Annotated in this window: 51 protein-coding genes (2 of these 51 only partly in view); 21 read left to right on the top strand and 30 right to left on the bottom strand. The window is 61.8% G+C overall.

Annotated elements, in window-relative coordinates:
* Both ubiA and BUE92_RS21855 read right to left on the bottom strand, forming a co-directional pair.
* On the bottom strand, positions 1-198 hold the start of the coding sequence (gene ubiA / locus BUE92_RS21860; RefSeq protein ID WP_014720511.1) for a 4-hydroxybenzoate octaprenyltransferase. It extends 693 nt beyond the left edge of the window; only the first 198 of its 891 coding nucleotides appear in the window; the start codon lies at positions 196-198; its stop codon lies beyond the left edge, outside the window.
* Positions 198-761, bottom strand: a complete 564-nt coding sequence (locus tag BUE92_RS21855) for a chorismate--pyruvate lyase family protein (RefSeq protein ID WP_073526220.1) — start codon at positions 759-761, stop codon at positions 198-200. Before BUE92_RS21855 ends, ubiA begins: the two co-directional genes overlap by 1 nt.
* A gap of 195 nt (positions 762-956) precedes the next feature.
* On the opposite strand from BUE92_RS21855, the gene BUE92_RS21850 reads away from it, so the two are divergent.
* The 4 genes from BUE92_RS21850 (at position 957) to BUE92_RS28560 (ending at position 3142) form a co-directional block, all read left to right on the top strand.
* Positions 957-1124, top strand: a complete 168-nt coding sequence (locus tag BUE92_RS21850; protein WP_014720509.1) for a rubredoxin — start codon at positions 957-959, stop codon at positions 1122-1124.
* Between the two features lie 36 nt (positions 1125-1160).
* Complete coding sequence (locus BUE92_RS21845; RefSeq protein WP_003195591.1) at positions 1161-2309, top strand: NAD(P)/FAD-dependent oxidoreductase; 1149 nt, start codon at positions 1161-1163, stop codon at positions 2307-2309.
* A 190-nt stretch (positions 2310-2499) separates the two neighbouring features.
* Positions 2500-2775 carry an HU family DNA-binding protein gene (locus tag BUE92_RS21840; protein ID WP_003195589.1) on the top strand — a complete coding sequence of 92 codons (276 nt, stop codon included), beginning with the start codon at positions 2500-2502 and terminating at the stop codon, positions 2773-2775.
* A gap of 148 nt (positions 2776-2923) precedes the next feature.
* Positions 2924-3142, top strand: a complete 219-nt coding sequence (locus BUE92_RS28560; RefSeq protein ID WP_073526219.1) for a hypothetical protein — start codon at positions 2924-2926, stop codon at positions 3140-3142.
* 2 nt (positions 3143-3144) lie between these two features.
* On the opposite strand, the gene BUE92_RS21830 is transcribed toward BUE92_RS28560, so the two are convergent.
* From BUE92_RS21830 to tssA, 12 genes are all read right to left on the bottom strand, one after another.
* Positions 3145-3591: a hypothetical protein gene (locus BUE92_RS21830; RefSeq protein WP_073526218.1), complete on the bottom strand. Its 447-nt coding sequence runs from the start codon at positions 3589-3591 to the stop codon at positions 3145-3147.
* A gap of 24 nt (positions 3592-3615) precedes the next feature.
* Positions 3616-7974, bottom strand: a complete 4359-nt coding sequence (locus tag BUE92_RS21825) for an RHS repeat-associated core domain-containing protein (protein ID WP_073526217.1) — start codon at positions 7972-7974, stop codon at positions 3616-3618.
* A 14-nt stretch (positions 7975-7988) separates the two neighbouring features.
* Positions 7989-8423, bottom strand: coding sequence for a DcrB-related protein (locus BUE92_RS21820; protein ID WP_073526216.1), 435 nt, complete (start codon positions 8421-8423; stop codon positions 7989-7991).
* Positions 8424-8438: 15 nt separating this feature from the next.
* Positions 8439-10385 carry a type VI secretion system Vgr family protein gene (locus BUE92_RS21815; protein WP_073526215.1) on the bottom strand — a complete coding sequence of 649 codons (1947 nt, stop codon included), beginning with the start codon at positions 10383-10385 and terminating at the stop codon, positions 8439-8441.
* Between the two features lie 157 nt (positions 10386-10542).
* Positions 10543-13197: a type VI secretion system ATPase TssH gene (gene tssH, locus BUE92_RS21810; protein ID WP_073526214.1), complete on the bottom strand. Its 2655-nt coding sequence runs from the start codon at positions 13195-13197 to the stop codon at positions 10543-10545.
* On the bottom strand, positions 13190-14233 hold the full coding sequence (tssG, locus tag BUE92_RS21805) for a type VI secretion system baseplate subunit TssG (protein ID WP_073526213.1): 1044 nt from the start codon (positions 14231-14233) through the stop codon (positions 13190-13192). Before tssG ends, tssH begins: the two co-directional genes overlap by 8 nt.
* Positions 14197-16056, bottom strand: coding sequence for a type VI secretion system baseplate subunit TssF (tssF, locus tag BUE92_RS21800; RefSeq protein ID WP_073526212.1), 1860 nt, complete (start codon positions 16054-16056; stop codon positions 14197-14199). Before tssF ends, tssG begins: the two co-directional genes overlap by 37 nt.
* On the bottom strand, positions 16053-16568 hold the full coding sequence (tssE, locus tag BUE92_RS21795; RefSeq protein ID WP_003195563.1) for a type VI secretion system baseplate subunit TssE: 516 nt from the start codon (positions 16566-16568) through the stop codon (positions 16053-16055). Before tssE ends, tssF begins: the two co-directional genes overlap by 4 nt.
* 72 nt (positions 16569-16640) lie before the next feature.
* Positions 16641-17129 (bottom strand): Hcp family type VI secretion system effector, encoded by a 489-nt coding sequence (locus tag BUE92_RS21790; RefSeq protein ID WP_003195562.1) that lies wholly within the window; start codon positions 17127-17129, stop codon positions 16641-16643.
* Between the two features lie 172 nt (positions 17130-17301).
* Positions 17302-18798 (bottom strand): type VI secretion system contractile sheath large subunit, encoded by a 1497-nt coding sequence (tssC, locus tag BUE92_RS21785; protein ID WP_073526211.1) that lies wholly within the window; start codon positions 18796-18798, stop codon positions 17302-17304.
* 2 nt (positions 18799-18800) lie between these two features.
* Positions 18801-19307 (bottom strand): type VI secretion system contractile sheath small subunit, encoded by a 507-nt coding sequence (gene tssB, locus BUE92_RS21780; protein ID WP_073526210.1) that lies wholly within the window; start codon positions 19305-19307, stop codon positions 18801-18803.
* A gap of 54 nt (positions 19308-19361) precedes the next feature.
* Entirely contained in the window at positions 19362-20381 is a 1020-nt protein-coding gene (gene tssA, locus BUE92_RS21775; protein ID WP_073526208.1) for a type VI secretion system protein TssA, read from the bottom strand.
* A gap of 393 nt (positions 20382-20774) precedes the next feature.
* On the opposite strand from tssA, the gene tagH reads away from it, so the two are divergent.
* The 13 genes from tagH to BUE92_RS21710 all read left to right on the top strand — a co-directional run bounded on the left by tagH (position 20775) and on the right by BUE92_RS21710 (position 38261).
* Positions 20775-22103 (top strand): type VI secretion system-associated FHA domain protein TagH, encoded by a 1329-nt coding sequence (tagH, locus tag BUE92_RS21770; protein WP_073526206.1) that lies wholly within the window; start codon positions 20775-20777, stop codon positions 22101-22103.
* Positions 22104-22160: 57 nt separating this feature from the next.
* Positions 22161-22670 carry a type VI secretion system lipoprotein TssJ gene (gene tssJ, locus BUE92_RS21765; RefSeq protein WP_073526205.1) on the top strand — a complete coding sequence of 170 codons (510 nt, stop codon included), beginning with the start codon at positions 22161-22163 and terminating at the stop codon, positions 22668-22670.
* An 18-nt stretch (positions 22671-22688) separates the two neighbouring features.
* Positions 22689-24023 (top strand): type VI secretion system baseplate subunit TssK, encoded by a 1335-nt coding sequence (tssK, locus tag BUE92_RS21760; protein WP_073526204.1) that lies wholly within the window; start codon positions 22689-22691, stop codon positions 24021-24023.
* Positions 24024-24029: 6 nt separating this feature from the next.
* Positions 24030-25319, top strand: a complete 1290-nt coding sequence (locus tag BUE92_RS21755; RefSeq protein ID WP_073526202.1) for a DotU family type VI secretion system protein — start codon at positions 24030-24032, stop codon at positions 25317-25319.
* Positions 25316-28816 carry a type VI secretion system membrane subunit TssM gene (gene tssM / locus BUE92_RS21750; RefSeq protein WP_073526201.1) on the top strand — a complete coding sequence of 1167 codons (3501 nt, stop codon included), beginning with the start codon at positions 25316-25318 and terminating at the stop codon, positions 28814-28816. Before BUE92_RS21755 ends, tssM begins: the two co-directional genes overlap by 4 nt.
* Positions 28813-29466, top strand: coding sequence for a type VI secretion system-associated protein TagF (tagF, locus tag BUE92_RS21745; protein WP_073526199.1), 654 nt, complete (start codon positions 28813-28815; stop codon positions 29464-29466). The genes tssM and tagF overlap by 4 nt, the downstream gene beginning before the upstream one ends.
* Complete coding sequence (locus tag BUE92_RS21740) at positions 29467-30186, top strand: PP2C family protein-serine/threonine phosphatase (protein WP_034129104.1); 720 nt, start codon at positions 29467-29469, stop codon at positions 30184-30186.
* Positions 30183-33161, top strand: coding sequence for a serine/threonine-protein kinase (locus BUE92_RS21735; RefSeq protein ID WP_073526197.1), 2979 nt, complete (start codon positions 30183-30185; stop codon positions 33159-33161). The genes BUE92_RS21740 and BUE92_RS21735 overlap by 4 nt, the downstream gene beginning before the upstream one ends.
* Positions 33161-33865 (top strand): ABC transporter ATP-binding protein, encoded by a 705-nt coding sequence (locus BUE92_RS21730; RefSeq protein WP_073526195.1) that lies wholly within the window; start codon positions 33161-33163, stop codon positions 33863-33865. The genes BUE92_RS21735 and BUE92_RS21730 overlap by 1 nt, the downstream gene beginning before the upstream one ends.
* Positions 33865-35049 carry an FtsX-like permease family protein gene (locus BUE92_RS21725; protein ID WP_073526193.1) on the top strand — a complete coding sequence of 395 codons (1185 nt, stop codon included), beginning with the start codon at positions 33865-33867 and terminating at the stop codon, positions 35047-35049. The genes BUE92_RS21730 and BUE92_RS21725 overlap by 1 nt, the downstream gene beginning before the upstream one ends.
* Positions 35042-36754 carry a formylglycine-generating enzyme family protein gene (locus BUE92_RS21720; RefSeq protein ID WP_073526191.1) on the top strand — a complete coding sequence of 571 codons (1713 nt, stop codon included), beginning with the start codon at positions 35042-35044 and terminating at the stop codon, positions 36752-36754. Before BUE92_RS21725 ends, BUE92_RS21720 begins: the two co-directional genes overlap by 8 nt.
* An 84-nt stretch (positions 36755-36838) precedes the next feature.
* On the top strand, positions 36839-37768 hold the full coding sequence (gene tagQ / locus BUE92_RS21715; RefSeq protein WP_073526190.1) for a type VI secretion system-associated lipoprotein TagQ: 930 nt from the start codon (positions 36839-36841) through the stop codon (positions 37766-37768).
* 124 nt (positions 37769-37892) lie between these two features.
* On the top strand, positions 37893-38261 hold the full coding sequence (locus BUE92_RS21710) for a helicase (RefSeq protein WP_073526189.1): 369 nt from the start codon (positions 37893-37895) through the stop codon (positions 38259-38261).
* A 231-nt stretch (positions 38262-38492) separates the two neighbouring features.
* On the opposite strand, the gene BUE92_RS21700 is transcribed toward BUE92_RS21710, so the two are convergent.
* The 6 genes from BUE92_RS21700 to exbB form a co-directional block, all read right to left on the bottom strand.
* Complete coding sequence (locus BUE92_RS21700; RefSeq protein ID WP_073526187.1) at positions 38493-39893, bottom strand: aminoacyl-tRNA deacylase and HDOD domain-containing protein; 1401 nt, start codon at positions 39891-39893, stop codon at positions 38493-38495.
* A 213-nt stretch (positions 39894-40106) separates the two neighbouring features.
* Positions 40107-42182 (bottom strand): ATP-dependent DNA helicase RecG, encoded by a 2076-nt coding sequence (gene recG / locus BUE92_RS21695; protein ID WP_073526472.1) that lies wholly within the window; start codon positions 42180-42182, stop codon positions 40107-40109.
* Between the two features lie 8 nt (positions 42183-42190).
* A complete protein-coding gene (locus BUE92_RS21690; RefSeq protein ID WP_003195523.1) occupies positions 42191-43111 on the bottom strand; it encodes a hydrogen peroxide-inducible genes activator in 921 nt (306 codons plus the stop codon).
* A gap of 156 nt (positions 43112-43267) precedes the next feature.
* A complete protein-coding gene (locus BUE92_RS21685; protein ID WP_003195521.1) occupies positions 43268-44014 on the bottom strand; it encodes an energy transducer TonB family protein in 747 nt (248 codons plus the stop codon).
* Positions 44011-44436: a TonB system transport protein ExbD gene (gene exbD, locus BUE92_RS21680; RefSeq protein WP_003195519.1), complete on the bottom strand. Its 426-nt coding sequence runs from the start codon at positions 44434-44436 to the stop codon at positions 44011-44013. The genes BUE92_RS21685 and exbD overlap by 4 nt, the downstream gene beginning before the upstream one ends.
* A 6-nt stretch (positions 44437-44442) precedes the next feature.
* A complete protein-coding gene (exbB, locus tag BUE92_RS21675) occupies positions 44443-45426 on the bottom strand; it encodes a tonB-system energizer ExbB (RefSeq protein WP_073526186.1) in 984 nt (327 codons plus the stop codon).
* A 187-nt stretch (positions 45427-45613) separates the two neighbouring features.
* Here exbB and BUE92_RS21670 point away from each other — a divergent pair, with 187 nt between their 5' ends.
* Positions 45614-46465, top strand: coding sequence for an SDR family oxidoreductase (locus BUE92_RS21670; protein ID WP_073526185.1), 852 nt, complete (start codon positions 45614-45616; stop codon positions 46463-46465).
* 74 nt (positions 46466-46539) lie between these two features.
* Here the strand turns inward: BUE92_RS21670 and BUE92_RS21665 are convergent, their stop codons facing one another.
* The 7 genes from BUE92_RS21665 to BUE92_RS21635 form a co-directional block, all read right to left on the bottom strand.
* Positions 46540-47274: a hypothetical protein gene (locus BUE92_RS21665; RefSeq protein WP_073526184.1), complete on the bottom strand. Its 735-nt coding sequence runs from the start codon at positions 47272-47274 to the stop codon at positions 46540-46542.
* Positions 47275-47350: 76 nt separating this feature from the next.
* The gene (locus BUE92_RS21660; protein ID WP_073526183.1) at positions 47351-48094 is read right to left on the bottom strand and encodes a hypothetical protein; all 744 of its coding nucleotides are present in this window, start codon (positions 48092-48094) and stop codon (positions 47351-47353) included.
* A gap of 55 nt (positions 48095-48149) precedes the next feature.
* Complete coding sequence (locus BUE92_RS21655) at positions 48150-48530, bottom strand: RidA family protein (RefSeq protein ID WP_073526182.1); 381 nt, start codon at positions 48528-48530, stop codon at positions 48150-48152.
* 24 nt (positions 48531-48554) lie between these two features.
* Positions 48555-50660, bottom strand: coding sequence for a bifunctional GTP diphosphokinase/guanosine-3',5'-bis pyrophosphate 3'-pyrophosphohydrolase (spoT, locus tag BUE92_RS21650; protein WP_073526181.1), 2106 nt, complete (start codon positions 50658-50660; stop codon positions 48555-48557).
* A gap of 60 nt (positions 50661-50720) precedes the next feature.
* Positions 50721-50984: a DNA-directed RNA polymerase subunit omega gene (gene rpoZ, locus BUE92_RS21645; protein WP_003195508.1), complete on the bottom strand. Its 264-nt coding sequence runs from the start codon at positions 50982-50984 to the stop codon at positions 50721-50723.
* Positions 50985-51151: 167 nt separating this feature from the next.
* Complete coding sequence (gmk, locus tag BUE92_RS21640) at positions 51152-51772, bottom strand: guanylate kinase (protein WP_019818119.1); 621 nt, start codon at positions 51770-51772, stop codon at positions 51152-51154.
* Positions 51773-51782: 10 nt separating this feature from the next.
* Complete coding sequence (locus BUE92_RS21635; protein ID WP_073526180.1) at positions 51783-52646, bottom strand: YicC/YloC family endoribonuclease; 864 nt, start codon at positions 52644-52646, stop codon at positions 51783-51785.
* A 287-nt stretch (positions 52647-52933) separates the two neighbouring features.
* On the opposite strand from BUE92_RS21635, the gene rph reads away from it, so the two are divergent.
* Together rph and BUE92_RS21625 are read left to right on the top strand one after the other, a co-directional pair.
* Positions 52934-53656 (top strand): ribonuclease PH, encoded by a 723-nt coding sequence (gene rph / locus BUE92_RS21630; protein WP_003195497.1) that lies wholly within the window; start codon positions 52934-52936, stop codon positions 53654-53656.
* Positions 53657-53677: 21 nt separating this feature from the next.
* Positions 53678-54046 (top strand): DUF4870 domain-containing protein, encoded by a 369-nt coding sequence (locus BUE92_RS21625; protein ID WP_060766891.1) that lies wholly within the window; start codon positions 53678-53680, stop codon positions 54044-54046.
* Positions 54047-54105: 59 nt separating this feature from the next.
* Here the strand turns inward: BUE92_RS21625 and BUE92_RS21620 are convergent, their stop codons facing one another.
* Complete coding sequence (locus BUE92_RS21620; RefSeq protein WP_003195493.1) at positions 54106-54885, bottom strand: exodeoxyribonuclease III; 780 nt, start codon at positions 54883-54885, stop codon at positions 54106-54108.
* An 82-nt stretch (positions 54886-54967) separates the two neighbouring features.
* On the opposite strand from BUE92_RS21620, the gene pyrE reads away from it, so the two are divergent.
* A complete protein-coding gene (pyrE, locus tag BUE92_RS21615) occupies positions 54968-55615 on the top strand; it encodes an orotate phosphoribosyltransferase (protein ID WP_017735762.1) in 648 nt (215 codons plus the stop codon).
* 71 nt (positions 55616-55686) lie between these two features.
* Here pyrE and BUE92_RS21610 read toward each other — a convergent pair whose 3' ends face one another.
* The gene (locus BUE92_RS21610) at positions 55687-56556 is read right to left on the bottom strand and encodes a hypothetical protein (protein ID WP_073526179.1); all 870 of its coding nucleotides are present in this window, start codon (positions 56554-56556) and stop codon (positions 55687-55689) included.
* A protein-coding gene (locus tag BUE92_RS21605) for a type IV toxin-antitoxin system AbiEi family antitoxin (RefSeq protein WP_073526178.1) crosses the window boundary here: on the bottom strand, positions 56544-57100 show its 3' portion. The gene runs 502 nt beyond the window's last position; 557 of the gene's 1059 nt are visible here — the last part of the coding sequence; the start codon falls outside the window, past its right edge; the stop codon is at positions 56544-56546. The genes BUE92_RS21610 and BUE92_RS21605 overlap by 13 nt, the downstream gene beginning before the upstream one ends.

Genomic DNA, 57100 nt, shown 5'->3' with positions numbered 1-57100 from the left:
CCGGGTGAGTACCACGCCCAGCACGAAAATCACGATATTGATCAGCGACGGCGAACCCTTGCCGGCGATCCACAGGGCCCACAGTGTCGGCCACAGCAGCAGGTAGATGCCGATGGGCTTGTCCATGCGCGTCAACTGAATGAAATCCCAGGCCCTGGGGTTCAGGCGGTTCAAGGACTTGAGCAGGCGTTGGTACATCAGCAGTTCTCCGGATGATCATGCAGCGCGTGCCAGAAACTGGGCAGGAAGACTTCCGCCACCAGCACGCTCAGCGCCCCGCGGTCGAAGCGCGAACGGCGCGCCCACAGATTATCGGCCTGGTCCGCTGTCGGCAGCCAGGTACGAGGGTAGTGACACACTTCAATGGCCTGGCGGGTAAAGGCGCGGTCGCAGAACAGCAACTCGCCCAGCGAGCGGCTGCCCAACTCGTCCATGTGCAGCCCGTCGCCCTGCAAGGCACTGCGGGCCGCCACGCTGCGGGCGAACACCCAAGGTTGGCCGTGCCCGCGCAAATACACCTCGCGTACCCAACCGATACTGGCCGGCGGCAGGTCCAGGGCGGCGCATTCGTCGTCGCGCAACGGTTGCCAGCCTTCGAACAGCGGCGTCACGCTGAAACCCTCGTCGGACAGCCACGTCAGCCGTCGCGTCAGCGAGCCTTCGTCAAACAGCCAGTTGAGGATCAAGGGCGTGGGCAAGGGGCTCAGAAGGCTCTGGGTCAGCCATTGGCAAGCATCGGGAAGGGCGATTGAGTGCGGCACGGTGAGTCAGTATTGGCAGCAAAAGAGGCGGCGAGCTTACCATGGCACCCTGGGCTTTTGCCGTGCCAAACCCGTCGTTTGCGTCGAACGTGCTTGCATCTGCCGGCCCTGATCAGTACAAAACGCCCTGAGCCGCGCGGCAACGCTGGATCCATCGACCGCCGGCCAACACGCCTGAACCTGAGGAAGCACGTAATGAAGAAGTGGCAATGTATCGTCTGTGGCCTTATCTACAACGAAGCGGACGGCTGGCCGGATGACGGTATTGCACCAGGCACTCTGTGGCAGGACGTCCCGGAAGACTGGCTGTGCCCGGACTGCGGCGTGGGTAAGTCGGACTTCGAAATGATCGAAATCGCGTAATCCCGAATTTAAGAAACGTACTACAAGGAGAAAGGAATGAACGCACCTGTCGTGATCATCGGCACAGGATTGGCCGGTTACAACGTCGCCCGGGAGTTTCGCAAGCTCGACAGCGAGACCCCGTTGCTGCTGATCACTGCCGATGACGGACGCTCCTACTCCAAGCCCATGCTCTCCACCGGCTTTGGCAAGAACAAGGAGGCCGATGGCCTGAGCATGGCCGAACCCGGCGCCATGGCCGAGCAACTCAAGGCCCAGGTGCGCACCCATACGCGCATCAGCGGCATCGACCCAGGCCACAAGCGCCTGTGGATCGGCGAGGAAGCGGTGACCTACCGCGACCTGGTCCTGGCCTGGGGCGCAGAAACCGTGCGCGTACCGGTCGAAGGCGATGCGGCTGAGCTGATTTTCCCGATCAACGACCTGGAAGACTACGCGCGCTTTCGCGCTGCCGCTGCCGGCAAACGGCGCGTGCTGCTGCTTGGCGCTGGCCTGATCGGCTGTGAGTTTGCCAATGATCTGATCCTGGGCGGCTATGAAATCGACCTGGTCGCGCCCTGTGAGCAAGTCATGCCGACCCTGCTGCACCCGGCGGCAGCCGCAGCGGTGCAAGCCGGGCTGGAAGGTATCGGCGCGCGCTTCCACCTGGGCCCGGTGCTCAATCGCCTGCAACGCACGGCTGATGGCCTTGAAGCGCACCTGTCGGACGGTGAAGTGATCCACTGTGACCTGGTGGTGTCTGCCATTGGCCTGCGCCCGCGTGTCGACCTGGCCGCAGCGGCCGGCCTGCAAATCAACCGCGGGATCATGGTGGACCGCCACCTCAAGACCTCCCACGCCAATATCTATGCCCTGGGCGACTGCGCCGAGGTCGATGGCCTGAACCTGTTGTACGTGATGCCGCTGATGAGCTGCGCCCGCGCCCTGGCGCAAACCCTGGCCGGCAATGCCACGGCGGTGAGCTATGGGCCGATGCCCATCACCGTGAAAACCCCGGTGTGCCCGCTGGTGGTCTCACCTGCGCCACGAGGCACTGAAGGCGTGTGGAGTGTCGAAGGGCAGGGTGCCGACATCAAGGCCCTGTGCCGTGATGCCAGCGGCCGCCTGCTGGGTTACGCACTGACCGGCAGCGCTGTGATGGAAAAACTGGCGCTGAACAAAGAACTTCCGCCGTTGCTGGCGTAAATACCACTCGTTCTGTCGCAAACATCACGTTCATCCCCCGAGAAAGGCCTCCGCGAGACTGGCGCGGCGCCCGAGGGCATGCCATCCTCACTCCCGTCTGCCGCAGAGTAGAGCCTGCGGCGCCTTGGCGCTGCTCCACCAGAGAGCAGCACGGACATAACAACAAAAAACCGTCAAAGAGGCTTCACATATGCGTAAACCAGATCTCGCAGCCGCCATCGCTGAAAAAGCCGATCTCACCAAAGAGCAGGCCAACCGCGTCCTCAACGCCGTCCTCGAAGAAATCACCGGCGCCCTGCACCGCAAGGACAGCGTCACGCTGGTCGGCTTCGGCACTTTCCTGCAACGCCACCGCGGCGCCCGTACCGGCAAAAACCCACAAACCGGTGAGCCAGTGAAAATCAAGGCGAGCAACACCGTAGCGTTCAAGCCGGGCAAGTCGCTCAAAGACAGCGTCAACCCGTAAGTTAAGCGGTACCGTCTCGAAGGGAGGCGGGGCGGTAAAGAAGATGGGCACGCCGACTGGGTCGGGTGCCCATTTTTGTTGGGGGGTGAAAAAATGGTAGTGGGGAATATAAGTAGTTGTATCTTGCAGAATTCTTAATGCGGTTATTATGCGTGATGCGCTTCTAAGTTCAGGTGCCAGTAATTTGGCCAACAGCGGTTTTACCGTGGGGCAGCATTTCGTGTCCAAAGGTCTAGAGGAAAGAATTGAAGCACAGGCAAAGATGCCCGGAGCAGAAGTAAAGAAACCAGACGGCACTGTAGACCCTGCCGCGACGGAGGAGCAAAAAATACAGGCGCGTCTTACAGGCGCAGAAATAAAACCTTGAGGTTACTTGAAGATTTCCGTCGTTGTTTCCCCCTCGTAAGTTTGCACAGTCATCCGATAGATATCGGTCCATATATCCCCTGTCGGCCTTTTAACAAGGTGTTTTGCACCAAAGACATAAACAGTTTCACCTAGAGATATCTTTTCTTTGATGTGCTGCGCTGTAGGGGGTACCAAGAATTGATGCAAAAAGACCATAGGGTGACCCTGATGATATAGCCAGGCAGGTTCTCCTACCCAGACGGGTTTATCCTTCATGCAAAGGTATTCATTATCGAGTCGCTCTGTTAGCCATTTTTTTTTATTTTTTGGTGAGCCTTGCGCTACATATTCTTCGTAAAGCTTGCGAGCAAAATCCTCCGCGCTTTCATCTTCCATCGAGGCGGATTTTTTTTCCGCGACAGTCATTGCCGTGCCCCAGAAAACGTGAAAATCAGTCAACTCACTCATGTCTGCTGCTCCTGAAAGGCTTCTCTACCATTGCCCTGTGGTTTTTACAATTCTCACCAAGTCCCAGCCGGTATGGCGATACTTGTCCATTGACTCATGACCCCAAGGCGTCGCCTTGGTCAAGTTCCAATCTTCATGAGCCACTTTTGATCCGGCGCGTTGTGGAATGTATTGATGATTCAGTTCCATCGACACCGTGATTTCCTTGGTCGTGCCAACGCGTCCCTTTAGTCGGTTTCTCGGAGTATTACGATAACGAACCTCTATTCTCATCCGCGGTGCATTGCCTAGGGCCATTCGAGCAAGGTTTCTAGCTGAGTACTGACCTGGCCGGGCATTGGCAGCGGCGGCTTTCCAAACGCCTTTCCTTGCTGTGCTCCAACATTTCCAGCCCCACGGGTCGATCCAGGCGACCGGATTCGGCCCATATTGATAGAGATTGATCCCTCCCGCCAACCCAAGGGGATCCGGTGTGGTAAAGCGCCCGATATCCGGGTCGTAAAACCGGAATGTATTAAAATGCAGTCCCGTTTCTCGATCTAGATATTGCCCCTGAAACCGTAAGTTCTGCTCTTCGATGTAGGTAGGCTCGCGCACTTCCTCCACCGTACCGCCCCACATTCGATAACTGGTCCGCCAGATGACTTCGCCGTCTTCTTCGGTTAGCTGCTCCGGCTGGCTATTGAGGTCGTTATGGTAGTGACGGATTTTTTGCAGAGGCCCCGTACCGTCGACCCGGGCTACGGGCTTGTAGCCTTCATCTTCATAGATATAAAGGCTGGACTGACTATGCTTGGATTCTTGCAAGAGGCGCAGCTCGTCCCAGAGGAAGCGCGTCATCCCCAACTGATAGCCATCGCTGCCATACTCGGCTTTTTCAATGCGACGCCCCAGGGGGTCATAGGTCATCCTTATCCTGTTGCCGCTATCATTTCGTACTTCAACCAGACGACTTTCCGCATCGTAGACAAAGCGCTGTAAACCGCGAGAGGCACTGCGCTTTTCGACCATGCGACCCAAGGCGTCGTACCGGTAACGCTTATCTTGATAGGTCAGCAGCCGGTTATGTTTTACCAGGCCACCTTGATGTGAACTATCGAGCAGGTTGGCTGCGGCATCATAGGCGTAGGTTTCGCTCCGTCCTGCCTGGTGGCTGACAAGAATCCGTTCGGTACTGTCGTAACCCAGATGCTCTTGATGATCGTGCACGCGATCGACACGATGACGTCCAATCACGTTGTCGCTGGGATCGTAGCTATAGTCGGTCTCTACCAGTGGTGGCAACTGCCATGGTTGGTCGATGCTGCGACGCTGTCGGGACCGAACCCTTCCGGTCCGGTCGTAAGCACTACTCGTCTTGAGTTGACCCTGAGTACGCTGCACTTCGCGATGCAAGCGATCACGCTCGAAGTCGCTGATAACCTTTCCATCGAGATTCAACTGATGCAGGTGGCCACTGCCGTAATACAGGCGGTTCAGCCATCGACCATCGGGCAAGCCGGTTTGAATCAGATTTCCCAGTTCGTCGTAACGATGCTGCACAGACCCTGCCGAGCTTTTCTCCTCAAGGAGCTGCCCCATGGCGTCATAGCTGAAGCCGAGTGATTGCTCACTACCATCAGGCGCCGTGAAAGTAACACCGACCAGTTGGTCGTTGAGGTCGTGTACGTAGCTGGTGGTACCGTCCGCAGTTATTTTGCTGACCAGGCGTCCCACGGGATCTCGCTGAAACTGATGTGACAGCGGCACTACCGGCTCACCTTCCGTCCCCGGCAAGTAGTCAACGGCGACGACATCATCCAGCGGGTCATAGGTGTAGCAGCGCCGGCTTTTATCCAGGTCCTGCTGCTGTACCATGCGGTCGGCTGCGTCCCACTCAAAGCGATAACTCTCACCGTTCTCGTTGGTCAGCTTGCTCAGTCGTCCGTAGGCATCATGATCGAACATGACCGTACGGTTATGCGCGTCCCAGCGCTGTTTGACCAGACCGCGAATGTCATAGGCATAGCGTGTGGTGCTGCCGGCAGGGTCTACGTGGGCAGTCAGATAACCACTTGCGCTGCGTTGGAACTGTTCGACGCGGCCGTCCGGAAGCTGACATTCCAGAAGCATCGCCTGAGGGCCGTATCGGTAACGCACCGATTCACCTTCGGCATTGGTCTGCACCACCAGATTGCCAAACGCGTCGTACTGATAACGGGTCGAATACCCAGAACAATCGACTTCTTCAACCAGTTGGCTCCACTCGTTCCAATGCAACGCTCTGGTCTTTTCCGTGGCGTCGATGATTTGCACCGGTTGACCGAAACCGTCATAGACGTAGCGCGTACGGTTTCCCATGGGGTCGATTTCTTCGATGCAGTTGCCACGCTGGTCGTAGCGATAATGCCAACTGTTACCCGCCGGATCGGTTGCCACCTGAGGCAATGCCCAGTGCGGAAGCCACTGCGTGCCACGAGTTCTGGACAGCGGATCGATGACGGTGCTCAGGTTGCCGGACGCGTCATAATGGAAGCGCCACTGTCCGTTTTGTGGGTCAATTGCACCGAGCAACCGACGATCTTCGCTCCATTCAAACTGCCACGTATGGCCCAGGTTATCGACGTAGCGAGTGATCTGGTACTGCGGGTTCCAATGCCGTGTGCTGATCCGCATCAGCCCGTCGGTCACACGGGTAATACCGGCATCGAGGTCGTATTCGAAGCTGTATTCATCGCCCGCATCTGTCCAGTGCCGACTGACGCGCCATTCCTGGCCATCTGGCCCAGGTACTTGAGCCCATTGGTAGAAGCAGCGCAGACCACTCGGCAATTGGTGCTCGGTCATGCGCCTGTCGCTGTCGTAGGCAAAGCTGCGAAGGGTTGTGCCTTGGGCATCCAAGACTTCGGCAAGATCGCCATTGCTGTCATAGCGATAACTGACGAGCACGTCCTTGCGGGCATCGAAATGATCCTGGCGCAGGTATCGCCGCTCGATGTGACTCACACGACGCGGATGCTGCGTTGTATAAGTCAACTCGACATGCATGAAATCATGGGTGTCACGCAAGCGGTGAAGCCTGCCTTGGGCATCGTAATCGAGGAAGATCCGCCCTTCATTGCGATCACCCAACAAGTGCAAGCGCATCCGCGAACTGTTCAGCGGGTCGGGCTCGAACAGCCGATACAGGCCGTCGATGCTCTCGATCAATACCGCGCCGTCGCCGTTGCGTCTCACTGCAAGGCCTTCGCCGGGATCGAATGCTCCACCGGACAACGGGATATAACCGATCTCCAGACGGCGTCCCTGTTCATCGGTATAAAACAGGTTTTCGTCAGCATCTATTTCGACTGACACCTCATAGTCGACGCTCCAGCCAGCGCCGAAGAGGCCGTCCCGGCGTGTGTCGAGGCTGCTGTAGAAGCGCTGCCAATCTATCGGGAGCAATCCTGGCAACGTGAAGTCCAGCTCCTCGTCCCCGCCCAGGATCTTGGCTCCTGTCGCACTGTGCACCGGATTGGGTGAGCCATGCATGGCGCTCTTGAGGGCTGAGGTGACCTTGGCAGTTCCATAAGAGATCGCTCCCCCCACCAGCGCACTTCCGATCATGCAAGGCAGCTTGGTCCAGAAACACTTCACATTGCCCCGCAACGCCATCACCACGGCAATCGCCAGCCCCACCCCCGGCGTTTTCCCGCTACGAATCTCCTGCACCACAATGGTCTCGCCACCAATGCGCACATCCGGCGAAATCAGGCCCTGGGCGGTGCCGATCTTGGCGTCACAGGTACTACGATCCCCGCTGCGCGCGGCAGGCTGCCCGTTGATGAACACCGAGCTGGAACCTTCGGCAATAAACTGCAGGGGCATGGGCGGATGCTTGTTGCATGCCACGGTGTCCAGCGGGCACGGCTCGGTGCCGGGGGCGGGCGAGGCGACGGTTGGGCGCCACATCTGCGAGAAAAACTCACCTGCCATGTCCAGGAAGCTGGGTGCCGGCGGCTCGCTGGGCGCGACCGGCACGGCGGTCATCTTGCCGGCTGCACGGGCAGCTTTTTTGCCATTGATGAACACATTGTGCGAGCCGCTGGTGATGAACGCATCGATCACCGGCGGGAACACCCAGTTGGCGGCGGACTCGCACCAACTGGATATCTTCAAGTCCGCCCCCGTGAGGCCCGCGGTAATGCCGACGACCGCGCCCACCACCAACACCAGGGCCACACCGCCGGTGGCGATGGTCGCACCGGTCGCGAGGAACACTGCCCCGGCAACGGCCAGGCAGCCCACGGTAGTGATCGCCGCATAGGCGGCCACTTCCAGCACACCACCGAGAATGTCGGCCATCACCGAGGTGTGCAGCAGTGCGTCGCCTTCGCGGGCGGCCCAAAGATCCTCACTCATTGCTCAGGCTCGACTCAAGGCGTGGCAAGGAAGTTGAGTGTGCTTTTCAGCGTTGCCCAGTGCGCCGCCTCGGCCAGGCCCAGGGGCTGGGCCTTGACGTAACTGAGGGCGATCAAGCGACGTGTGCCCGGTATCTGCATGGCCAGCTGATATTGGTAAATGTTGTCGTTGCCTTTGCTGAAGTGGTTTTGCACTTCAAAGGCGTCGATGTCCTGCGCCGGACCGACCTTGACCGCTTGCGCCGGGGAATAGCGAAGGTCCTGGACCTGCTGTTCGAGTTTTTTCAACTGGCCTTCGAAATTGCTTTGCAGGCTCTCGCCATCGGCCAAGGGGCTGCGGCTCACCACCAGGGTAGTGCCCAGCTTGGCGAACTTGAGGATATTGATCGAGGTGTCCTGTACCTCGGCATCGGGCAGGGTGAATTGGGCTTCGTTGATCAGGTAATTCATGGTGAAGAAATCTCGTTATTGACCAGCACCGGGCTTACCGGGGAATTTTGATTCGACGGCGGACTTGATCGTGCTTTGCACGCCCTGAGCACCGGGCGAGGTGCCTTTGTCGCTGCCCAGATTGATATCCAGCTTGCCCTTCGTCTGGATCTTGCTGCTGCCGCTGGAGAACAGGTTGAACGAGCCACAGGTCAAGTTGATGTCGCCGCCTGCCTTGAGCTCGATCACGCTGTCGCCGCACACCAGGCGAAGACTCTCGCCGGCCTCGACGGTGTAGTGCGTGGCCGCGCTGTCGGACTTGGCCCCGCCCACGATCACCGTGTCGTTATTGCGCACAACCCGCAGGCGGTTGCTACCGATGGTCACCGTCTCGTTGTGGCCAATACTCTTGTTGCGGTCATGCCCCACCGAATGGCTCTCATCCACCTCCACCACGATGTCCTGGTTACGCTCGGCATGGATATACAACTGCTCCAACCCCTTCTTGTCCTCCATCCGGATTTCATTGAAGTTGGCCGGCGTGCCGCCTTTGCTGGAGCGGCTTTTCATGCCGCTCTGGGTGGCGTTCTCCGGTAAGTCGTAGGGCACCGTCTGCTCAGCGTTGTACACCCGCCCGGTGATGATCGGCCGGTCGGGGTCGCCTTCGAGGAAGCTGACGATCACCTCCTGGCCGATGCGTGGAATCTGCATCGAGCCCCAGTTCTTGCCGGCCCAGGATTGCGACACACGAATCCAGCACGAGCTGTTCTCGTTGGATTGGTCGTGGCGGTCCCAGTAGAAATGCACCTTCACGCGGCCGTACTGGTCGGTCCAGATTTCCTCGCCCTTGGGGCCCACCACCAACGCGGTCTGGGGGCCTTTGACGATGGGGCGGTGAGTGTTGGCCAGCGGGCGGAAACTCTGTTGGGCGTCGATGCAGGTCAGGCTGCTTTCAAACTGCGCCGAGCCTGAACCGCCACCGCTTTCCAGGCTTTCTTGCACGATGTAATAGCGGCAGCCGACGATCAGGTACTCGCGGTTCTGGTCCTGGCGGCTGAAGCCGGTGAGGCTGAACAGATGGCCCGAGCCCAGGCCGCGCGCATTGCCGCTGAACTCGATCTGTTCATGCAGGGTTTGCAGGGCCTCGATGCGGGTGCGCGCGTAGTGTTCGCCGTCGGCGCTTTGCACGTAGGTACCGGGGTAGTCGTACAGCGGGTAGTCGCCGGCGGTGTGCGGGCGCGGCATGGCCGAGCGCACGTCGATGCTCGCGCTGGGGCGCTGGAAGTCGTAGTCGTTAAGCTCCAGCGAGCCCGGCTGCACCTCCTGCGCCAGATGCCAATTGTGCATATGGTCGCGTTCGCGCTGCTGCTCGTCCTTGGGGTAGTAGGGGATCGACGCGTAGCCGGGCACGCTGGTGTGGGCGCCATAGGCGTCGGCCAGCACCAGCACATGGCGGTCCTGTTCATGGCGGAAGAAGTAGTAGATGCCTTCCTGTTCCATCAGTCGGCTGACGAAATCGAAGCTGGTCTCGCGGTACTGCACGCAGTACTCCCACTCGCGATACGGCCGGCTGAGGGCGTCTTCGAAGTCGGAAAAACCCAGGTCACGGAACACCTGCTTGATGATCTGCGGGATGCTCAGGTTCTGGAAAATCCGGCAGTCGGAGGTACGGCTGAGCAACCACAACCAAGGGCGCAGGGTGGCCTGATAACTGGCGAACTGGCCCTGGTCGATGTTCTGGCTGCACCGCGCAACGATGCCGTGAAAGTACCGCTCGCCACCGTCGGCCAGTTGCAGGCCCACGCTCATCGGTTTGCCCAGCAACTGGTTAAGGTCGATGTTGGCGTCCAGGGACGTCAGTTGCAGCTCATAGTTGAACAGCCGGCCCAGCTCTTCACCGCCGCCCATTTCGTTGAGCAGCAGCACATCCGGCCCGAGGGGGCTGGTGATCTTGGCCAGGCGTGAGGCTTGGTTGAATAGCATCGGTTAACCCGTAAGTGTCGTAATAACTGAAGAAACCGAATCCAGTGTGGGAGCTGGCTTGCCTGCGATGACAGTGGATCAGTCAACATTGATGTTGAATGTCAGACCGCTATCGCAGGCAAGCCAGCTCCCACAGTTTTGATCGTGTTTCTTCAGGTCAATCGTTGAACTGGTAGTGCAGTTCATTACCCCGACTACTGATCCGCACCCCCGCCAACGCCTTGCCTTCCAACATGCGCGTGAGGAATTCGCGGCTCATGTCCGGCAGCAGGCTGTTGGTGAGGATGGTATCGATCATGCGCCCGCCGCTTTCAGTCTCGGTGCAGCGCGAGACGATCAGGTCGACCACTGCGTCGTCATACTCGAACGCGACTTTGTGGGTGTTCTCCACACGCTTCTTGATACGGTTCAGTTGCAGGCGCGTGATCGCTTTAAGCATCTCGTCGCTCAGCGGGTAGTACGGGATGGTCACCAGGCGGCCGAGCAAGGCCGGTGGGAAAATCTCCAACAACGGCTGGCGCAGGGCCTTGGCGATTTCCTCGGGCTCGGGAATGTTCGCCGGGTCCTTGCAGACGTGGGAGATCAGTTCGGTACCGGCATTGGTGGTCAGCAGGATCAGGGTGTTCTTGAAGTCGATCACCCGGCCTTCGCCGTCTTCCATCACGCCCTTGTCGAACACCTGGAAGAAAATCTCGTGCACGTCCGGGTGAGCTTTCTCCACCTCATCCAGCAGCACCACGCTGTAGGGTTTGCGCCGTACCGCTTCGGTCAGCACGCCGCCTTCGCCGTAGCCGATATAGCCCGGTGGCGCGCCCTTGAGTGTGGACACGGTGTGGGCTTCCTGGAACTCGCTCATGTTGATGGTGATGACGTTTTGCTCGCCGCCGTACATGGCTTCGGCCAGGGCCAGGGCGGTTTCGGTCTTGCCCACACCCGAGGTGCCGGCCAGCATGAACACGCCAATCGGCTTGCTCGGGTTGTCGAGGCCGGCGCGGGAGGTCTGGATGCGCTTGGCGATCATCTGCAAGGCATGGTCCTGGCCGATGATGCGTTTCTTCAAGTGTTGGTCGAGGTTGAGCACAGTCTCCAGCTCATTGCGCGCCATGCGGCCCACCGGGATGCCGGTCCAGTCGGCGACCACCGAGGCCACGGCCTGGTAATCCACGGTCGGCAGGATCAACGGGGTTTCGCCTTGCAGGGCGGTGAGGCGCTGTTGCAGGTCGACCAATTGCGCACGCAACGCATCGTTGCCGCTGTCCACCACACCGGCTTTCTCGCGCAAGGTTGCGCGGGTGGCGAGCAGTTCATCCACCAAGGCTTTCTCTTCAGCCCAACGGCTTTCCAGCGTGGCCAGACGCTCACGTTCGGCGGTCAGCAGCGCTTCGCTATGGGTTTGACGCGCTCCAATGGCAATGCCGATCGCATGCTCACGGGCGATGATTTGCAGCTCGGTTTCCAGTGCCTCGATACGGCGACGGCTGTCGTCCACTTCCGCGGGTACCGCGTGCAGGCTGATGGCGACGCGTGCACAGGCGGTGTCCAGCAGGCTTACGGACTTGTCCGGCAACTGACGCGCCGGAATGTAGCGGTGGGAGAGCTTCACCGAGGCTTCCAGGGCTTCATCGAGGATCTGCACCTGGTGGTGTTTTTCCATGGTGGAAGCCACGCCGCGCATCATCAGCAGGGCCTTGTCTTCCGACGGTTCGGCAACCTGCACCACCTGGAAGCGGCGGGTCAGGGCCGGGTCTTTCTCGATGTGCTTTTTGTACTCGGCCCAGGTGGTGGCAGCCACGGTACGCAAGGTGCCACGGGCCAGGGCAGGCTTGAGCAGGTTGGCCGCGTCGCCGGTGCCGGCAGCGCCACCGGCACCCACCAGCGTGTGGGCTTCGTCGATAAACAGGATGATCGGCTTGGGTGAGGCCTGCACGTCTTCGATGACCTGGCGCAGGCGCTGTTCGAACTCGCCTTTCATGCTGGCGCCGGCTTGCAACAGGCCCACGTCGAGGCTGCGCAGTTCCACGTCCTTCAAGGCGGGCGGTACGTCACCGGCGACGATGCGCAGGGCGAAACCTTCGACCACGGCGGTCTTGCCCACCCCGGCCTCACCGGTGAGGATCGGGTTGTTCTGGCGCCGACGCATGAGGATATCCACCAGTTGGCGAATCTCCTCGTCACGGCCCACGATTGGGTCGAGCTTGCCGCTGCGGGCCTGTTCGGTCAGGTCCACAGTGAAACGCTTGAGCGCTTCCTGCTTGCCCATCGCGCTGGGCGCCATGGCACCGCTGGCCTCGCCAGGGACGCCGGCATTGAAGCCATCGCTGGCGCTCAAGGCATTTTCCGGCGAGTCACCGACGTATTCATCAAAGCGCTCGCTCAGAGCCTCGGCCTTGATCTTGTCGAACTCGCCGGACAAACCCAGCAGCGCATGGCGCAGGCTCGGTGTCTTCAAGATACCCAGCACCAGATAACCGGTGCGCACCTGGCTTTCGCCGAACATCAGGCTGCCATACACCCAGCCGCGTTCTACGGCCTCTTCCACATGGGAGGACAGGTCGGTGATCGAGGTGGAACCGCGCGGCAGGCGGTCCAGGGCTTCGGTGAGGTCGCGGGCCAGGCGCGCCGGCTCCACGTTGAACTGACGGATGATGCGGTGCAGGTCCGAGTCCTGCAGTTGCAGCAACTGGTGAAACCAGTGGGCCAGTTCCACATACGGATTGCCCCGCAACTTGCAGAACACGGTGGCGGCTTCGATGGCTTTGTAGGCCACGCTGTTGAGTTTGCCGAACAGTGCGGCGCGACTGATTTCACCCATGCTCTGGATTCCTTGAGGTGGTGGCGTGGTCGGCGTAATGCCGGGCCAGGATTAGGTCGTTGGCGTCATGCGCAGGTTGGCCGAGCCAGGTGTTGAAGCCCAGGCGGAACTGGCCGTTGAGTTGCAGCGCCGGAACTTCGGGTTGTTGCAAAACCAGGTTCAAGTCCCAGTCCAATTCATGGCCCAGGTACTCGGCCACCCACGCCACCAGCTCGTTGAACGACTGTTGGCCGGGCAGCATGCCCATGTAGTCATCCAGCGTGAGCGGGCCCAGGCGGATGCGGAATTTGTGCTGGCGGTCCCACACGTGGCTACCCAGGCAGAAGTCCACGCCCAACTGGTTGGCGCTGACCCCCACGCGGCTGCGTTCGGGCAGTTCCAGCCATTGGCCGACGTATTCCTCGATCTCTACCGGCAGGCCGAAGTACTCGCCGAGGATCGCTTTCAAGCCATCCGGGTAGCGGGTTTGCGCCGACAGATGGCCGCTGTAATGCAGCTTCGCGGTATCGGGGATCAGCCCTTGATTGAGCAGGCTCGGCATCCCGCGGCCACTCAGGGCGGCGAGGCGGGCGGACCAGTAGTCATCGTCCGGGCGGTCATGGCTGACCGTTGGCCGCGCCTCGGCCCAGGCCCGATAGAACAGGGTCAGCAGGCGATGGTGGAACACATCCAGGAACTGCTTGCTGGTGCTGTCGGCGTTGTTGCGTTGGCGCTCGCGCACGTATTCGGTGATGTGCAGCGGCAGCGGCCCGTTGGGGCCGCCGAGGCCGAAAAAGAACTGCTCCAACCGCGCCGGCTTGCCGTCGCCACCGGGGTCGACTGAGGCGAGTGTGGCCGGGGCGAAGGTGCAATCGGCCTGCTGCCCCAGGCGCAGCGGATCATCGGCCAGGCGCAGGGAGTGGCCCAGGCGTGGCAGCTCGGGCGTTTCGCACTCGATGCGCCGCAATGCCTGGAAGAAGTCATATTCCCAGGGCTCCTGGTGCATCGCGTCCAGGGTTCTCACAGGGTCGGACGCCGTCCGGGCTTGGCTTTCCATCGCATGATCTCGCCGCGTTCGGTGGTACGGATCACCGTCTCGGTAAAGCTGTTGATCGACACGTAGCGTGCCAGGAAGCGCTCCAGCACTGCACCGAGCAGGAACACGCCGGTGCCGCGAAACGCGTTTTCATCGAACTCCAGGGTGATTTCCAGGCCGCGGCCAAACACAATCGGGCCCGGCATCGGCAGGCGTCGGGTTACCGCCTTGCTGCTGACTTCGCGCAGGCCTTCGATCTGCAATTGCAGGGCGGCGTCATTGCTGTCGCCGTACAGGCGCAGCAGTTCGCGCAAGGCGCCGGCGCCCTGGCCCTCTTCGCTCAAGGACAGGTAGTTGAGCGACAACTGGCTGATCAGGCGCCAGGCCTTGGCGTCATGCGCATGGCTGGCACGCGGGCGGCTTGGCCCGGCGACGCACCGCACGGCCAGTACCGGCGCACTGTCGGCCAGGGTGAAGTCGGTCTTGCCGTTGCCCACGCTCATGAACAGCGGCAGGTCGCGGTTGGTGCACAGCGCCGTCACGCCCAGTTGGCGCAGGTCATGGCGATACGGCGCCTGGCGGCTGTCCACCAGGCTGACGAAGGTTTCACTGCCCACATAAGTGGAGCGCGGGCCATTGCGGCGCTGATCGCTGGACAGCACCCGCGGCTCGCGGCGCACGCTGTAATACGCCTGGTCGCGGCCATAGCGCGACGGATCGCGCACCGCATAGAACGGCAAAAACGGCTGCTCCGGCCCGGTGCCATGGCCGGTGATACCGCTCAACGAGTGAATTTCAAAGTCCATCGGCCGCGTACGGTCGGCGATCACGTGGTGTTCATTGACCCGATCGGACAAGTGGATGCGATCCACCCGCTTGGGGAACAGGTTGATGGCAGGTGTGCAAAACGGTAAAAACTGCGCCGCGCCGACGCTGCCTTCCAGGCTCGGTTCGTGGCGGTCGAACAGCACGATCAGTTCCAGCTCCTGGCCGTCACACCGTTTGACCGCACGGCTCAACTCGGCGAATTCAACGAACAGGAAGCGATGGGGCAGGGCAAAGTATTCCTGCAACAGGCGATAGCCCTGGAACGCCCGCGCCACCACCGGCATGGCCGCATCGGCATCGTCGAACCCTCGCGAGCGCAACGCGCTCTGGGGCAGGCGCTCGACCCAATCGCCACCGGGCTGGCGCGCAAACACCGCGCAGGCGTTGCCCAGCAGTTGTTCGTAGAGGCGAAACGGTTGTTCATCAGCGCCGCTCAGGTACAGCGGCAAGGTATCCAGGTCGAGGCTGTTGAACGGCAGCTCGGCACCGGTGCGCAGGGTCAGGCGCAGGCCGGCCTTGGCCTTCGGTTCGCTGGCGGCCAGGCGCCCGAGCACGGCGGCGGGGTTGCCGAAATATTCGGCGTTGCTGACCTGCAACGGCCACAGCGTCACCGGGTGCGCGGTGCGGTACTCGCAGCAGGTCTGGGTTTCACGGCCCAGGGCGGCACGCAGCACCGTGTCACGGGGCAGTGGGAAACCGCCGGCCAGGGAGCCTTCATCGGGGTCGGTCTGCAATTGCACCACGGTCATCGACGGCGTCGGTGCCAGGTAGTGCGGGTAGGCGATTTCCAGCAGATTGTGGGTGAAGGTCGGGTACTCGGCGTCGAGCTTGAGCTGCACGCGGGCCGTGAGATAGGCGAAGCCTTCAAGCAAACGTTCGACGTACGGGTCGGCGCAGTCCATACCGGACAGGGTCAGCCGACTGGCGATCTTGGGGTATTCCTTGGCGAACTCGGCGGCGCTTTCGCGCACGTGGTGCAGTTCCTGGTTGTACAGCTCCAGCAGGCGCGGGTTCATGGGCGTCTCCGCTGGTCGGCATTGAGCACGCGCACATGGCCGGACTCCAGGTCCACGTCGGTCTGCAACAGCAAGCGCAACGGCACCGGCTGTGCCCACAGGTCGCCTTCAATCTCGAAACTCAGGGCGTTGTGATTCATCTCGCCATGGCCCATGCGTGCCTTGACCCGCAAGGTGTGGCGCAAGATACGCGGCTCGAAGGTGGCGATGGCCTGGTAAATCAAGGCTTCCAGGGCTTTGATATCGACGCTCGAAGCGCTGTTGCCCGCCAGTGCCGGCAGGCCGTAATTGACCACCGACGTGCCGGCCGGGGTGTGCAGCGTGGCGTCGGTATCGAGTAACGAGGTGGTGTTAAGCAACCACGCCAGGTCACGCAGCACCGAGGCTTTCAATTGGGTCAGGGACAGCACGCGTTTGTCGGCGCTTTCCTTGGGGTTGGTCGGGTCGTCGTCGGTCAACCGGTCCAGCAGGGACGGTTGCAGACGGTCGCGGGAAGCGATTTCAGTTACCACCAAAGCAGCTCCACGGACGGGTTGCGAGAGGGACACAATGGCCGTGGCACCAGGCCACGGCCACACGGGCTATCAGCGTTTGGTGTTGGAGCGGATGTTCCAGCCAAACTTGATGGCGCCGCCGTCTTTGGTGCCGTCGGCTTTCTGCGGCTGGTAGTCGACCATCACTTGGGCGAAGTTCAGGGTGACGTTTTCGGTCAGGCGGTCATCGCTGCCCGAACCGCCGGTGCTCAAGGAGGTGACCAGCACTTCTTCCAGGTTGATCACCATGTACTCGACCTGGCTCTCGCCACCGGCCTTGCGCACGGTCAGCTTGACCTTGTCGATGTGCTTGCCGCTGGCGCAGTGCATCATCAGGTTGGGCGAAGCCTTGTCGACGTATTTGGTCAGCGACAAGTCCTGGATATTCACCTTGCCCGCGCCACCGCCACCGCCGACGTGCATGTTGCCGGACTGGGACATGCCCCAGCTCCAGTTCAACACATCGATTTCGTCCTTGTGGGCCTTGTCCATGGACTCGCCCTTGATGTCGCCGATCTTGATGAAAATATCAACAGCCATGTTTTCTCCCTGTGTGGCTCAGGCCACGAATGTGTTGTCCCCGACCCCTGTAGGAGCGAGCTTGCTCGCGAAGGTCGTTAACGATGACGCAGGCATCCTGAATGAGCGTGGCGTCTTTCAGTTTTTCGCGAGCAAGCTCGCTCCTACAGGAGGCGAGCCGGTTCGCGGTTAGTTAGGCGCTTTTTGCCGAAGGCAGTTTCGATACCAGGCGCAACGACACCGTCAGCCCTTCAAGCTGATAGTGCGGGCGCAGGTAGAACTTGGAGTTGTAATACCCCGGGTTGCCTTCGACTTCTTCCACGATCACTTCGGCCGCCGCCAACGGGTGCTGGGCCTTGGTGGTTTCGGTGGAGTGCGCCGGGTCGCCGTCGACGTAGTTGAGGATCCAGTCCTGCAACCAGCGCTGCATTTCGTCCTTCTCTTTGAAGGAGCCGACCTTGTCGCGCACGATGCACTTCAAGTAGTGGGCGAAACGGCAGGTGGCGAACAGGTACGGCAGGCGTGCGGCCAGGTTGGCGTTGGCGGTGGCGTCCGGGTCGTCGTATTCGGCAGGTTTCTGCAGCGACTGGGCGCCGATGAACGCGGCGAAGTCGGTGTTTTTCTTGTGCAGCAGCGGCATGAAACCGTTCTTCGCCAGTTCCGCTTCACGGCGGTCACTGATGGCGATTTCGGTCGGGCACTTCATGTCCACGCCACCGTCATCGGTAGGGAACGTGTGGGCCGGCAGGTTTTCCACTTCACCGCCAGACTCGATGCCGCGGATGCGCGAGCACCAGCCGTAGTGCTTGAACGAACGGTTGATGTTCACTGCCATGGCGTAGGCGGCGTTGGCCCAGGTGTACTTGGAGCTGTCGGCGCCGTCGGTGTTTTCTTCGAAGGCGAAGGCTTCCACCGGGTCGGTCTTGGCGCCGTACGGCAGGCGTGCCAGGAAGCGCGGCATGGTCAGGCCGATGTAGCGCGAGTCTTCCGATTCACGCAGCGAGCGCCAGCCGGCGTATTCCGGGGTGGTGAAGATCTTGGTCAGGTCGCGTGGGTTCGACAGTTCCTGCCACGAACCCATGCCCATTACGGTCGGCGAGGCCGCAGCGATGAAAGGCGAGTGCATGGCGGCGCAGACTTTCGACAGCTCGCCCAGCAGTTCCACGTCGGGCGGCGACTGGTCGAAGTAGTAGTCACCCACCAGGCAGCCGTAAGGTTCGCCACCGAACTGGCCGTATTCCTCTTCGTACATCTTCTTGAAGATCGGGCTCTGGTCCCACGCGGTGCCCTTGAATTTCTTCAGGGTCTTGTGCAGGTCTGGCTTGGAGATGTTGAGCACGCGAATCTTCAGTTGCTCATCGCTCTCGGTGTTATTGACCAGGTAGTGCAGGCCACGCCAGGCGCTTTCCAGTTGTTGGAAATCCTGATGGTGGATGATCTGGTTGATCTGGGCGGTGAGCTTGGCGTCGATGGCGGCGATGATCGATTCGATCGACTTGATCGCGTCGTTGGACACCAGGTCGGTTTGCGCCAGGGCCTGTTCAGCCAGGGTGCGCACCGCGGTTTCAACGGCTTCGCGGGCACGCTCGGTCTTGGGCTTGAATTCTTGCAGCAGCAGGTTCGCGAACTCGCTGGCTTCTTCGGTGGTACCCAGGATCTGGCTGCCTTCGCGGGCGGTATTGTCCGTCATGATTACTGCTCCCCTGCAGGCTTGGGCGCGCTGGCAAGTGCCTGAAGCAATGCCGGGTCCTTGATCGCCTTCATGATGATTTCTTCAGCGCCAGTCTTGCCGTCCATGTAGGTCAGCAGGTTGGCCAATTGGGTGCGGGCTTCGAGCAGCTGGTTCAGGGAGTCGACCTTGCGGGCCACGGCGGCCGGGCTGAAGTCGTCCATGCTTTCGAAGGTGATGTCCAGGCTCAGGTTGCCAACGCCTGTCAGCTCATTGGGTACGTGGAACGCGACGCGTGGTTGCATGGCCTTGAGGCGTGAGTCGAAGTTGTCGACGTCCACCTCAAGGAACTTGCGGTCGGCCACGGGTGCCAGCGGCTCGGCAGGCTTGCCGGCGAGGTCGGCCATCACGCCCATCACGAAGGGCAGCTGGACCTTTTTCTCGGCGCCGTAAAGCTCGACGTCGTACTCGATCTGCACTCGAGGCGCACGGTTGCGCGCGATGAATTTCTGAGAACTTTGCTTCGCCACGTTGCTGCTCCTGGTCGCTTGAGCGACGGTGTTGTTACTGCACGGTCCGGCGGCTTACTCGCTTTCCGGGCCGCGCAGGTTTTCAAATTGGGACATGCCATCGGGAATCAGATTGCGCACGATGGCCGCAAAATCGGCATGTACCAGATTCTTGGCTCGGTTCAACAGCACCGGCAGCGGGCTCGAAGGCTCGTGGCGGGTGTAATACGCAAGGATTTTGTCGAGGCTACGCAGCACATCGTCGCGGGTGGCGATGTCGCCAGTCGGGCGGGGGGCTGCGGGCGCGGCGGCGGCGTCGACCGAAGGGGCATTGTCTTCACTGACGGCCTCGGGATCGCTGCTGCTGTCGGTGCCTGGCACCGCTTGATTGAGCAGTTGCAGGGCCTGTTTGAGCGGCTGCTTCAAGGCGCTGAGGTCCACGCCCTGGGCGGAACCGACTTGGTCATTGACCTGTTGCTCAATGGCCTCGCACGCCGCACGCGCTGCGCTCAAGGCGTCACGGGTGGCTTGCAGTTGTTCGGGGTCGCTGTCCAGGAACGCGGCGTTGAGTTGCTGGTTGCCCAACTGCTCATCGGCAAAACTCTGCAGGCCGCTGGCGTTGAGCGCTGCGCGCAGGCTCACGGGCCCGAAGGTGCGCGAGCGCGTCAGGATGCTTTCGCGCAGCAGACGAATATTGGTGTCGCAGGTCAGGCCGCTAAGGGCGTTGATGCGCACGGTAGGGTCGTTGTCATCGTCGGCATCCAGGCGCGGGTGCAGATCGGCCCAGTATTGGCGCAGCAAGGCGTCGATCAGCGTGAGGACTTCGGCCAGCCCGGCCACACCCTGGAGGGCGAGGGTGCTTTGCAGCAGAAAGTGGGTGATGCGCAGGTCTTTGCTGCGCTGCAACAGGTCGAGGCTTTGCTGCTGGATGCTGCGCCACTCGGGCGGCTCAGCGGGCAGGATCGAGTCGCCCATGCTGCGTTCGGGTTGGCCCTTGGCATCACGTTCCAATTGCAGAAATTGCGCGTCATATTCCATGTCTTCGCCACAAGGCGACGTCGCGGAAACGGCGGTGAGCAGCAACGGCACATCCACTGAATTCGATCTCCTTATCGGCCCGCTGGACGGCGGGCAATGCATGCACTAGTTGCGTAATGAACGGTGCATGTTTTCCTGGTTATACAATCAGAGTGCCACTACTGCGCCATCACTGATGTTCAAGAAGTTGTGCATTTTTGGTGTAGTACTTATGGCTTGTCAAGGTAAGCTATTCGCCCTCTGTGACAGATGTGCGGTGTTTAACAACCTGCGCGACTGGCGGGTCGAAAGGCGTGCCCAGAGCGGATTTTTGTCATGGAAGCCAGTTAAGATCAGCGATCATGCTGGTAAAAGCAGATGTTGGCGGTCGTTTGTACGACAGGACGGGACTCTCCAGGGCGGCGCTGCCCCTTGGGAAGACCGCGCGCGATGTATCAGCAAGGAGGCAAGATGTCGCTGTGTTTGACTATCACTAGTTATCACAAGATCACCCCTGGGCAATGCCCCGAAAAGTCCATGGATCAGGGCGTGATGGCTATTGGCCGCAGTTCTGACAATGACTGGGTATTGCCCGACCCTGAGCGTCTCGTCTCTTCGCAACATTGCGTTATTCAATACAAAGATGGCCGTTATTACTTGACCGATAACAGCACCAATGGTGTGGAGTTGGTCAAGGCGGGTATTCGTATGCGTCGGGGTAACAGCGAGCCGTTGCAAGACGGCGAGTTGATCCGCATCGGCGATTACGAAATCCAGGCGCGTATCGACTTCAACGTGCAGGCCATCGACAGCCAGCCATTTGCCGGTGACTCACCCAACAGCTTTGAAGCGCTGATGGGCGCCGTGGCGAGCCAACCTGCGCCCACGCCGATGATCGCGCCGCAGTTCCAGGGCGCCTCGTCCATGGAAACCTTGCCAGACCTGTTCGACTTCCTCAGCCCCACCGCCGTGCCGCCGCCCACCGTGGCGGACCATGTACCGTGCGAGCAACACGATTTTCGCCCCCCGGCTCCAGTGGCCGTACCGGCGCCCGAAAAGCCATTAGTGCAAGGCTCGGTGATTCCCGAAGACTGGGACCTGTTCAGCGACGCGCCCGCACCCGTCGTCAATGCTGCGCCCGCCCCAGCACCGATCATCCCACCGCCGCCCGTGGTCGAGCCTGTTGCGCTCCCCGTGGCCAATGCCGAGCCATCACCGGACCTCCTGCAAGCCTTCCTGCGCGGTGCGGGCCTGGACCAGTTGCGTCTGGACAAAGCCGACGCTTGTGCGCAGATGGAAAGCATCGGCCGCAGCTACCGGCTGATGGTCGAGGGCCTGATCGACGTATTGCGCGCCCGTGCCAGCCTCAAGGGCGAGTTCCGCATGCAGCAGACAATGATCCGCCCCGCCGAAAACAACCCGTTGAAATTCGCCCCGAATGCCGATGAAGCGTTACTGCTGTTGCTGCGTCATGGCAACCAGGCGTTCATGGCGCCGGATCTTGCCGTACGTGACAGTTTCGACGACCTGCGCGCCCACCAGTTGGCCGTGATGGCTGGCGTGGAAGCGGCGATCAAGCACCTGCTTACGCGCTTTGAACCGGCGCAATTGGAAGAGCGCATGGGCAAGCCCGGCGGCCTCTCCAGTCTCTTCAACGGTTCGCGCCAGGCCCAGTACTGGCAGCAGTTCACCGAGCTTTACAGCAACATTTCCCGCGAGGCCCAGGAAGATTTCCAGGACCTGTTCGGTCGCGAATTCAGCCGGGCCTACGAAGAACACAGTGCACGACAGCGACGCTGAAAACGCCTCGCACTAATGGATAAAACGGATAGCTAAATACGTCATTGAGGACGCAGGATGATTCCCAGGTTTTTACTCGCAGCCGCCACCACGCTGCTGCTGACGGCGTGTGCCAACGACACTGCCCAACCCCAGGCGGCTGCCGAGGCCGAAGCTGACACGGCCGCCGTTGAGCTGCATTTTCACGCGATTGCCGGGCTTAACCCCGGTGCCAACGGCCAGGCCGCGCCGGTGCGGGTGCGCATTTTCGAGTTGAAAAACGCCGCGACCTTTTCACGCTCCGATTACTTCGCCCTGGCTGACCGTGCGCAATCCACCCTCGGCCTCGACCTGCTGGACCAGGACGAAGTGATGGTGCAGCCCGGCCAACAACTGAGCCTGCAGCGCGATCTCGACCCGTCCACGCGCCAGATCGGCTTGCTGGTGGGCTACCGCGAGTTGGACCGTGCGCAATGGCGCACGGTCATCAACGTGCCGCCGCGCCAATACAGCGAATACCAGATCAGCCTCGACGTGCATGCCGTGCGCGCCGACGTCGTGGCTTCCCCATCCAGCCCAGCCCAATAACAAGCAATCGGAGCCCCCATGTCCTGGAACAATCGCGTGGTCTGGTCGGAAGGCATGTTCATCGGAACGCAGCACTTCCAGCAGCATGACCGTTACCTGGAAAACCTGATCGATGCCCGCAGCCGCCCGTTGTCGGCGGGTGCCTGGGGGTTCTCCGAGCTGCTGATCGACCAGGGCCTGCTGGCCCAGGGCAAGCTGGCGATCGTGTCGGCCCGCGGCCTGTTGCCCGATGGCACGCCGTTCAATATTCCCCAGGACGACCTGGCGCCGAGCCCGTTGAATATCGACGACAACCTGCGCGACGGCCTGGTTTACCTGGCCCTACCGCTCAAGCGCGCCGGCGCCCGTGACACGGTGGACGAGGGCCAAGCCCTGGAAGCGGCGCGCTACGTGAGCCAGGTGCGTGAAGTGCGCGACGACAACGCCCCGTTTGAAAACCGTGCGCCGGTGGCCGTGGGTTCGCGGGCATTGCGCCTGCTGACAGCCCAGGACGGCATCAGCGACTACGCCGCCATCGGCCTGGTACGCATCAAGGAAAAGCGCGCCGACCGCGCGTTGGTGCTCGATGACACTTACATCCCGCCCGTGCTGGACGTGGCCGCAAGCAAGCCGCTGACGGCCTTTCGCAGCGAACTGCTGGGCCTGTTGCACCAGCGTGGCGAAGCCCTGGCCGGCCGCGTGGTGGCCTCGGGTGCCGGTGGTGCCTCGGAGATCGCCGACTTCATGCTGCTGCAACTGGTCAACCGCGCCCAGCCGCTGATCCAGCACTTCAGCCAGTTGAGCCCGTTGCACCCGGAGCGCTTCTTCAGCGAACTGGTCAGCCTGGCCGGTGAGTTTTCCACCTTCTCAACCTCCAGCCGTCGCCCTCTGGAATACCCGCAGTACCAGCACGACGACCTGGCCTTGAGCTTCATGCCGGTGATGGCGGCCTTGCGTGAGGCGCTGTCGATGCTGATCGACAGCAAGGCCACGCCGATCCCTATTGTGGAGAAAGCCTACGGCATCCATGTGGCGATGCTGGCCGACAAGACCCTGCTCGACAACGCCAGTTTCATCCTCGTGGTACGCGCCGATGTGCCCGGCGAAACCCTGCGTGCGCGTTTCGGCCAGCAGAGCAAGGTCGGCTCGGTGGAGCACATCCGCGACATGGTCAACCTGCAACTGCCGGGCATCGGCCTGCTGCCGTTGCCGGTGGCGCCGCGCCAGTTGCCTTACCACGCCGGCAGCACCTACTACGAGCTGGACCGTGGCAGCGAGCACTGGCAGCAGCTGAATAATTCCGGCGGTTTCGCCTTCCATATCGCCGGGCAGTTCCCGGGCTTGAACCTGGCCTTCTGGGCGATCCGAGGATAATTGGCGATGCATCCCAATGATGATGACCGCACCCAGTTCATGCCGCGCCCGGGTGGCCGAGAGCCTGCACCCGCGCGTGCCGAACCTGCGCCGCTGTCGATGCCGGCTGCGCCGATCCTCACCGGCAAGAGCCAGGGCCTCAACCCGCTGGAAAGTGCCGCCGGCCCGTTGCTGGCGTTGTTGACGCGGCTGCGCAACACCATCGCCCATCCCGCGCCGGCCAGCCTGCGTGCGCAGTTGCTGGCGTACCTGCGCCAGTTCGAAGAACGCGCCGAAGCCGCCGGTGTGGCACGCAATGAAGTGCTGTTGGCCCGTTATGCGCTGTGCACCGCCTTGGATGAAGCGGTGCTGAGCACGCCGTGGGGCAGCACCAGTGACTGGGGTAAGCAGAGCCTGCTGATCACCGTGCACAACGAAGCCTGGGGTGGCGAAAAGGTTTTCCAGTTGCTTGACCACTGCCTGCAAAGCCCACGGGAACGCCTGTACCTGTTGGAGCTGTTGTACCTGTGCATGTGCCTGGGTTTTGAAGGGCGTTACCGGGTGATGACCGACGGGCGCAGCCAGTTGGAAGCCTTGCGCGAGCGCACCGCCGGCACGATTCGCAGCGCCCGTGGCGAACACGAGCGCGAGCTGTCGCCGCACTGGCGCGGTGTGACCGTGGCCCGTGATCGCCTGGCGCAATTCATGCCGCCGTGGATCGCCGTGGCGATTGGCTTGGCGCTGCTGTTGGCGTTGCTGTTCGGCCTGCGCATGAAGCTGGCCTCGGACGCCGAGCCGGTGTTCAAGAATATTCATGCCCTGGGCGAGATCCCGGTGCAGGCCATCGACCGTCCGGTGGCGCAGCCCAAAGTGATTGAGCGCCCGCGCCTGGCCGGTTTCCTGGCCGACGACATCAAGGCCGGCCGCGTGGCGGTGGAAGACAAGGTTGACCGCTCTGTCGTGACCATTCGTGGCGATGAGCTGTTCGCCTCGGCCAGCTCCAGCATCGTCGATGACTACCAGCCGCTGATGCTGCGCATCGCTGACGCCATTCGCAAGGTCAAGGGCCAGGTGCGTGTCACCGGGCACAGCGACAACCGCCCGATTGCCACGTTGCGCTTCCCGTCCAACTGGGCGTTGTCCGAAGCCCGGGCCAAGTCGGTGCTGGAGATCCTCGCGGCCAAGACCGGCCAGGGTGATCGCTTCAGCGCCGAAGGCCGCAGCGACACCGAGCCGTTGGCGACCAACAGTACTGCCGAAGGCCGTGCCCGCAATCGTCGGGTTGAAATCACCGTATTGGCGGAGGGCGTCGAGTGAAGGCGTTTTTCAGTTTCATGATTCGCTGGGTGATCCCCGTGCTGGGCCTGATTGCCCTGAGCCTGATCATCTGGTTTGTTGGCCCGCTGCTGGACTTGCTGGTGCCCGAAGGGCGCCGTTGGGCGCTGATCGTGCTGGTGTTTGCGCTGTGGGTGGCCTACCGCGTGTTCCGCATTATCCAGGCCCGTCGCCAGGCCGCCGAAGTGATGCGCAGCCTGGCCGCAGAAACCCCGGTCGACCCCAACAGCGTTGCGACCGCCGAAGAGCTGTCCACGCTGCGCCAGCGCATGGACGAAGCCCTGGCACTGCTGAAAAAGGCCAAGCTGGGCGGCGATGAGCGCCGCAACCTCTACGAGTTGCCGTGGTACGTGATCATCGGCCCGCCGGGCTCGGGCAAGACTACCGCGCTGGTCAATTCCGGGCTGCATTTCCCGTTGGCCGCGCAATTGGGCGCCGGTGCGGTGCGGGGCGTCGGGGGCACTCGCAACTGCGACTGGTGGTTTACCGACCAGGCCGTATTGCTCGACACCGCTGGCCGCTATACCACCCAGGACAGCAACTCCACGGTGGACAAAGCCGCCTGGCTGGGCTTTCTCGACTTGCTGAAAAAGCAGCGTTCGCGCCGGCCGATCGACGGGGCGTTTATCGCCATCAGCCTCTCGGATCTGCTGCTGGGCACCGACGCCGAGCGCGCAGCCCATGCCGCCGCGATTCGCCTGCGCATCCAGGAGTTGTATACGCAGTTGGGCGTGCGTTTCCCCATCTACCTGATGCTCACCAAGCTCGACCTGGTGCCGGGCTTCATGGAGTTCTTCGACAACCTGAGCAAGGAAGAGCGCGCCCAGGTGTGGGGCATGACCTTTGCCCTGGACGACGGCAAAAACAGCGACAGCCCGCTGGCGCACCTGCAAAGCGAGTTCGCGGGCTTGGAGCAGCGTCTCAACGAACGCCTGGTCGAGCGCTTGCAGCAGGAACGCGACCCGGCACGACGCGACCTGATCTACGGCTTCCCGCAGCAGTTCGGCGCGCTGAAAGATTGCCTGCAAAGCTTCCTCGAAGGCGTGTTCAAACCCAACGCTTTTGAAGAGCGCGTGTTGCTGCGTGGCGTGTACTTCACCAGCGGCACCCAGGAAGGCAGCCCGATTGACCGCCTGATCGGTGCCATGGCCCAGAGCATGAACCTGGACCGCCAGCACCTGGCGCGCCAGAGCGGCACCGGGCGCAGTTACTTCATCGAAAAACTCTTCACCGCCGTGGCCTTTGCCGAGCGCGGCCTGGTGGGGGTGAACCCGAAAGTCGAACGGCGCCGCAAGTGGATCGCCCGTGGCGTACTGGCGGCAACCGTTGCGCTGGTGGTGGTGGTCAGCAGCCTGTGGTGGGTGAGCTATCGCGCCAACCAGGCGTATATCGCCCAGGTCGATCAGAAGGTCGCGCCCCTGGGCCAGACCGTACAGAACCTGAGCCCGGCACAACGGGAAGTGCTTGCCGTGCTGCCGTTGCTCAACGCGGTGAAGAACCTGGCGGGGGATTCGCCGAGCTGGTCCGAAGGGCTGGGGCTGTACCAGGGCGATATGCTCGAAGCCGAGTCCGCCAGCGTGTACCGCAAACTCTTGATCGCCGTGTTCGCGCCACGCCTGGTGACGCGTATCGAAGAGCAACTGCACGGCGGCGGCAACTCGGACTTTCTCTATGAGGGCCTCAAGGCTTACCTGATGCTCGCCGACACCGAGCATTACGACCCGGACTTCATCAAGGCCTGGATCGCCTTGGACTGGGACCGCAACCTGCCCCGTGACCTGCCGGCCGACCAGCGTCAGGCCCTGGCCGGGCACTTGCAAGCGCTGTTCGAACGCCACCCGCCGAGCGCGCGCCTGGACCCACGGCTGATCGACGATCTGCGTCGGCAGTTGCAGCGATTGCCGGTAGCCCAGCGCGTGTATGACCGCGTCAAGCGCCAGAAACTGCCCGAGGGTATCCCGGACTTTCGTCTCAATGAAGCCGCCGGTCGCGATGCCGCACTGGTGTTCAGCCGCAAGAGCGGTAAGCCGTTGGGCGAGCCGTTGAGTGGTTTCTTTACCGCCAAGGGCTATCGCCAGGCGTTTTTGCTCAGCAGCCTGAACCAGACCGGCACCCTGGCCGAAGAGCAATGGGTGCTGGGCCATGAACAGGCCGACCAGCAGAACGTGGTGAGCCTGGCCGCCGACGTGCGCCGTTTGTACTTCCAGGATTACCAGCGCCAGTGGGACGCGTTGCTCGCCGACATCGACTTTGTGCCGATCACCAGCGTGGCACAGGCCGCCGATGTGCTGCGGGTGATTTCCGGTCCCACCTCGCCGCTGAAAAAACTGTTGGTGGCGGTCGCCAGGGAAACCGACCTGCAAGCCGAAGAACGCCAACTGGCCGCCAAAGGCGTGCCGGTGGAAGGCGGCGTGGACAAGCTCAAGGAGCGCCTCGGCAGTTTGCTGGGCGAGGCACAACCGACGGCGAATGCCCCGGCACCGGCGGATGATCCGGTGACCGCGCACTTTGCCGAACTCAACAGCATCGTCAGCAAAAACGAAGGCGAACCGGCGGCCATCGACGGCCTGCTGTCGGACATGAATGCGCTGTATGTGCAGGTCAGCGCCATGGTCGGTGCCAGCGGCGATGCCTTGCTCGGCGAGGCCAAGAACCAGGCGGCGGCTGCGGCCACGCGGGTCAGCCTGAACGCCGAGCGCCAGCCGGCGCTGGTGCAGGGCATGGTCAAGTCGGTGGTCAATTCCACCACCAACAGCATGATGGGCGGGGTGCGTAACCAGCTGAACGCGGCGTGGGTCAGTGAAGTGGTCAACGTGTATCGCCAGTCGTTGGCCGGGCGTTACCCGATGTCGCCGGGCAGTGCGCGGGACGCCACCCTGGATGACTTCGGCCAGTTTTTCGGTGTGGGCGGGGTGATGGACAACTACTTCCGCAAATACCTGCAGCCCTATGTGGACACGTCGGCACAGACCTGGCGCTGGCAACCGGGGGCGGCGCAGAAGCTGGGGATCGCCCCTGGCGTGCTGCAAACCTTCCAGCGTGCGGCGACGATTCGAGACGCGTTCTTCCGCTCCGGTGGCACCCAACCCATCGTGCGTTTCGAACTCAAGCCGGTGTCGATGGACCCCACCATCACCCAGTTCCTGCTTGACCTGGACGGCCAGCAATTGAGCTACGACCACGGCCCGAGCCGGCCGGTAGCGATGCAATGGCCGAACCCCGGCAGCATTGGCGTGGTGCGTATTTCTATCATGCCGCCGTCGGCCAGTGGTCGCTCCGGTATCACCCTGGACGGCCCGTGGGCCTGGTTCCGTCTGCTGGAGCAATCAGACCTCACGGCAGGCAACTCGCCGGACCGTTTCAACCTGCGCCTGCGGGTCGATGGCGCGAGCATCGCCTACGAGTTGCGCGCCAACAGTGCGTTCAACCCGTTCAAGAGCCGCGTGCTCAGCGGCTTCAGCCTGCCGGAGCGGCTATGACGGCCCTGGGTTTCTACGGCAAGTTGGCCAGCCGCGGGGACTTTGTCAGCCGCGCCTTGCCCCAGAGTTTTATCGGCCCGTGGGACAGCTGGCTGGCAGCGGGTTTGCTCGCCAGCCAGAACAGCCTCGGCGCTGACTGGCTGAATGCGTACCTGGTCAGCCCGTTGTGGCGCTTTGTGCTGGCGCCGGGCGTGTGCGGGCCGGATGCGGCGGCGGGCGTGGTGATGCCGAGCATTGATCGGGTCGGGCGGTACTTTCCGCTGGCGGTGGTGACCTTGCTGGATCACGACACCAACCCGGCGTCGCTGGTGGGCGGTTCGGACGCCTGGTTCGAGCAGGCTGAAACCTTGTTGCTCAGCACCCTCGACAGCGGCGCGACCTTCGAAAGCTTCAACGCCGGGCTCGACGAGTTGGGCGTGCCGGCCAGCGAGCCGCGGGCGGTGGACAGCCGTTTCGCCGGCCTGCAAAAGGTGGCAGCCACCGTGCCGCACCAGCGTATGACCGCACTGGCCGAACAGGCGTGCGAGGGCGCAAGCCTGTGGTGGGGGCGAGGTTCGCAGCGTATCTCCCCCGGTTTATTACGGTGCCAGGGCCTGCCTGCCGCCAGCGATTTTGCGCAGTTTTTGCTCGGACAAGAAGGTGTGGTGTAGATGGGCGTGACGTACGAATCCGCGAGCAAAAGCCATGTGGGCATGGTTCGCCAAGTCAACGAAGATGCCTTTCTGGATCTGCCGGAAAACCGTCTGTGGGTGGTGGCCGATGGTATGGGCGGGCACGCGGCGGGGGACTATGTCAGCAGCTTGATCGTCGACAGCCTGCGCCATGTGCCGCTGGGCCGCTCCCTGGACGAATACTCGGCGGCGCTGCGCAATGACCTGCTGCGCATCAACGCGGCCGTACGCGAAGAAACCGCCAACCGTGGCGTGACCATGATGGGCAGCACCGTGGTGGTGTTTGCCGCGCGCGGCTTGCGCGGGGTATGCCTGTGGGCCGGTGACAGCCGCCTGTACCGCTTGCGCGACGGCGTGCTGGAAAGCATTTCCCGCGACCACAGCTACGTGCAAGACCTGCAAGACAGCGGCTTGCTCAGCGAAGCCGACGCCCGCACCCACCCGCGCTCCAATATCGTCACCCGCGCCATTGGCGTTGAGGCCCAGTTGGACGTCGCCTCGGTGGACCTGTTGATCGCTCCCGGCGACAGCTATTTGCTGTGCAGTGATGGCCTCAACAAAACCGTCGAAGACCACGAAATCCGCGACGTACTCAGCCATGACGCACCGGATGAAATCGTGCGCAGCCTGGTACACCTGGGGCTCAATCGCGGCGCACCGGACAACATCACCACCCTCGTCGTGAAGGTCTCGTCATGAACATCCTCATCCCGGGTTATGACATCGAAGGCGAGATTGGCGAAGGCGCCATGGCCAGCGTGTACCTGGCGACCCAGCGCTCGCTGGAGCGCAAGGTGGCGCTGAAGGTGATGGCGGCAGCGCTGGCGGCCGACCCGAGTTTCTGCGAACGCTTCCTGCGCGAGGGCAAGACTCTGGCGCGCTTGTCACACCCGCACACGGTGACCATCCATGACATCGGCAACGTCGGTGAGCTGTATTACATGGCCATGGAATACCTGCCCAACGGCACGCTCAAGGAGCGCATTGCTGCTGGGCTGACCCCGGAGCAGGGCGTGACGCTGATCCGTCAGATTGCCTCGGCCCTGGGCTATGCCCATGCCCAAGGGCTGGTGCACCGCGACGTCAAGCCGGCGAACATTCTGTTTCGCGCCGATGGCACGGCAGTGCTGTCGGACTTCGGGATTGCCAAGTCGCTGGATGATCGCACCCAATTCACCCAGGCCGGGTTTGCCGTGGGCACGCCGAGCTACATGAGCCCCGAGCAGGCACGGGGCCAGGAGATCGATGGCCGCGCCGACCTCTACGCGCTGGGCGTGGTGCTGTATGAAATCCTCGTCGGCAAGCTGCCTTACAACGGCACCGATGCGCTTTCCACCGCTCTGGCGCACTTGACTGAACCCTTGCCGGAATTGCCGGTGCATCACGGGCGCTACCAGGGTGTGCTGCGCAAATTGTTGGCCAAGGACCCGGCGCAGCGTTATCCGGATGCGGCAGCGCTGTTGTTGGCGCTGGATCAACTGCCGGCTGATGAATCGGATGCCACGCTGGTACGGCCGCTGCCGATTCCATTGAGCGTTGATCTGGCGGGCATCACGCCTGTCACCATCGATATCCCGACGGATAAACCGCAGCCGCAGCCAATAGTGCGTCAGCCGGTGGTCACACCGACGCAGCACAACGCCCCGTCCGAGCAGCGCCGAGGGCCAGTATTGGCCTTGGCCGCCGTGGCGGTCGCCGTCGCGTTGGCCATTGGTGGCGCCAGCTACTGGTGGTTGAGCGGCGGCGATGAACCGGCCAAGCCGCCAGCCGCCGTGGTGCCCAAGGTGACGCCGCCCGTGGCTGTCGCTGAAGTGGATGGCGGTCAGCGCCCGTTGCTGATGGCAGGCAAGAAAACCTTGTTCCAGCGCGTACTCAGCAAACCCGGCGCCCAGCTTTCAGCGGACGCTGGGAGCCCGCCGGGTAAAGCGCTGCCGGCGTTTTCCGTGCTCTACGTGTATCAGCGCAAGGAAATGGACGGCAGCCCCTGGGTGCGCGTCGGCGCCGCTACCGATGGTCGCAGCGACGGTTGGCTGCCAGCCTCCCAGGTCAGCGACTGGAAGCAAAGCCTGGTGCTCAAGTTCACCGAGCGCTCGGGGCGTGCGCCCGTGATGTTCCTGCGCCAGCCCGCAGAGGTGGAAAAACTGCTGGCCGACCCTGCCGCAGCGAAAAGCGCCTTGGCCAAGGCGCAGAACAACCGTGAAGACAACCAGCAAGTCCTGGCCCTGGAACCGGCCGCCAGCGCGGTGCCGCAGAACCAGTTCTACCTGTTGCCGATCTTCGATTCCAAAGAGAGCTTCGATGACAACGGCCAGCCGGTGCAGTTGCTCAACGTGGCCTCCATCGACCCAGGCAGCCGCGCCGCTGCCAGACCGGCCAGCCCGACGCTCAGCGCGAATGCCGACGCGTTCCGCACGGCGGTGGTGCTGGTGGTGGACACCACCGTGTCGATGCAGCCCTACATCGACCAGATCCGCGACGTGGTGCATGAGCTGCAAACCCGCATTGCCGAGCGTGGCGAGTTGGACAGCGTCAGCTTCGGCATGGTCGGCTTTCGCAGCAGCATCCAGAAAACCCCGGGCCTTGAGTATGTTGCCAAGACCCTGATCAGCCTCGACCAGGGCCGCGACCCGCAGCGTTTTCTGGACATGGCGCGCCAGGTCAAAGCGTCGACGGTGTCCAGCCACTCGTTCAACGAAGATGCGTTTGCCGGGGTGATGCAGGCGGTGGACGGCATGGATTGGTCCGGCTATGGCGGGCGCATCATCCTGCTGGTTTCCGATGCCGGTGCGCTGCGCAAGAACGACCCGTTCGCCGCCACCCAGATGAACGAAGCCGAAGTGCGCCAGGCGGCGCTGGGCAAGCAGATCAAGATCTACGCGCTGCACCTGCGCACCGACGCTGGCAAGAAAACCCATGCCGGCGCCGAGAGCCAATATCGCGTCCTCACCGCCGACGCCAACCCGCAGATCGGCGACCTGTATACGCCAGTGCCAGGGGGCGATGTGCGCAAGCTGGGTGAGCGCGTCGATGAGATCGGCACGGTATTCGCCAACCTGGTGCATCAGGTGCGCAGCAATACGCCGCAGCCAGTGCCGTTGCTCAGTGCCGCGCCGAGTCTGGCGGATAAGTCCGCCGCCGTCGGCTATGCCATGCACATGGACTTTCTCGGGCACAAAACCGCGAGCCAGGCACCGCAATTGGTCAGCGCCTGGACGGCGGACCGTGACCTGACCAACCCGGCGCTGCCAGCGTTCCAGGTGTGCGTGATGCTGACCAAGCTGCAACTCAACGACCTGCAACAATCGCTGAAGTTGATCGTGGATGCGGCGCGCAAGACCCAAAGCTCGCCCAAGGATTTCTTCCAGGAAATCGCCAGCGCCTCGGCCTATATGAGCCGCGACCCACAGGCCCTGCGCAAGGGCGGCAACCTGGCTGACGGCGGCCTGCTCGGTGAATACCTGGAGGGCCTGCCGTACCGCAGCAAGTCGCTGAACATGACCCAGGACCTGTGGTTGTCATTGAGCGTGGCCGAGCAGGAAGATTTTATCGACGAGCTGGATTCGAAAATCCGCCTGTATGAAACCTTCCATAACGACGTGGCCAACTGGGTCCGTTTCGGCGATGCCGAACCGGGCGATGCGTTGTACCGCGTGCCACTGTCGACGCTGCCGTAATGCTGAACCTGAGCGCGGTGCACAAGAGCCGGGGCGTCGGTAGCCAGCGCTATAGCCTGGTGATCCCGGCGTTGCACCTGCAAGCGGGTGAACAGCTGGCGATTGTCGGCCCCAGTGGTTGCGGCAAGAGCACCTTGCTCGACGTGCTGGCGCTGGTGTTGGCGCCGGATCAGGTGGGGCAGTTTGCATTCAACCAACACGACATCGGCGCGCTGTGGCGAGCTGATCGGCAATCGGCGCTGGCCGCGTTGCGCAGCCAGCATCTGGGCTATGTGCCGCAGACCGGGGGGTTGCTGGGGTTTCTGGATGTGCGCGGCAATATCGCGCTGTCGCGCCAACTGCTGGGCTTGCAGGACGACGGCCGCGTGGCGCGCCTGGCTGAGCAGTTGCAGATCAGCGATCAGTTGGCCAAGCGCCCGGCGGCGTTGTCGGTGGGCCAACGCCAGCGGGTCAGCTGTGCGCGGGCTCTGGCCCATGGGCCGCAACTGGTGCTGGCTGATGAGCCGACGGCGTCCCTGGACCCGCTCAACGCCGAGCGCGTGATGCAGGCGCTGCTGGCCCAGGCCCGCGAACACCGTACGGCCTGTGTGATCGCCACCCATGACGAACCGCTGGCCCGCGCCAGTGGCTTGCAGGTGCGCCGCATCAGTTGCCAGCGCGACCCAGACGGCGGCGTCACCGCAACCCTCGGGGAGGCGTGCTGATGCGCATCGGCCTGGTTGCTTCGCTTGCGTGGCAGGACTACCGCAACGATGGGTGGCTGTCGGCCTGTTCGGTGTTGGCATTGGTGGCGGTTATCGCGCCATTGCTGGTGTTATTCGGGCTGAAATTTGGACTGGTTAGCAGTTTGACCGAACGCTTGGAGACCGACCCCGCCAGCCGTGAAATCATCCCGTTGGGCGGTGGTCGATTCAGCGCGGCGTTTATCGCGCAGCTGGGTGAGCGCAGCGATGTCGCGTTTGCTGTGCCGCGCACACGGCAGATTGCGGCCACGGCGCAGGTGGGCACCTTGACCCTGGAAATGCTGCCGACTGCCGCAGGCGACCCGTTGTTGGCAGGCTTGCCGATGCCCCACGGCCTGGACCAGATCGTGCTCAGCCATACCGCCGCCGAGAAGCTCGCGGCAAGGCCCGGTGACTGGCTGGAAACCAGCTTTGCGCGGCAAGTGGCGGGGCGCGTCGAGGCCCAGCGCACGCGGTTGCAGGTGCTGGCGGTGTTGCCGCTGGAGGCTTTCGCTCGCGAGGGTCTGTTTGCCGATCTGGCGTTGCTGGAGGCAGCGGAAGATTATCGCGACGGCCGTGCGGTGCCGGCGTTGGGTTGGGCCGGTGAAGCGGCGAGCGTGAGCGAACAGCGTATCTACCCGGCGTTTCGCCTGTATGCGCGCAGCCTCAGTGATGTGGAACCGTTGCGGGTGTATTTCGCCGGGCAGAACCTGTTGGTTTCAACCCAGGCGCACACCATTGCTCAAGTGCAATCGTTGAGCCGCAACCTGTCGATCGTGTTCTGGATCATCGCCGGGCTGGCGTTGGCCGGGGCGTTTGCGGCTATTTTCGCGGGCACCCTGGCGGCGGTGGCGCGTAAGCATCGGGAACTCTCGGTGTTGCGCCTGCTGGGGTTTTCCACCGCCGCGTTGTTGCTGTTTGTACTGCTGCAAGCGCTATACAGCGCGGGTTTTGCCGCTGTGCTCAGCGTTGGGCTGTATGGCCTGGCTGAGGCCGCGTTGAACAAGCTTTTTGTGCAGGTGCCAGGCGAGTACGCCAGCCATCTGTTGGCGCGCCATTACGGCCTGGCCCTGGTGGCGGTGCTCGGCGTCAGTGCCGTGGCGGCCGCCTGTGGCGGTTGGCGGGTGGCACGTATCCAGGCTTCTGAAGGAATCAGAGATGTATAAATTATTGGGCGCCTGCGTGGCGCTGAGCCTGGCCTCGCTGGCCTGGGCCGATGAGGCAAGTGACAAGCTCGACAACCCCAAGCCGTTGCCGGACGACGTGAGCCTGCCGCTGCCCTGCGAAGGCAACATGGTGTTCCGTTACGCCTACATACTGGCCCAGGGCACGCTGGATGACCGTGAAATCAACCTGGGCTACCCCTTTGCCGAAGGCGAGGCGGGTTATCAGCAGTCGTTTATTTCCGGCTACCGCCGCGACTTCATCAACGGCCAGTTCACCCTCAAGGACTTGCCCAAGGACTGGAGCAAGGTCATCGCGCCGCAGATGCCGAAGACCGACGCCAAAACCCCGCTCAAGCCCATGCTGTACTTCATTGGCAAATACGAAGTGACTGCTCGCCAATACGCCCAGGTGATGGCCCAGGCGCAGTCCCTGGCCAGCGGCGAACCGGCACCGGCGTGTGACGCGCCCACGGGCATGGCCGGGCGTTTGCCCAAGGTGAAACTGTCGCGCTTTGAAGCCGAGCGTTTCTCGGCGGTGTACAGCGCCTGGCTGATGAAATACCACCGCGAACTGCTGCCGGTGAGCGGGCGCGGTGCGTCGGCCGAAGACGGCGGCCTGGGTTTTGTGCGCCTGCCCACCGAAGTGGAGTGGGAGTACGCCGCACGCGGCGGCCAGGCGGTGAGCCGCCAGGACCTGGAAGGCCGCCTGTATCCACGGCGCGCCGAGGGCAGTGAAAGCGATGGCCCGCTGGCCGATTACGCGGTGTTCAACCAAGTGGCCGGCGGCACCGGCCAGGCGGCGCGGTTGATGCCCATCGGCACCAGATTGCCTAACCCCATCGGCATGTTCGACGTGATCGGCAACGCCGCGGAAATGGTCCAGGAATCCTTCCAACTGGTACACGCCGGTCGCCGTCAGGGCACCTACGGCGGCTTTGTGGTCAAGGGCGGCAATTACCTGGAGGGCGAGGGCACGCTGTTCACCGGCATGCGCCGCGAATACCCGCTGTTTGCCGCTGATGGCACCGAGCAAAGCAACGAGACCACCGGTTTTCGCGTGGCGATTGGCGCGTTGTCGGCGCCGCGCTCGCGCTACAAGGAGTTGTTCGCCCAGTGGCAGAAGGAAGGCCGCCTGGCCGCGCTGACCGATGCCATCGACGACGCTCAGGACCCGACCAAACGCCTGGACAGCATCATTGCCGCCAGTGTCGATCCCAAGCTGCAAGCCGAGCTGGGCCTGGTCAACGAAGAGCTCAAGCGCAACGTGTCGCTGATCGCCCAGCAACGCGAAGAAGCCGCGGGCAATTTGATCCAGTCGGCGGCGTTGGTGGCCGAGACCATCAGCAACTACAACATCCGCCTGGCCAACCTGCAGAAAAGTCGCCAGCAGGCGGTGGACAGCAAGGACGAGGCCAGCACGCAGCTGTTCGACATGGCCATCACCAATGGGCGCAGTGCGCTGGACGGCGCGGTGGCGATTTACATCGACAACCTGGCCACCGGCACGCGCTACACCGATGCGGTGATCCAGGCGCAGTTTCAACGGATCAAGCAAGAGTTGGATCGCAAGCCAGTGCTCGGCAAGAGCCTGGTGACGCGCGCGACACTGTTCGTTCGCCATGTCGGCAACTACCGCAAGCAACAGCGGGCCGACCCGGCAACGATCTTGAAGGAATTGCTCGCAGCGAGCGGTCAGCGGTCTTGATCGTTGGCTGTCTAGCGAGCTTGGAAGGGACTCAGGCGGCGGTGGGCCGTGCTGGGCAAGTCAAACTTAACAGAGATCACATCTATGCTTTTTTCCCGTAAGGCGGTTTCCAAGCGTCACCTGCTGCTGATCGCAGCTGGTTTCAGCACCGTGTTGACTGGTTGCGCTACGTCGCCTGCGTCCAAGGTGGCGTCGAGCACCAAGGTCGAGTACTACCCCAACTGCTACGAGCCGGTGCAGCACCTGCGCGCCACCGACTCGGACATGACCAAGTCGGTCGTCACCGGTGCAGCCCTCGGCGCGGCCGGCGGTGCCCTGCTGGGCGCGCTGACTGGCGACAAGGACAGCCGTGGCCGCAATGCCGCGATCGGTGCTGCAGGCGGCGCCCTGGCTGGCGGCGCAGCGGGTTATTACACCGAGCGCCAGAAACAGATCACCGATGACAACCAGCGCATCGCGTCCTACTCCACCGACTTCAATAAAAGCGCCTCGGACATCGACCGCAGCACCGCCTACGCCAAGGCCTCGCAGCAGTGCTACCAGAGCGCATTCACCAAGCTGGTGGCTGATCGCAAGGCCAAGACGGTCAACGACACCGAAGGCCGCAAGCGCCTGGCGGAAATCGTCGCGGGCCTGAAGGAGTCCAATGACCTGATCGTGACGGTCAACGGCAAGGCCAGCGAAGACCTGAACAACTACACCCAGGCGTACGAGAAAGACCTGCAGCAAGTGGGTGTGCAACGTAACGATGTGGTCACGGTTGCTACTGCCGACGCCACCCCTGCCGTTGTCCCGGCCAAGAAAGGCAAGTCGACTGGCAAAGTCGTGACCAAGCGTCCGCCGCTGCCGGTTGTGCCAAAAGAAGCGGTAACCACCGAACGTAGCATCCAGACCGTGCAGGCCAAGCAAGCTGAAAGCAAGCAGGTCGCCAGTGCGGGCAAGACCCAAATCGAAGCCACCTGCCGCAATCCAAACCTGGCCGACTGGGCGCCAGTGCCGTGCCCTAACGTTTAAGTACTTGTTGCTATAAGCGTTAAACGCCAACCGATCTGCGCCTAAAGCGCGAGATCGGTGGCGTTCTTTTTGCAAATCGTTACACTGCTGCGGCCACTCCAATAAATACACCGAGGCCGTGTGCATGAAATTTCGTCTTCTCCTGTGGGTGCTGGGCCTGATGATGGGCAAAGCCAGCCGCACCAACCCCGCCTTCCAGCAGCAACTGGGTGACAAAGACCTGGCCTTCCAGCTGCAGACCCTCGACGGCAAGGTTGCCCGTCACTTCATCGTCAAAGACCAGCGCATCACCAGCCGCTCAGGTGTCCACCCGGCGCCGGCCTTCGCGATTGCCTTCAAGGATGCCGCCTACGGCTTCGCCACGATGCAGGCGAAGAACAAGCAACTGGCGTTCATGACGGGGATTCAGGACAAGTCGATCCAGATCAAGGGCAACCCGGCACTGGTGATCTGGTTCCAGGGTCTGACCAAGTATCTGAAGCCGAAGCCGTAGGAGCGAGCTTGCTCGCGAAAAACGTCAACGATGACGCGGGTTGCCTGACGCCCCGCGGTGTCCTCAGGTTTTTCGCGAGCAAGCTCGCTCCTACATTGAGGGGGGGGTCAGGTAGACCGAGTTGGATTCATCGCAGGCAAGCCAGCTCCCACAATGTCCGCATTCCAAGGGTGGAACGCGGACATTGTGGGAGCTGGCTTGCCTGCGAAAACGGTGTAACAGGCGACAGATTTACCCCTGGCTGAACTGAGAAGCCAGCTCGCGCAAAAGCACTTCGGCATCCAGCACTTTGCCGACCACGTCTTCAGCCTTTTCACGGCTGAGCCCCAAGCGTTCCAGCAACGCATCCGGAATCGTCTCATCCGGCCCGGAGCCAATCCCCCGGCTGCGCAACAGGCGCACCGCCAGGCACACCAGGTTCGGGTACTCGGCGTATTGCCCGTCGTACGTCGGGTCGTGCTGGAAGCGCAGGGCTGTGCACAGTTCGTCCGGCATGTCCCAGTAGCGCATCAGCCAGGCGCCGATCTGTTCGCGGCTGATGCCCAGCAAGTGTTGCTCGACGTAGCTGTGGCACAGATGCGGGTTGACCTCCAGATGCCGGCAGATCAGCGAGAAGTGCGGCGGAAACACGTGGGCCAGCAGCAGGTAGCCGAAGTTGTGCAGCAAACCTGCCAGGTAAGTCAGGCCGGCTTCCGGGCGCTGGGCGCGGGGCATGGCGCGGGTCAGGCCCTCGATCACGGCGGCGGTGTAGATCGACTGGTGCCAGTACGGCGTGGACAGGTGCGGGCGGTCCTTGGGCAGGCTCAGGGTTTTGCCCAGGGCCAGGCCCAGCGCCAGGTTGATCACAAGATCAAAGCCCAGCACGCGCACGATGGCGTCTTCGACTGAGCGGATCTTGCCCGGCGAGGCGTAGTAGGGCGACGCGGCCCAGCTTACGACCTGGGCGGCAAGGGCCGGGTCGGTTTCCACCACGCCAGTAATGTCGTCGATGGTGGCGTTGGGATCGACGCGCAGCTTGATGATCTTCTGCGCGGTGTCGGCCAGCGGCGGAATTTCGATGGTCGCTTCCAGGCGTTGCTGGATACGGCGAGCGGTGAACGCTTGCATCGCCTGGGTGATTTCCTCGCGGTCATCATTGGGGCGGTCGAGGTTCGGGCGAATGTTGCTCAAGGGCTCACCGAACTGCGCGGCGCTGGCCTTGGTGAGCAGGCTCTTGAAGGCGTCGGTGGGGATTTCCAGCAACAGCCCGGCTTCGCCCGAATGCACCAGCAGGCTTGGCTCATTGAGCAAGCGGCCTTCGTACAGGCACGGCGAACTGGTCAGTGGCGGCAAGCCCGGCAGCAGGCTCAGGTCATGCTTGCCCAGCATGCGCTCGACACGCTCGGGGGCTACGGCCGTGAGGCGGCGACCGGTGAGTTCGGCGAGGCGGTTGAGGTCCAGCAATTGGCTTTGGGGAAACAGCACCATGAGCGCGCCAACCGCATCTTCAAGCAACACCGCCTGGACCTTTCGGGCAGGGTTCAGGCCAGGTTGTTCGATGACTTCCGTGTAGGGGATGGCGAGCTTTGCGAGCAGCGCCCGAATGACCGGCGGGGCGGTCAGTGGGGCTGTGGCGTGGGCAACTTCTGACATGGCCTGATCCAATTTCTTACATTCATTGGAGTATAACCAGCTTGATACGGGTGTTGGTCGGATAAGTGTTCTTTGTGACGAGGTTGGCTGTGTGTCAATTCCACTGTAGGAGCGAGCTTGCTCGCGAAGACCTTCCTGACAGCGCGATCACCCTGAATGTCCGCGTTATTGTTGGCGTTCTTCGCGAGCAAGCTCGCTCCTACAGGGAAGAGGTCAAACCTGGCCGTATTGTTGGCCATGGCGCAGCCAGCGGTTGAGCAACGGGCTGACGTGGTCGGGCCAGCGCTCAAGCAGGGCCTGGGCGGCGTCGCGGACCGCGGGCAGCAGGTCGGCATCGCGCATCAGGTCGGCGACCTTGAATTGCAGCAGTCCGGTCTGGCGGGTGCCGAGCATTTCACCGGGGCCGCGCAGTTCGAGGTCCTTTTCGGCGATGACAAAACCGTCGTTGGTTTCGCGCATGATGCCCAGTCGCTGGCGCCCGATCTGCGACAGTGGCGGGTGATAGAGCAGCACGCAGTGGCTGGCGGCGCTGCCCCGGCCAACCCGCCCGCGCAACTGGTGTAGTTGCGCCAGGCCCAGGCGCTCGGGGTTTTCGATGATCATCAGGCTGGCGTTGGGGACGTCCACGCCCACTTCAATCACGGTGGTAGCCACCAGCAATTGCAGGTTCCCAGCCTTGAACTCGGCCATCACTGCGGCTTTTTCCGCAGGTTTCATACGGCCATGGATCAACCCCACCTTGAGCTCACCCAAGGCACTGGTGAGGTCTTCATAAGTGGTTTCGGCGGCCTGGCAGGTCAGTTCTTCAGATTCTTCGATCAAGGTACACACCCAGTACGCCTGGCGGCCTTCGGCGCAGGCACCGCGTACGCGCTCGATCACTTCGACGCGCCGGGTGTCGGTGACCAGCACGGTGTTGACCGGCGTACGCCCCGGCGGCAGTTCGTCGAGGATCGAGGTGTCGAGGTCGGCGTAGGCGCTCATGGCCAGGGTGCGTGGGATCGGCGTGGCGGTCATGATCAACTGGTGCGGGTTCATGCGCCCGCCCACGCCTTTCTGGCGCAGGGCCAGGCGCTGTTGTACGCCAAATCGGTGCTGTTCGTCGATGATCACCAGTGCGAGGTTCTTGAACTGCACTTCGTCCTGGAACAGCGCGTGGGTGCCCACCACCATCGGTGCGCCGGCGGCGATCTGCTCCAGGGCGGCCACGCGGTTCTTGCCTTTGAGCTTGCCAGCCAGCCACGCCACCTCCAGGCCCAGGGGCTCGAGCCAGCGCTTGAAGGTGATGAAGTGTTGTTCGGCGAGGATTTCCGTCGGTGCCATCAACGCCACCTGATAGCCAGCTTCCAGGGCTTGCAGGGCGGCGAGGGCAGCGACCACGGTCTTGCCGGCGCCTACGTCACCCTGGATCAACCGCAGCATCGGTTCTTGCTGGCTGAGGTCGTAGGCGATTTCATTGCCCACGCGCTGTTGCGCGCCGGTCGGTGCAAAGCCGAGGTTGGCCAGGTATTGCGCGGGCAGGCGCGTGGCCTTGGGCATCGCCGGGGCGCGCAGGGAACGCATGCTTTCGCGCAGGCGTTGCTGGGACAGCTGGTGCGTGAGCAGTTCTTCAAAGGCCAGGCGATGTTGGGCCCAATGATGACCGAGGGCGAGTTCGTCCACATCGGCATCGGCGGGCGGGTGATGCAAATACCGAATCGCATCGGCCAGGGGCGCCAGCTGATAATCGCGGGCCAGCTCCAGGGGCAGCCAATCGGGCAGGCTTTGCGGGCCGAGCAGGGTCAGGGTCTGCATGCACAACTGACGCAGGCGTTGCTGGGTCAGGCCCTCGGTCAGCGGGTAGATCGGTGTGAGCGTGGTGTCCACCGGTGGCGGCTCATCGCCGGTAATGGCGCGGTATTCCGGGTGGTAGATCTCCAGGCCCGACGCGCCAGGACGTGCCTCGCCGTAGCAGCGCACGCGGGTGCCACGCTTGAGGCCTTCCTTCTGCGCGTTGCTGAAGTGGTAGAAGCGCAGGCTCAGGCCCCCGGTGCCGTCCTGCAGGCGCACCACCAGGCTACGGCGCTTGCCCATTACCACGTCGGCGCCGCTGACGGTGCCTTCGATCACCGCGTCCTGCCCAGGGCGCAAATGGCCGATGGGCACTACGCGGGTGCGGTCCTGATAGCGCAGGGGCAGGTGGAACAGGACGTCCTGAAGGTTCTCCAGGCCGACCTTGGCCAGTTTCTCGGCCATGGCGTCACCGACACCCTTGAGTGCCGTCACCGGCACCTGCGACAGCTCAGTCATACCGTGGCTTAGCTCGCAACGGGTGGCTTGGCCACCGAACACAGGCGGATCGAGTCAGCGAGGATCTCGATCGCTTTGGGGCGCGGGAAGCTGGCGCGCCAGGCAATCGCCACGGTGCGGAACGGCACTGGCGGCGTGAGTGGGCGCACTTCGATCACGCCCTGGGCGTAGTGATGGCTGTCCACTGCCGACAGCGGCAGGATCGAGATACCCAGGCCGGAAGCGACCATATGGCGAATGGTTTCCAGGGAGCTGGATTCCACCGTGGTGTGCTTGGCGCCGTCGTTGCCCTTGGTCAGGGTCGGGCAGGCTTCCAGTACCTGGTCGCGGAAGCAGTGGCCTTCACCGAGCAGCAGCAGGCTCTTGTCGTTGAGCAAGCCGGCGTCGATGGTGTCCTTCTTGGTCCACGGGTGGGATGCCGGCATCAGCACGTAGAACGGCTCGTCGTAGAGCGGCAGGGTCAGCACGTCTGCTTCGTTGAAGGGCAGGGCGATGATGATCGCGTCCAGCTCGCCGTTGCGCAGTTTATCGCGCAGCACGTGGGTGAAGTTTTCTTCGATATACAGCGGCATCTGCGGCGCGACGCGGTGCAGTTGCGGAATCAGATGCGGGAACAGGTAGGGGCCGACCGTGTAGATCGCGCCGACCTTGAGCGGCGCGGTCAGCTGGTTCTTGCCGGCCTGGGCCAGTTCGCGAATGCTTTGCGCTTGTTCCAGGACCTTCTGGGCCTGGGCAACGATGCCTTCGCCCACCGGAGTGAGGCGCACGGCGCTCTTGCTGCGCTCGAAAATCAGCACACCGAGTTCGTCTTCAAGCTTTTTCACACCCACCGACAGCGTCGGCTGGCTGACGTGGCAACGCTCGGCTGCATGGCCGAAGTGCTGTTCTTGGGCGAGGGTCACGATGTAGCGTAATTCTGTAAGAGTCATAGCGGGCGTCCATGAGGTTGCGGGCCAAGCATACCGGCTGCAATCGATAGACGCACGTTATCAGAACTTTGCTGGGGATTGAGTGGGGAATATCGGAATTCTACTGCGGTAATAAAGCGTATGTGGGAGGGAGCAAGTCCCTCCCACAGTGCTCTGTCAGCGGCGACGTTTGTCGATGTTGTAAACGAACGGCGCGACCAGTTCGACGCTGCCGTTTTTCAACAGATCGGCGGGTGGCTTGGGTAGCGGCTGAGCCTTGCGGATCATCTCAAGGGTTGCACGGTCCAGGTCGGCGTTGCCGGAGCGGCCTTCCAGTTCGTAGGACAGCACATTGCCTTCGCCATCGACCACGAAGCGCAAGCGGTTCATACCTTCCTTGCCACTGCGTTGGGCGCCAGGCGGGTACTTCTTGTACTTCTGCAGATGCGCCAGCAGCGTGCTTTGCCAGGATGCCTGGGCGGCCAGCTGCTGCGCCGACGGGCCTGGTGTAGGCTGGGCGGACTTCTGCGCAGGTGCGTTGCTCGGCGGCGTTTCGCTCGGTGGCTCCTCGGAAGGTTTCTCCTTGGGCGGCTCGGGCTTCTTCTCCACCGGCTTTGGCGGTTGTGGCTTAGGCTTGGGCTTGACCGGCTTGGGCACCTGGATCGTTGGCTTGGGCGCCTCGGCCAGCTTCGGCAGGGGCAGCTCTTCGACCGGTGGCGGCGGCGGCGCAACGACCTTGGGCGGTGCTGGAGGCGGCGGCGGTGCTGGCAGCGGCGCCAGGTCGATGACCATGGCGGCGGGTGGCAGCTGGATCGCCTGCGGCGCGGACCATTGGAGCGCGATGATGATCGCGACGGCATGCACGCCCAGCACGACGGCGAGGCTGGTGCCATAACGCGTCAGTTTGTGGCGCGTCGTGATCATTTCTTGGCTGCCGTCTCAAGTCCGACCAGGCCTACCTTGAGGTAGCCGGCCGCCCGCAGGGCATCCATCACGCTCATCAGGTCGCCATAGTCCACGCCTTTGTCGGCCTGGAAGAAGATCGTCGTGTCTTTCTTGCCTTGGGTCTTGGCATCCAGCACCGGCCCCAGGGTTTCAGCCTTGACTTCTTCTTCGCCCAGGAACAGGCGTTGGTCCGCCTTGACGCTTAGGAAAATCGGTTTCTCTGGCCGCGGCGCCGGCTTGGCGCTGGACGCGGGCAGGTCCACCTTGATGTCCACGGTTGCCAGCGGTGCCGCCACCATGAAGATGATCAGCAGCACCAGCATCACGTCGATAAACGGCGTGACGTTGATTTCGTGGTTCTCGACGAGTTCGTCGTCGCCTTGATTCAAATGCAGGCCCATGGCCGATTACCCCACTTTCACCATGTGCGGTTGCGAGCTGCGCTCGGTAGGCAGGTGATCGAGGTCACGGCTGACGAGCAACAGGACTTCTGCCGACGCATCCGATACCTGAGCCTTGTAGCCGGCGATCGAACGGGCGAAGACGTTGTAGATGACCACCGCAGGAATTGCGGCAACCAGGCCCAGGGCGGTAGCCAGCAGAGCTTCGGCGATGCCGGGGGCAACGACGGCGAGGTTGGTGGTCTGGGTTTTGGCGATACCGATGAAGCTGTTCATGATGCCCCACACGGTACCGAACAGGCCGACGAAGGGTGCGGTGGAACCGATGGTAGCGAGTACGCCGGTGCCGCTGCTCATGTTACGGCCGCAGGCGGCCACCAGGCGCTCCAGGCGGAAGCTGACGCGCTCCTTGATGCCTTCTTTTTCGCGGGTGTTGGCCGACAGGCGCATTTCTTCCAGCGCGTCGTGCACCAGCAGGTTGGCCAGGGTGCCCTTCTTGGTCGCGGTTTCGCTCGCTTCCTTGAGAGTGGTGGCTTTTTTCAGGTGGACGATTTCAGCGCGCAGGCGACGCTTGGCGCCCAACAGCTCGAAGCCTTTGGCAATCCAGATGGTCCAGGTGATGATCGAGGCAATGGCCAGGCCGATCATCACGGCTTTCACCACCACGTCAGCATTCTGGTACATGCCCCATGGCGACAAGTCGTGGGCCATGCCCAGGGTGTTGTCTTCTTCCAGCACCACGCCGGTTTCGTCGCCAGGTGCGGCAGCGCCGGCGGCCTGGGCCGGGTCGGTGGCCACTGGCGCGACGGCAGGCGCCGCCGGGGCAGTGGTGTTTTGCTCGGCAGCTGCCGGAGCGGCGGGGGCAGTGGCGTCAGCGAATGCGGCGGTCGGTGCCAGCAGTACGCTGAACAGCATCGCAGCAATCGCACGCCAGGCACGGGTGGGGCTGTGAAGCTTGGTTGGCGAAGCGGGGTTTGTATGACGTGTCATGCTGGCCGGACCTGAGAGAAAAAATGGGTGATCGTCCTTCCAGACCCGAGGGGTCGAGGACAAATGGGCGGTTATTATTGCAAGTAATTCTTGTTAACAGAAGTAATACAGTAACTTTATTTGTGCTTTTTCTGGCCGTTGGTCATCTCTGGCGGCTAATCTGCGCCTTTAAGAATGGAGTTTTGTGATGTCTGTGCCTTCTGTTGTGATTGCCGGTTGCGGTGATGTGGGTAGTCGGCTGGCTAGCCAATTGCTGGCCTCGGAATGGGAGGTTCACGGCCTGCGCCGCGATATTTCACGCCTGCCCGACGGGGTGATTGGCATCGCCGGCGACCTGTTCAAAAAGGACTGCCCTGACACCTGGCCCATCGGCGGGGTGGATTACCTGGTGTACTGCGCCGCCGCCACTGACCACGACGAAGCCGGCTATCGCGCCGCCTACGTGCAAGGGTTGCTGCATGTGCTGGAGTGGCTGGAAGACTACGGCCAGACGCCCAGGCATTTGCTGTTTGTCTCCAGCAGCAGTGTTTATGGGCAGCAGAACGGCGAGTGGGTCGACGAAACGTCAGAGACCCAAGCGAAGGGTTATTCCGGGCAGGTGATGCTGGAGGCTGAGCAAGTGGCCCTCAACAGTGGTATCCCCGCCACCATCGTGCGGTTGACCGGGATCTACGGGCCGGGCCGTGAATGGCTGTTGACCCAGGTGCGTCAAGGCTATCGCGTGGCGATTGATCCGCCTTTATATGGCAACCGGATTCACGCGGATGATGCAGCAGGCTTGTTAGCCTTTTTGCTGCGGCATGTGGAGCAGGGCGGCTCGCTGGAGAAGGTCTACATTGGCGTGGATGATGCACCCGCGCCGCTGGCTGAAGTGGTGGCTTGGCTGCGCGCGTATCTGGGCGTAACGCAATGGTCGGAAGACGCCAGTGTGCGCCGTGCCGGCAGCAAGCAATGCAGCAATGCCCGCGCAAAGGCGCTGGGTTGGGTGCCGACCTACCCAAGCTATCGCGAAGGCTACACAGCCATCCTCAACGGTTAACGACCCCGTGTAGGGCTTGCAGGCGATGAGACCAGGTGGATGGAGGCAATTTCCACGCGGCCCTCGCCAGCAGCCTATTGTTTTTCCAGCAGCCATTGGCGTGGGCCTGGAGCGAGTTGGGGAATTTCGTCCGCCTGGGATTGATTGATCGCTTTCAGAATTTCCATTCGGTTGCCATAACGCACGAATATCCACTCGTCACCGACATCACCCCGACCCAAGTAGAGGGTATCATGGCCTGCACCTTGAGTGGCGCAATCGCCGCCCAGGCAAAGTTTGTACTGATCGTGCTGTGCCAGTCCCGAGAGGCTGCCATCAGCCTTGAACGCTACGGTATTGCCGCGGCCTTGACCTTCAATGATCGTCCACTGTCCGCCCATATAGGCTGAATTCAATGCCTGTCTGAACGTTGTGCCCCGTTTTGCACTCGCAGGGGCTGGATGGGCGGGGCGTCTGAACACTTGGGCTGCGACATTTTTGCTGGTCTGCTGGATCAACTGATTGCCGTCCAATTGCAGCTCGTCGGTGTCATGGCCGTTGTAGTCGACGGCCCACTTGCCCGGTGCCTCTGGCACCAATCGGCCTTCACCCTGTTCGAACGCATTGCTGAATTGCGCCTTGGCGCCTTGAGTGTCGATATTCCATTCCAGGTTCAAGCCATGTGCATCAATGGCTCGCAGCAAGGGCCGACCTTGGGCTGCTGAATCGATGGCTGCCTGGTTGATCCACCGTCCGCTGATGTCTTCGGGTTGCGGCGCATGTTTACAGCCGCCCAACAGGAGCAGGCTGAGGATAAGTAACTTGTGCATGGGGCAATCCGTTCTGGGGTGAAAAACCATGACGCAGACTAAAGAAAAAGGAGCCCTTGGGCTCCTGTGTTCTGCATCACTGTTTTTCCAGTAGCCACTGGCGCGGCCCAGGCGTAAACGAAGGCACTTCGTCGGCCTGCGCCGTATTGATTGCCTGGAAAATCTCCAGCTGTTTGTCCTTGCGCGCAAAGATCCATGGGTTGCCCTTGCCGTTCAGTTGCAACCAGATGCTGTCGTAGCCGCTGCTCATGGAGGCGCAGTCTCCGGCCAGGCAGAGTGAGTACTGATCAGCACCTGGCAGGCCTGCTACCTTGCCATTGGCCTGGAACTGCACAGTGGCGCCGTTGCCAACACCGTCGGTGATCTTCCAGTCGCCGCCCATGTACGCTGCGTACAGTGCCTGCTCGAAGTTGGCGCCCAATGGTGCGCCTTCTGGTGCGGGTTCTTTGGCGCGGGCAAACAGCTGTTCGGGCTCATTGTCGTTGGCCACTTGCAGCAGTTGCTTGCCTTTGCGCTTGAGTTCGGTGGCTGAGCTGCCATAGAAGTCCACGCTCCACGCGCCGGGTTTTTCACCCGACAACTTGCCTTCCGCCACTTCAAAACCGTTGTAGTAGCGCGCCTGCAAGGCCTTGGTGTTGACCTCCCACTCGAGGTTGGGGCCATAGGACTGCAGGGCTTCCCGCAAAGGGCCGCCCTTGGCCGCCGCGTCGATGGCGGCCTGGTTGATCCAGGTACCGCTCACATCCAGGTCGGCGGGGTTGCTGGCACAGCCGCCGAGCAACAGGGCGAGCAACGAGGACGCTACAAGCGCTTTGCGCATTACGAAATCCTTCTGAAACGAAGTCGGCGCAGCCTGTTGGGGCTGCGCCGGTGTTTTACTCGATGACCAGAATGGCGTCCATCTCAACCTGTGCGCCCTTTGGCAGGGCGGCAACGCCGATGGCGGCGCGGGCTGGGTAAGGTTGTTCAAAGTACTTGCCCATGATCTCGTTGACCTTGGCGAAGTGGCTCAGGTCGGTGAGGAAGATGTTCAGCTTGACGATGTCCTTGAACGAACCACCGGCAGCTTCAGCCACGGACTTGAGGTTTTCAAAGACCTGTACGGTCTGGGCTTCGAAGCCTTCAACCAGTTCCATGGTCTTTGGGTCCAGCGGGATCTGGCCGGACATGTAAACGGTGTTGCCCACCTTGATCGCCTGGGAATAAGTGCCGATGGCGGCTGGAGCTTTATCGCTGGTGATAACTGTCTTGGTCATGAATGACTCCTTGTAATGGATCGGTTATGCACGCATGCGGGTGATGCGGATCACACCGGTCAAGGCGCGCAACTTTTTGATCACGCGGGCCAGGTGCACGCGGTCGTGCACGCTGACCACCAGTTGGACCACGCTGATGCGACCATCGCGTTCGTCCATGCTGATTTTCTCGATATTGCCGTCGGCGGCGTTGACGCTGCTGGCCAGCAGGGCGATGAGGCCGCGCTGGTGTTCCAGCTCCACCCGCAGCTCGACGTTGAATTCGCCGGTGACATCCTTGGCCCAAGAGAGCTGGATGCATTTTTCCGGGTTGTGGCGGATTTCGGTGATGTTGCGGCAGTTGTCCAGATGCACAACCATGCCCTTGCCTGCGGACAAGTGGCCGACAATCGGGTCGCCCGGGATCGGCGTGCAACATTTGGCGTAGCTGAGCACCAGGCCCTCGGTGCCGCGAATCGCCAGCGGGCCTTCAGGGCTCGGCAACTGTTCGCCTTCGCCCAGCAGGCGGCGCGCAACCACGTAGGCCATGCGGTTGCCCAGGCCGATATCTTCCAGCAGGTCTTCGATGGTTTCCTGGCGGTACTCGTGGAGCATCGCTTGCACGCGCTCTTGCGGGATCTTGTCCAGGGCGCTGTCGAAGCCGTTGAGCACCTTGTTCAGCAGGCGTTCGCCCAGGCTGATGGACTCGGAGCGGCGCTGCAATTTCAGCGCGTGGCGAATATGCGTACGTGCCTTGCCGGTGACCACAAAGTTGAGCCAGGCCGGGTTCGGGCGAGCGCCCGGTGCGCTGACGATCTCCACCGTGGAACCGCTTTGCAGCGGTTCGGACAGCGGGGCCAGGCGCCGGTTGATCCGACAGGCGATGCAGCTGTTGCCGACATCGGTGTGCACTGCGTAGGCGAAGTCGACCGCCGTGGAGCCTTTGGGCAGCTCCATGATCCGGCCTTTGGGCGTGAACACGTAGACCTCGTCCGGGAACAGGTCGATCTTCACGCTTTCGATAAATTCCAGGGAGTTGCCGGCGCGTTGCTGCATTTCCAGCACGCCCTTGACCCATTGGCGCGCGCGGGCATGGGTGCCTTTGGGCTGTTCGTCGCCGCTGGATTTGTACAGCCAGTGGGCGGCGATGCCGTTGTTGGCCATCTCTTCCATTTCGCGGGTGCGGATCTGGATCTCGATCGGCACGCCGTGCATGCCAAACAGGGTGGTATGCAGCGACTGGTAGCCGTTGGCCTTGGGAATTGCGATGTAGTCCTTGAAGCGACCCGGCAGGGGTTTGTACAAATTGTGTACAGCACCCAGTACGCGGTAGCAGGTATCGACCTTGTCGACGATGATCCGGAACGCATAGACGTCCATGATCTCGTTGAAGGCCCGACGCTTGCCGCGCATCTTTTTGTAGATGCCGTAGATGTGCTTCTGCCGGCCGCTGACCTCGCCCTCGATCTCGTCGATCGCCAGGCAATGGCTCAGGGACTCTTCGATCTTGTTGACGATTTCCTTGCGGTTGCCCCGTGCGCGCTTGACCGCCTGGTAGATGCGCGCCGAACGCATGGGGTGCATGGCCTTGAAGCCCAGGTCTTCGAATTCGATACGAATGGCGTGCATGCCCAGCCGGTTGGCGATGGGCGCATAGATTTCCAGGGTTTCCTTGGCGATGCGCCGGCGCTTTTCGCCGGACAGCACTTCCAGCGTGCGCATGTTGTGCAGCCGGTCGGCCAGCTTGACCAGGATCACCCGAATGTCTCGGGCCATGGCCATGGCCATCTTCTGGAAGTTTTCCGCCTGGGCTTCGGCCTTGGTTTCGAAGTTCATCTGGGTCAGCTTGCTGACCCCATCGACCAGATCGGCCACGGTTTCGCCAAATTGCGCACTGAGCGCTTCCTTGGCGATGCCGGTGTCTTCGATCACGTCATGCAGCATCGCGGCCATCAGGCTCTGATGGTCCATGTGCATGTCGGCAAGAATATTGGCCACCGCAAGAGGATGGGTGACATACGCCTCGCCGCTACGTCGGCGTTGGCCGTCGTGGGCTTGTTCGGCGTAGAAATACGCTCGGCGAACCAGGTTGACCTGGTCTGCGCCGAGGTAGGCCGATAAGCGATCGGCGAGGGCGTCTATGCTCGGCAAAGTGTGAACTCCTGCCGATGGCTGTGACCCCGCGCCGTGCTACGTCGACCAGGCATAGGCTTAGACGTCCTCGTTGGACTCGCCTTCGAACGCTGCAAACAGCGGTTCGTCTTCAACGATTTCGGCGTTGGCGATGAACTCGTAGCTCATCAGGCCTTCAGCGATTTCACGCAGGGCTACAACGGTAGGCTTGTCGTTTTCCCACTGGACCAGGGGCTCTTTGCCGCCAGTGGCCAGTTGACGGGCACGCTTGGTAGAGAGCATGACCAGCTCAAAGCGGTTATCCACGTGTTCTAGGCAGTCTTCAACGGTTACGCGGGCCATGGTATTCCTCGGAGCGAATGCAAGATGCGCGCTGCCCGGTTGGGCGAGCGGACTGAGCAGTTTAAAAAATCACCAGCGTTTAGGGAAGCGCTGATTTTTCGCAGGCCTTCGCAAAACCGCTACAAGTGCCAATGTAAGGCTCTTGCAGCTGTTTTGGGAAGGGCCAATCAGCCGAGCAATTCGGCGAGTAATTTGCCGAAACGCTGCTGTTGGCGTTTTTGCTGCAGCTGATTGGCGCGGAAAATCGCCTTCAAATCATCCAGGGCGTGGGTAAAGTCGTCATTGATGATCAGGTAGTCGTAGTCGACGTAGTGGCTCATCTCGCTGACGGCCTCACGCATACGGCCCTCGATGATCTCATCGCTGTCCTGGCCGCGGTTGGTCAGGCGTTGGTGCAGGGCCTGGAGCGACGGCGGCAGGATAAAAATCGAGCGTGCCTTGGGCATCAATTGGCGCACTTGCTCGGCGCCCTGCCAGTCGATCTCCAGGATCAGGTCGTGGCCTTCGTCCAGGGTCTGCTGCAGGTGGCTCTGCGAGGTGCCGTAGAGGTTGCCGAACACTTCGGCGCGCTCCAGGAAGTCACCGTGTTCGATCATCTTGACGAACTCGGTACGCTCGACGAAGTGATAGTGCACGCCGTCCACTTCGCCCGGACGCATGGCGCGGGTGGTGTGGGAGACCGAAATGCGGATCTGCTCGTCAGCGTCGGTCAAGGCCTTGACCAAGCTGCTTTTGCCTGCGCCCGAAGGGGCGGAAATGATGTAAAGGGTGCCGGTGCTGTGGGTCATGGAGGGTGCCTTACTCAATATTCTGTACTTGTTCGCGCATTTGCTCGATCAACACTTTGAGGTTGACCGCCGCCGTGGTGCTGCGCGGGTCGAACGCTTTGGAGCCTAGTGTATTGGCTTCGCGGTTGAGTTCCTGCATCAGGAAGTCCAGGCGCCGACCGGCGGCACCGCCGGACTTGAGTACGCGGCGCACTTCAAGGATATGGGTGCTCAGGCGGTCGAGTTCTTCGGCCACGTCGCTCTTCTGCGCGAGCAGGACCATTTCCTGTTCCAGGCGCGTCGGATCGAGGTCGGCCTTCATGTCGGTGAAGCGGTCGAGGACCTTCTGGCGCTGGGTGGCGAGCATCTGCGGTACCAGTTCGCGCAGGGTCACTACGTCGGCTTCGATCGATGTCAGCCGCTCGTTGATCAGGCGCGCCAGTTCAGCACCTTCGCGTTCACGGCCGGCCTTGAGTTCCTTCAAGCCCTGGTTGAACAGGGCAAGGGCTTCGGCATTCAGCGCCTGCGGGTCGGTGGCGTCGCCCACCAGTACGCCGGGCCAGGCCAGGACTTCCAGAGGGTTCAGGGCGGCCGGTTGCTTGATCAGGCCGGCGATGGTTTCGGCAGCGGCCACCAGTTGCGCGGCACGGTCGCGGTCCAACTGCAGCGGTTTGCCGGTGGTTTCTTCGGTAAAGCGCAGGGTGCATTCCAGCTTGCCGCGGGAGATGCCCTGGCGCAGCGCTTCACGCACGGCACCTTCGAGGTCGCGGAATGACTCTGGCAGGCGCAGGTGCGGCTCCAGGTAACGGCTGTTGACCGAGCGCAGTTCCCAGCTGAGGGTGCCTTGGGCCCCGGCTTTTTCGACACGGGCGAAGGCGGTCATGCTGTGGACCATGGAGGTACCTCGCGTTGGATAAATAGAAATTGGTCAGGCCGACCTGTAGGAGCGAGCTTGCTCGCGAAGAACGCAAGGGCGCCGCGCTGAATCAGGAAGCCCCCGTAAATGTTGGCGTTTTTCGCGAGCAAGCTCGCTCCTACAGTCTGGAGGCGCAGGATTGTAGCGCAGTGGGAGGGGGGTGCCCAAACCCGGGCATTGGTAACCGGATTTTTTAGAAGTGCCCCGAACCGGCTTGCGGCTCTATAATGCTCGGCAGTTTTTCGTCCTCAGTACAGGTATCCCCTATGAAACGTCCAAGTGGTCGCGCTGCCGATCAGCTCCGCTCGATCCGCATCACCCGCAACTACACCAAACACGCCGAGGGATCTGTACTGGTCGAGTTTGGCGATACCAAGGTCATCTGCACTGTCAGCGTCGAAAACGGCGTGCCACGCTTCCTCAAAGGCCAGGGCCAGGGTTGGTTGACCGCTGAATACGGCATGCTGCCGCGCGCCACTGGCGAGCGTAACCAGCGTGAAGCCAGCCGTGGCAAGCAAGGCGGGCGTACCCTGGAAATCCAGCGCCTGATCGGCCGTTCCCTGCGTGCCGCCCTGGATATGTCCAAGCTGGGTGACGTCACCCTCTACGTCGACTGCGACGTGATCCAGGCTGACGGCGGTACCCGCACGGCATCCATTACCGGCGCCATGGTGGCCCTGGTTGACGCTTTGAAAGTCATCAAGAAGCGCGGCGGCCTGAAAGCGGGTGACCCGCTCAAGCAGATGATCGCCGCTGTGTCGGTCGGCATGTACCAGGGCGAGCCTGTGCTGGACCTGGACTACCTGGAAGACTCGGCCGCTGAGACCGACCTCAACGTGGTCATGACCAGCACCGGTGGTTTCATCGAAGTGCAGGGCACTGCCGAAGGCGCGCCATTCCAGCCGGCTGAGCTGAACGCCATGCTGGCCTTGGCCCAGAAAGGCATGACCGAAATCTTTGAATTGCAGAACGCTGCGCTGGCTGACTGAGCCGGCCCAAGGAGAAACGCCATGAATGACAGCCGGTTGCCGGTTCCGGCACCGTCCAAGGAAGTACGCCAGTGGGCAATGTTGTGTCATTTTGCGGCATTCCTGGGGTTGGTATTCCCCTTCGGCAGCTTGCTGGGGCCGTTGATCCTGTGGCAGTTCAAGAAGGACATGGACCCGCTCATCGATGACCAGGGCAAGGAGGCGCTGAATTTCCAGATCACTGTGGCGATCGCCTGGCTGGTGTGCCTGTTGCTGGGCTTCGTGGTCGTTGGCTTCTTGCTGATGACCGTGCTGGTGATTGGTGCGTTGATATTGACGATCATCGCCGGTATCAAGGCCAACAAAGGCATTGCCTATCGCTATCCGTGGACCTGGCGCCTGGTCAAGTAACCGAGCGGCCACAAAAAAACCGACATCACTGTCGGTTTTTTTGTACCTGGAAAAAGACCTCAGATGGTCAATGTCCAGTCGTAGTCCACGATCAGCGGCGCGTGCTGCGAGAAGCGCGGCTGGCGCGGCAGGCGTGCACTGCGTACGAACCTGCGCAGGCCAGGCGTCAGCAGCTGGTAGTCGAAACGCCAGCCCAGGTTGAGCATCTCAGCCTGTTCGTTATCTGGCCACCAGCTGTACTGGTCGCCTTCGCGGCTGACTTCGCGCAGGGCATCGACATAGCCCATGTTACCGACAATCTCGTCCATCCAGGCCCGTTCCGGCGCCAGGAAGCCAGGGGATTGCTGGCTGTCGCGCCAGTTCTTGATATCCAGCTTCTGTTGCGCCACGTACAGCGAGCCACAATAAATGTACTCGCGACGTTTGCGTCGCTGTTTGTCCAAGTAACGGGCGAAATCGTCCATTAGCTTGAATTTCTGGTTCAAGTCTTCATCGCCGTTCTGCCCCGAAGGAAGCAGCAAGGTCGCGATGCTGACCTTGTCGAAATCGGCTTGCAGGTAACGCCCGTAGCGGTCGGCTGTCTCGAAGCCGAGGCCGCTGATGACCGCCTTGGGTTGCAACCGCGAGTACAAAGCCACGCCACCTTGGGTGGGCACTTCGGCATCGCAGGCATAAAGGAAGTAGCCATCCAGTTGGAAGGCTGGGTCGTCCAGTTCAAAGGCGGAGGCACGGGTGTCCTGCAGGCAGATGACGTCGGCATTCTGTGCTTGCAGCCAACTGAGCAAACCACGCTCGACTGCAGCCTGAATACCATTAACGTTCACACTGATGATCCGCATAAATGGCCCCAAAAATCGCGTGCGTGTATGATACACGCCGTCCACCCAATTAGCTAAATCCGTGGTATCTGAGGCTTTTTTCATGCAGGCGTATCAGCGCGATTTCATTCGTTTTGCCATCGATCGCGGCGTTTTACGCTTCGGTGAGTTCACCCTCAAGTCCGGGCGCACCAGCCCGTACTTCTTCAATGCGGGCCTGTTCAACTCAGGTTCGGCCCTGGCTCAGCTGGGCCGTTTCTATGCGGCAGCCATCGTTGAGAGCGGTATTTCCTTCGACGTACTCTTTGGCCCGGCCTACAAGGGTATTCCCCTGGCAGCGGCGACGGCGGTAGCCCTGGCGGAGCATCACGGGCAGGATTTGCCGTGGTGTTTCAACCGTAAGGAAGCCAAGGCCCATGGTGAAGGTGGCAGCCTGGTCGGCGCGCCATTGACCGGCGATGTGCTGATCATCGATGACGTGATCACCGCGGGCACTGCGATCCGTGAAGTCATGCAGATCATCGCTTCCCAGGACGGCGCCAAGGCTGCTGGCGTGCTGATCGCCCTGAACCGCCAGGAGCGCGGCAACGGTGAGTTGTCGGCGATCCAGGAAGTGGAGCGTGACTTCGGCATTCCGGTGGTGAGCATCGTGTCGTTGAACCAGGTGTTGCAGTTCCTGGAAGACGATCCGCAGCTCAAGCAGCACCTGCCGGCAGTTAAGGCATACCGCGAGCAGTTCGGCGTTCAGTAGTCGCCACAATACAAAGGCCCCTTTCAACTCAATTGATTGGGGCCTTTTTTCAGCTCGGATTTCGGGGGCTGTTATTCCCGCAGTCGCAAGGCGCGCAATAAAGCGTCAACCTGCCCGAAAGCGTCTTGTTGCCATTGGTCCGGTGTGCGATCTCCGAGTATTTGGCTGTCTTCGACGAATCGCCTTACGGCTGTCGGGCCATAGCCTTCGGCGATATCAAACTTTTCGCCGATGAACTGAAATCCCTGTTCTCCACTCCCGGTTTGAAGTACTGATCGACATTCCTCTGCAAGCGCTTGCATGCCGCCGGGGAAATTACGGACGCAGTAGTAGATGTCATATGCGTCCTTTTGTTTGTGTCTTCCGTTCAGGGCGTATCCCTTCATCGCCAACAGTGCGGGGATCGAGCACACAGCGACCTCGACACGATTTTTGCCACCCGTAGGCATGGAGCCTTCAATGGCAACCATTTGATAGAAGCGCATCGCCAAGTCGGCGCCGTCAGCGCGCTGAACTGCAAAGTCGTTGAGAATGGGAGGTTTGTTCTGAATGATTTCGGCGTCGCGCGGCATCAAGAAGTCCACGATCACATCTATCGCCGATCCACCGTCTTGCACGGGAACTTGGCGAACGAGCTGGAATCGCCGCAGTTCTCCTCTTTGTTCGTACCCATTACCCATCAGCGCTTCAATCAACGTCGCGTACTCGCCATCACCAAGAGCCTCTGCGTCCAAACTCAAATCGACATCAAGGGTTCCAACGTGCTGCATGTCATCGTTCGCCAGCAGGAGCCAAGGCACCGCTCCACCGATCACTGCGAACTTGCCTTTGAAGGAGCCAAGAATCTGACCGATCTCGACTAATACCGCCTTCACGGCAGCTGTCGTTCTGTCGTCATAATCTGAGGCGGATTGAGGTTCTTGAGGGATTAACGAGACCATGTCAGTTTTTCCTGTCGTAGATATTCGGCGGCTTCCTTTCCGCGTTCTCCCGCAACCGATAGATCCAGATAGGTCTGTACTGGGCTGGTGCACAGGGCGCCCGGTGCGGGTTCAATAGTGTCCAGTAGGAGTCCCTTGTCCTTGAGTAAAGTGATGACAACGTTCTCTCCCTTTGATGCAGGAACCAACTGCAATGCCTCAACCAATCTCTCTAGCCCTTCAACGTCGGCATAAAAGTAGTTTGTGCTGATGCGGGCATAGGGTGCGAGCCATTGAGCGGCAGAAAAGGACGAAAAAAGCGCGTGTCCGCGGCTCTTTTCTCCGATAGCGATGCGCGCGGCATTTTCCAATGCGCTGCCATGTAAGGTGGTATAGAAGTTCTTACGCTCTCCTGATGGAGGCTCGTATGTTTCGGCCCATGCATCCAAGAGAGCTTGAGGATCGGATAGACATACGCCGTCGTTTGTCGCTCTTGCCCATTCTCGATTCAGTAGTGCTGTGCGGACATTGCTTACTTGACCCAAGCTCACTCCGGCGGCTTCGC

The organism is Pseudomonas fluorescens, from assembly GCF_001902145.1.
Classification (GTDB): Bacteria; Pseudomonadota; Gammaproteobacteria; order Pseudomonadales; family Pseudomonadaceae; genus Aquipseudomonas; species Aquipseudomonas fluorescens_BV.
This window is presented reverse-complemented; position numbering and strand designations above follow the sequence as displayed.

Bases quoted from the DNA above. Each gene is read 5' to 3' on its own strand.
- BUE92_RS21850 (WP_014720509.1), top strand. From the start codon at position 957: ATGAAGAAGTGGCAATGTATCGTCTGTGGCCTTATCTACAACGAAGCG.
- BUE92_RS21845 (WP_003195591.1), top strand. From the start codon at position 1,161: ATGAACGCACCTGTCGTGATCATCGGCACAGGATTGGCCGGTTACAAC.
- BUE92_RS21840 (WP_003195589.1), top strand. From the start codon at position 2,500: ATGCGTAAACCAGATCTCGCAGCCGCCATCGCTGAAAAAGCCGATCTC.
- BUE92_RS28560 (WP_073526219.1), top strand. From the start codon at position 2,924: ATGCGTGATGCGCTTCTAAGTTCAGGTGCCAGTAATTTGGCCAACAGC.
- BUE92_RS21830 (WP_073526218.1), bottom strand. From the start codon at position 3,591: ATGAGTGAGTTGACTGATTTTCACGTTTTCTGGGGCACGGCAATGACT.
- BUE92_RS21825 (WP_073526217.1), bottom strand. From the start codon at position 7,974: ATGAGTGAGGATCTTTGGGCCGCCCGCGAAGGCGACGCACTGCTGCAC.
- BUE92_RS21820 (WP_073526216.1), bottom strand. From the start codon at position 8,423: ATGAATTACCTGATCAACGAAGCCCAATTCACCCTGCCCGATGCCGAG.
- BUE92_RS21815 (WP_073526215.1), bottom strand. From the start codon at position 10,385: ATGCTATTCAACCAAGCCTCACGCCTGGCCAAGATCACCAGCCCCCTC.
- tssH (WP_073526214.1), bottom strand. From the start codon at position 13,197: ATGGGTGAAATCAGTCGCGCCGCACTGTTCGGCAAACTCAACAGCGTG.
- tssG (WP_073526213.1), bottom strand. From the start codon at position 14,233: ATGGAAAGCCAAGCCCGGACGGCGTCCGACCCTGTGAGAACCCTGGAC.
- tssF (WP_073526212.1), bottom strand. From the start codon at position 16,056: ATGAACCCGCGCCTGCTGGAGCTGTACAACCAGGAACTGCACCACGTG.
- BUE92_RS21790 (WP_003195562.1), bottom strand. From the start codon at position 17,129: ATGGCTGTTGATATTTTCATCAAGATCGGCGACATCAAGGGCGAGTCC.
- tssC (WP_073526211.1), bottom strand. From the start codon at position 18,798: ATGACGGACAATACCGCCCGCGAAGGCAGCCAGATCCTGGGTACCACC.
- tagH (WP_073526206.1), top strand. From the start codon at position 20,775: ATGTCGCTGTGTTTGACTATCACTAGTTATCACAAGATCACCCCTGGG.
- tssJ (WP_073526205.1), top strand. From the start codon at position 22,161: ATGATTCCCAGGTTTTTACTCGCAGCCGCCACCACGCTGCTGCTGACG.
- tssK (WP_073526204.1), top strand. From the start codon at position 22,689: ATGTCCTGGAACAATCGCGTGGTCTGGTCGGAAGGCATGTTCATCGGA.
- BUE92_RS21755 (WP_073526202.1), top strand. From the start codon at position 24,030: ATGCATCCCAATGATGATGACCGCACCCAGTTCATGCCGCGCCCGGGT.
- tagF (WP_073526199.1), top strand. From the start codon at position 28,813: ATGACGGCCCTGGGTTTCTACGGCAAGTTGGCCAGCCGCGGGGACTTT.
- BUE92_RS21740 (WP_034129104.1), top strand. From the start codon at position 29,467: ATGGGCGTGACGTACGAATCCGCGAGCAAAAGCCATGTGGGCATGGTT.
- BUE92_RS21735 (WP_073526197.1), top strand. From the start codon at position 30,183: ATGAACATCCTCATCCCGGGTTATGACATCGAAGGCGAGATTGGCGAA.
- BUE92_RS21730 (WP_073526195.1), top strand. From the start codon at position 33,161: ATGCTGAACCTGAGCGCGGTGCACAAGAGCCGGGGCGTCGGTAGCCAG.
- BUE92_RS21725 (WP_073526193.1), top strand. From the start codon at position 33,865: ATGCGCATCGGCCTGGTTGCTTCGCTTGCGTGGCAGGACTACCGCAAC.
- BUE92_RS21720 (WP_073526191.1), top strand. From the start codon at position 35,042: ATGTATAAATTATTGGGCGCCTGCGTGGCGCTGAGCCTGGCCTCGCTG.
- tagQ (WP_073526190.1), top strand. From the start codon at position 36,839: ATGCTTTTTTCCCGTAAGGCGGTTTCCAAGCGTCACCTGCTGCTGATC.
- BUE92_RS21710 (WP_073526189.1), top strand. From the start codon at position 37,893: ATGAAATTTCGTCTTCTCCTGTGGGTGCTGGGCCTGATGATGGGCAAA.
- BUE92_RS21700 (WP_073526187.1), bottom strand. From the start codon at position 39,893: ATGTCAGAAGTTGCCCACGCCACAGCCCCACTGACCGCCCCGCCGGTC.
- recG (WP_073526472.1), bottom strand. From the start codon at position 42,182: ATGACTGAGCTGTCGCAGGTGCCGGTGACGGCACTCAAGGGTGTCGGT.
- BUE92_RS21690 (WP_003195523.1), bottom strand. From the start codon at position 43,111: ATGACTCTTACAGAATTACGCTACATCGTGACCCTCGCCCAAGAACAG.
- BUE92_RS21685 (WP_003195521.1), bottom strand. From the start codon at position 44,014: ATGATCACGACGCGCCACAAACTGACGCGTTATGGCACCAGCCTCGCC.
- exbD (WP_003195519.1), bottom strand. From the start codon at position 44,436: ATGGGCCTGCATTTGAATCAAGGCGACGACGAACTCGTCGAGAACCAC.
- exbB (WP_073526186.1), bottom strand. From the start codon at position 45,426: ATGACACGTCATACAAACCCCGCTTCGCCAACCAAGCTTCACAGCCCC.
- BUE92_RS21670 (WP_073526185.1), top strand. From the start codon at position 45,614: ATGTCTGTGCCTTCTGTTGTGATTGCCGGTTGCGGTGATGTGGGTAGT.
- BUE92_RS21665 (WP_073526184.1), bottom strand. From the start codon at position 47,274: ATGCACAAGTTACTTATCCTCAGCCTGCTCCTGTTGGGCGGCTGTAAA.
- BUE92_RS21660 (WP_073526183.1), bottom strand. From the start codon at position 48,094: ATGCGCAAAGCGCTTGTAGCGTCCTCGTTGCTCGCCCTGTTGCTCGGC.
- BUE92_RS21655 (WP_073526182.1), bottom strand. From the start codon at position 48,530: ATGACCAAGACAGTTATCACCAGCGATAAAGCTCCAGCCGCCATCGGC.
- rpoZ (WP_003195508.1), bottom strand. From the start codon at position 50,984: ATGGCCCGCGTAACCGTTGAAGACTGCCTAGAACACGTGGATAACCGC.
- gmk (WP_019818119.1), bottom strand. From the start codon at position 51,772: ATGACCCACAGCACCGGCACCCTTTACATCATTTCCGCCCCTTCGGGC.
- BUE92_RS21635 (WP_073526180.1), bottom strand. From the start codon at position 52,646: ATGGTCCACAGCATGACCGCCTTCGCCCGTGTCGAAAAAGCCGGGGCC.
- rph (WP_003195497.1), top strand. From the start codon at position 52,934: ATGAAACGTCCAAGTGGTCGCGCTGCCGATCAGCTCCGCTCGATCCGC.
- BUE92_RS21625 (WP_060766891.1), top strand. From the start codon at position 53,678: ATGAATGACAGCCGGTTGCCGGTTCCGGCACCGTCCAAGGAAGTACGC.
- BUE92_RS21620 (WP_003195493.1), bottom strand. From the start codon at position 54,885: ATGCGGATCATCAGTGTGAACGTTAATGGTATTCAGGCTGCAGTCGAG.
- pyrE (WP_017735762.1), top strand. From the start codon at position 54,968: ATGCAGGCGTATCAGCGCGATTTCATTCGTTTTGCCATCGATCGCGGC.
- BUE92_RS21610 (WP_073526179.1), bottom strand. From the start codon at position 56,556: ATGGTCTCGTTAATCCCTCAAGAACCTCAATCCGCCTCAGATTATGAC.